The following is a 57,671-nucleotide window of genomic DNA, read 5'->3' as shown; positions in this document are numbered from 1 at the left end:
ATGGGCACGAAGATATGCACCTTATATTCTCGAATAACCACTTCCATGACGAAGATCACCGCCGCCAGCGGCGTATTGAAAGACGCGGCAATACCCGCGGCCACGCCGCAACCGCTGAGGGTACGCATGGCGTTATAAGGCAAGTGTAATTGATTGGCGAGAATACTGGCACCGGTTGCGCCCATATGCACAGAGGGGCCCTCGCGACCCACGGAAAAACCGCTGATCAGCGCTAGGGCGCCACCAAAGAATTGGTTCACCGTGTTGTAAAACGGCATTTGCCCATAGTGCATCTTCATACGGTGAATAACAAAAGGGATCCCCAGACGATAATGCTTAAAGCCGGTCAGATAGGCAAAAAAGGCAATGACGCAGGCAGCGCCCACCGGGAGTAAAAAGCGTTGCACTTCACTGAGGGTGGTAAAGTCGTCGAAATTATCGAGGAACAGGTTCTGCGCTATGATAATCGTCAGGCGAAACATGATGATCAGCCCCGCAGCGATAAGGCCGGCGGCAATACCTAATAAGCACAGTTGTGCCGATGTTTTTGGCCGGGCAAGGCGACGTCTTAGCGCCTCTAGATGCATACCAATTCCTCTGGGCTGTGATGGGGCTAGTGTTATTAACACTAGTTTATCAAACGTTATCTAATAAATCCTTGTTTAGTATCAGGGTTTGCGACTTTGTATTTTAGCCTTTGGGGCTAAAAACCAAGGTGGTGCAGCCAATACTTGATTAACTTAGTCGGGTATTAGATAATTTGCACAAATAGGTAGTGAGAGAGACGGTATGTCCGAGCAAGTTCCAATTAAATTCAGTGATGCCGCCGCAGAGCGCGTTAAGCAGTTGATCGAAGAGGAAGAAAACCCTTCGCTAATGCTGCGTGTTTATGTCACCGGCGGCGGATGTTCTGGTTTCCAATATGGTTTTACCTTTGCCGAAGAAGCCAACCCGGGCGATATGCAAATCGTGAAAAATGGTGTGACCTTAGTGGTTGACCCCATGAGCTTGCAATACCTGGTCGATGGTGAAGTAGATTATACCGAAGGTTTGGAAGGCTCGCGCTTTTTCGTAAACAACCCGAATGCCACTACCACCTGTGGCTGTGGTGCCAGCTTTAGCGTATAACCAAACGATAAAGATAAAAATGCCGCATTAGCGGCATTTTTTGTATTTGATGTCTATAAATCACTGTTCGTTATATACACCATAAAGGTAAAGAACCCTAACACGAACAATGAGAATATAATTATATAAAAGAAACCCTTACGGCCCTGCTTTAGGGGAATATTGTTGGCATTGAGAAACAGCCACCAAGCCGCGCAAAGAATCACGGGTAACAAAAACAGCAAACGAAACATCTTTTCCCCAAAAGTGGCGATTTAACTCAATCTTAGCGCAAAATTCCTACCCTCTAAAGAAAAATTAAAGACTTAGCTAAGACCTGGAAAATTAGAGCTATCTATCTAATTTATCTGCAGTATTTTATTGCTACAAGGTATGCAAACCAATTCGCGCCGAAATTAGGTAAACTTTTGTACATACGCTATACCTAAAATGGGACATGTGCTTTAATACAGGCTGAATGAGACGGGCAAATTTCATTCGCTAATAATTATAGAAACTTTAATTCATCTAGTAGGAGATGTAATTATGATGGGTAAAACCGTTGCTTCCGAAGAAAATGGAAGACTAACCAAGTGGCTTAAAGATAAACGCCACGAGAAAGGCCATACCATGCGCAGCTTGGCACAAGTTCTGGGTACGCCGCATTCATTTATAGGTAAAATTGAAAATCAGGAGCGTCGTTTGGACGTGATTGAATTTTTGCGCTATTGCGAAGCACTGGATGTGGATCCTTATGAAGGGTTAGCGTTACTCAAATAAGCATTAAAAGCCTATGTCTGGAGCCCAGGAAGGGCTCATAGTTTATATCATCTATCCAGCGCACTTTCTGCTCACATACTTAACAGCATTGGTATTATTCCTACCCCTTAGCCTTCTTAACATTTTCATGAAACTGCTGCTCTAACTGATACAAGCGTTTACGTATCAAGAACAAAAACACCAAAGATGGTATCACCATCAGCGCCGTAAGAATAAAAAACATCGACCAATCGCCGTGCAACCAATCATCGACTATCACCCCACTGTACCCAGAAAGTAGGGTACGGCCAAGATTGCCTAAAGAGGCGAGTAAGGCATAGTGAGTGGCACTAAAGGCGCGATCGCAGAGCATGGAAATAAAGGCCACCATGGCCACCAAAGACCAGGCCTGAGTAAAGCCATCAAGTAATATGGCCAGTGCATAGAGCGAGAGCTTGGGCCCGGCGACGGCAATCCAGGAGAACATAAGGTTCGATGCCGCCATGGCTACGCCACTGATAAACAAGCCCTTTACTATGCCAAAGCGACTGTTAAACAGGCTGCCTAAAAAGGCAAAAATAATGGTCAGTACCGCGGTGCCGAGTTTGGAAAAGGTGGCAATATCCGAGTTGCTAAAACCCACTTCCTTATAAAAGACGATGGACATCCGCGCCAAAAAGGCCTCGCCAATCTTAAAGAGGAAGATAAAGGCCAGCAGGGCCAGGGCGGTTTTAACCCCGTTACGGGCAAAGAAGCTGCGCAACGGCTCGACAATGGTGACCCCAAGCCAGGCAATCACTATATTCACCCAGCGCGGTAAAATGGAGGCATGTTTACAAAGTTGCTGTTGATATTGTTGCTCCAATTGGGCATGCACATGTTCGCGATTTGACTCGGGCTCCTGGGCAAAAAACACATAAGCGATCAAAAGCGCCACAATAACCGCCAAAGCCAGATACACATCTGGCCAATCAATGCCGGGAATATCCGCCGCATAAAAGGGCATGGCGCCGAGCAGGGCATAGCCGGTCCACCATCCGCTGGTTGCCATGGCCGCCGCCGCTGATATTTTATCGCTTTCATTTTCGGCCAAAATATCAATACGATAGGCATCAATGGCAATATCCTGGGTGGCCGAGGTGATGGAAATAATCAGCGCCAACAGGGCAACAACAAAAAGCTGTGAACTGATATCAACAAAGGCCATGCTCAAGGTGGCGACAAAGACAATGCAGAGGCAACATAAGATCCAGCTGCGGCGTTGGCCCAGCCAATCTGTGAGCAGTGGAATGCGCACCCGGTCCACCAGGGGCGACCATAAAAAGTTAACTGAGTAGGCGCCAGCGACCATGCCGAACAGGCCGATTGTGGAGCGAGTGAGGCCTTCGTCTGAAAGCCAGGCGCTCATTACCGAACCAGTTAGCACCCAGGGAAAGCCACTGCTGATACCAAAGATAAACACGGTAACCAGGCGGCGGTCGCGAAAGTGCTGGGTGAAGTCCCGGAAAAAGAGGGCGATGTGGCTCATGCTTGTTCTTATTATTTATTATCGAGAATAAAAAGGGCGATTAAGTTCGCCCTGATAGATTTAGTACGGCTGTGCCTCTAGCACCTTGATGTCATAAATAATCACCGCTTGTTTGGGGACATAGGAGTAACCGATTTTCTCCTGAAAGTCGGTTTCAACGCGCATGATTTTATCTAAGGTTTCAAAGCCTTCCACTACGGAGCCAAACACCGAAAAGCCCCAGTCACTGCCTGGGTTAAGGTGGTCGTTGTTATCCATGTTGAAGAAAAATTGACGCGTGGCCGAGTGCGGCTTTCTGTCTTGATAGGCCATGGAGATGGTGTACATATCATTTTTCAGACCGCTGCCGCTTTCATTAAAAATAGGGTCGTTCTCATGCAGGCCGTCATAATCTTTGTCGTAGCCGCCACCTTGGATCACAAAGTCGCGCTCGTTTTCTTCATCGCGCTCAACACGGTGAAACACCGAGCCCTTATAGCTGCCATCTTGCACATAGGTAAGAAAGTTATTCACCGTCAGTGGCGCGCGCGAACGGTCTAGTTCAACGGTGATTTTACCAAGGCTGGTCGTGAACTCAACGCGGGGAAATAAATTGCTCTTTTGCACAAATTCACCCTGTACCGCCGCGTGCGCCAAGGGCGCTAGCAAGACACAGAAGGTAAAAAAGGCACTGATGAGGCGAGTGTTCATATCGCTCCCTTTTGCATGTAATTGTTAAGCTCAGGGTCGCTCATAATGCGTGCCACAAGCTGTTCGATAAGTTTATTTAGTTGCGCCTCAACCTTGGCCTGATCATAGCCAAAGGGACCGCGAAACTGGCTTTGCCCATTATACATTTTATTGAACTGACTACCATTGCGCTCGACAAACACCTGCAGGGCGATTTGCGCCTCGCTGTAGTGATCCACGGTATTTTGCATCACGGTGGCGTTTAAGGTGTGAATGGCCACCTGCATACGGGTGCCCGCCATGGTACTGATTTGGGCGCCGTTAGCCTGTAGTGCCTGGGTAAAAACCTTTTGCATCTTGTTATTTAAATCCGGGGTGGACATTAAATAACGATTTTCGCCCTGGGCAATGGAAATGGTTGGAGCCTTAGCTCTTTGGTCAATCACCTGCAGTGACAAGCTTTGGTTATAGCTAGTAAACTGACCGCTTTGGTAGAAAGGGTCTAAGATGGCTTGTGCCGAGCGGTTGCTACATCCTGTAAGTGCCGTGCTCAAAGCGATAATAGCTAGCAGTGAAAAACGGTTAAACATAATTATCCTATTATTTTTTCGCGCTCAGCACGACAAACTTCTTGTTTGAGCCAAGGAGCTTGGAGTCGCCGAATAAGCGCTTTAGTTTTTCATGGTAATCAAGGTGTCGGTTGCCTACGATACGAAGCTCACCGCCGGGACGCAATACCTTTTTGGCATCATTAAACATCTGCCAGGCGATATGGTCGGTTACCGCATTTTGTTGATGAAACGGTGGGTTACATAACACCAAATCATAGCTTTGGGGATTAAAACCGCTTAGGCAATCGTTATGGATAAATTCACAACGGTGCAGCTCATCGGGCAGGTTCTCTAGAATGGTTTGGCGCGCCGAGGCCACCGCCATAGCCGACTCATCGACAAAGGTTATTTCTGCCTCGGGGCATTTAACTAAGGTTTGCAGACCAATCACACCATTACCACAGCCAAGGTCGATAATGCGAATGGGCTTTTTCGACTGCGGCAGGTAATTACTGAAAAAGCGTGCGCCTATATCCAAAGAGTCGCGGGAAAACACATTGGCATGATTGATCAAGGTAAAAGCACTGCCTTCAAGCTGCCAACTTTTGGGGAAGGGGCTTTGCTGCGCTTTATTGTGCATGGTGGCGGTGATAAGGCGTGCTTTCTTTTGCGCCAAGGTGGTATTGGCCGGACCGATATAACGCTCCACCAGATTAATGGTTGAGTTATGAATGGCCTTAGTTTTGCCTGCCAGAACCAGGGGCGTCCCCGGCTTTAGGGTTTGAGATAATTGCGTCAATTGGTGCTGCAGATAGCCGCTGTTTTTCGGTATTTTGCCAATCACCAGGTCGTAATCATCGGCAAGCGGCTCAAGGCTGGTCAGCGGCGTAAGTTGCTCGGTATTCAAGTTATTTTCTTTGAGATTATGCTGCCATGCTTGTATAGCAATGTACGAGTCGCTAACTGAATCTGAAGTTAACTGGTTAAAGGCGCAGGCCAGGGCGCCGAAGTCATCATTGAGGATCAGCAAGCGCTTGGCATCAGCATGATGCTCGTTAATATAGTCGACAAGGTATTCATCCGCCGCATCCCAGGCCTGCAGGCTGCGGTTTTTCTGTTGTAAAGGCAAGCGATGTAAGTGGTAGGTATTACCACCTAGTTGAGCTGATGTTATCATGAGCACTTAGGTTTAACTGACAATGGCGCTAGTTTATCACGATGCGTGCCAACGCCCACCCCCAAAACAACGACCAATTGCCAGCGAACTTACCGGCGAGCATGTTTAGCTATCAACCCCGTGCCCTTGGAGGGGTTAAGGCACAGCGCTTGTTTTGTCATTTACGTGATACCTTGCCCTGGCAGCAACCCAGTATTTTAGTCTATGGTAAGTGGCACGCTATCCCGCGCTTGCAGCTTTATATGGGTGATGCCGACAGTGCTTATGAATATTCCCAGCAGCGTTTTGAGCCCGCGCCTTGGGTACCTGAGCTCGACGCCATGCGCCAGCGCCTTAACCTTGCCCTTGGCTGTCACTTTAATGCGGTCTTGGTTAATTACTATCGTCATGGCCTGGATTGCATGGGCTGGCACAGTGACGATGAGCCCGAGTTGGGCCTTGAGCCTGTAATCGCCTCAATATCTTTAGGAGCGCTGCGCAAATTTAAGCTACGTCATAAGGAAAGCGGCGAGGTAACCGACTTGGCTTTGACCAATGGCAGCCTGCTTATCATGAAAGGGCAAAGCCAGCGCTGTTATGCCCATAGTCTGCCCAAGCAACGCAAGGTGACGCAGGGGCGCATCAATTTAACCTTTCGCCACATTGATTCGTCTTTGCTATAGTAGCCTCACCTAAGTATTTGGCAGGCACTATAAATTATGTCTATGCAAACGCGTATTGAGGAAAAACTCAGCGCCGCTATTCCCTGTAAACATTTGCGGGTTGAAAATGAAAGCCATATGCATGCCCGTGGCAGCGATTCCCACTTTAAGGTGGTGGTGGTCAGTGAGCAGTTTAGCGGTCAGCGATTGCTGCAACGCCATCGCGCCATTAACGAAATTTTGGCCGAGGAGCTGCGCGAGCATATTCATGCGTTGGCTATTCATGCCTATACCCCTGAAGAGTTCAGCGAAAAGCAAGGGCTAGCCCCTGAATCGCCGAGCTGTTTAGGTGGCTCTAAATTTGATAATTAAACACCCGGCGTGAGTCATCAGACCTGTGTAGTGGGGAATAGTCGTTACACTAGCGCTAATTTTTCGGCAAGATATGGAATTTTATCATGGTCATTAAGCCTAAAATCCGTGGATTTATTTGCACTAACGCACACCCAGCAGGCTGTGCGGCACATGTACAACAACAAATAGAATATGTAAAAAGCCAAGGTGACTTGGGCCAGGGTCCAAAAAACGTTTTGGTCATTGGTTCATCAACAGGTTACGGCCTAGCATCTCGTATCGTATCGGCATTTGGCTATGGCGCTAAAACGCTGGGCGTGTTCTTTGAAAAAGAAGGCACAGAGAAGAAAACCGCCTCAGCAGGCTGGTACAACACTGCAGCTTTCCAACAGGCAGCCGACGAAGCCGGTATCTGGGCTAAGAATATCAATGGCGATGCCTTCTCTGATGAGATCAAAGCGCAAGCCATAGACACCATTAAGAATGAGCTGGGTAAAGTTGACCTGGTTATCTACTCTTTGGCGTCACCACGTCGTACTGATCCGAAAACAGGTGAAACTTACTCGTCAACGCTTAAGCCTATCGGTGAAAGCATAACCACTAAGAACCTGAATACCTCAAAGCGTATTATCGATGAAGTAAGCGTAGAAGCAGCCAGCGAAGAAGAAATCGCCAACACGGTTAAAGTGATGGGTGGTGAAGATTGGCAGCTGTGGATCGATGCCCTTAACGAAGCCGGTGTTTTGGCCGACAACTTCAAAACCACTGCTTACACCTACATTGGTAAAGAGCTGACCTGGCCTATCTATGGTCATGCGACCATTGGTAAAGCCAAAGAAGACCTGGACCGCGCCGTAGAAGAGATCAAAGCATCGACTGCTGACCTATCTGGCGAAGCCTATGTAAGCTCACTGAATGCAGTAGTAACGCAGGCAAGCTCGGCCATTCCAATTATGCCGCTTTACATCTCAGCACTATTTAAAGTGATGAAAGAAGATGGCACTTATGAAGGCACGATTGAGCAAATTACCGCGCTATTCAAAGAGAACCTGTACGGTGAAACGCCACGCTTTGATGATGGCGGTCACCTGTTCCAGAACTACAAAGAGCTTGAAGACGATGTGCAGCAACGCATTCAGACGATTTGGGATACGGTTGATACCGATACCATAGACGAGCTAACCGACTATGAGGGTTACCACAAAGAGTTCTTACACCTATTCGGCTTTGATTTAGCCGGCGTTGACTATGACGCGGATGTGAACCCGGATGTGGCCATCAACAACCTGCTTTAATAGCGGTTGCATAAACTAAAAAAAGCCAGTCTTAATACTGGCTTTTTTGTATCTCAAGAAGGATGCAGGGTAAATAGTCACAATTGATCACGTGGAATTAAGACTTTGGTCTATATTGAAGTTTATTCATTCAAGAACGCCGCTGATCCTTGGATAATTTTTACTTTTTAACTCGCATAGTCACCGTGAATGATGTTAAAATTCGGCAGATGTGTGACAAGTTGGCTGCGTTGCTTGAATCACTATCGGCATAGGTGCTCTTTTATACCGTTTGGATTACTGATGTAGGTTGATAATTGCTCATTTTGATGTTTTTAAAACGTCTATAAGGGGAGTTGGCCATACATCAACAACAACGCGGTTTGGTACCAGTCGGTCGATGCTAAGCGGCGCGGTTGGTGAGATTTTAAGTTTCTTTCCTTTAATGTAATGCAAGTGCGTATGATCAACATAAAAAAAGGTCTGGATCTACCGATAGAGGGCGCACCTCAGCAAGTTATTCATGACGGTCAACCCGTTAAACGAGTAGCTGTGCTAGGTGAAGAATACATCGGCATGCGTCCAACCATGCGAGTTCGTGTGGATGACCAAGTCAAAAAAGGCCAAGTTCTTTTTGAAGACAAGAAGAATCCTGGCGTAATCTACACTGCACCGGCTGCCGGCGTAGTAAAAGAAATCAACCGTGGTGCAAAACGTGTACTGCAATCAGTTGTTATTGAAGTTAATGGCACTGAGCAAGAAACGTTTGCCAAGTTCGACCAAAACCAACTAGCAAGCCTAGATCACGACACAGTTGTCGATCAACTTGTTAAGTCTGGTCAATGGACCGCACTACGTACTCGTCCTTTCAGCAAAGTTCCTGCTATCGATGCTAAGCCTAGCTCAGTATTCGTAACTGCCATGGACACCAATCCGCTAGCTGCAGATCCTGTGGTTGTGATTGCCGAAAATGCTGACGCTTTCGAAGCCGGTCTGGCCGTGGTTTCACGCCTTACCGAAGGTAAAGTGTACGTATGTAAGAAAGCAGGCGCGCAAGTACCTAGCTCATCTGTTGCTTCTGTTGAAGTACATGAGTTCGGTGGTAAGCACCCAGCCGGTCTTGTTGGTACTCATATCCATAACCTGGACCCAGTATCTGCTTCTAAGCAGGTTTGGCACTTAGGTTACCAGGACGTGATTGCTTTCGGTAAGCTTTTCCTAACTGGCGAAATTTACACAGATCGTGTGATTTCTTTAGCCGGTCCTCGCGTTAAGAACCCGCGCCTAGTTAAGACCCACATGGGTGCTGCACTAGACGATTTAGTTGCGGGTGAACTAGAAGACGGTGATAACCGTGTGATTTCTGGTTCAGTGCTTTCTGGTACTAACGCCATTGGTCCACACGCCTTCCTAGGCCGCTACCACACGCAGGTGTCGGTACTGCTTGAAGGTCGTGAGAAGGAACTATTTGGTTGGATTGCACCAGGTAGCAACAAGTTCTCTGTAACGCGCACCTTCCTTAGTCACCTTGCACCAAGTCGTCTATTCAATATGACTACCTCTACAGGTGGTTCTAAGCGTGCCATGGTTCCAATTGGTAACTATGAGCGTGTAATGCCGCTAGATATTTTGCCTACGCTACTGCTACGTGACCTTATTGCACGTGACTTAGACAGCGCAATTACCCTTGGCGCATTGGAGCTAGACGAAGAAGATTTAGCATTGTGTACCTTCGTTTGTCCTGGTAAATACGAGTACGGTTCAATCCTTCGTGACTGCCTGACAACCATCGAGAAGGAAGGTTAAGATGGGCTTGAAGAAATTTTTAGAAGACATCGAACCGCATTTTGAACCTGGCGGTAAACACGAAAAATGGTATGCACTGTATGAAGCAGCTGCGACTATTTTCTACACACCAGGCTATGTAAACAAAGGCGGTACTCACGTTCGCGATAACATCGACCTAAAACGTATTATGATTTTAGTGTGGATGGCGACGTTCCCAGCCATGTTCTTTGGCATGTTCAACATTGGTCACCAAGCGGCTGACGCAATTGCGAACGGCTTTGCCCTTGGCGATACATGGCAAGTAGCTTTATTCCAACTATTCGGTGGTGAACTAACCGCTGACTCGGGTTGGGGTGCGAAAATGTTTTACGGTGCCTGTTTCTTCCTACCAATTTACGCAGTAACGTTTGCTGTGGGTGGTTTCTGGGAAGTGCTATTTGCATCGGTTCGTAAGCACGAAGTAAACGAAGGCTTCTTCGTAACTTCTGTTCTTTTCGCGCTAATCCTGCCGGCGACTATTCCTCTTTGGCAAGTAGCCCTAGGTATTACCTTCGGTGTTGTTATTGCTAAAGAAGTATTCGGTGGTACTGGCCGTAACTTCCTAAACCCGGCACTAGCGGGTCGTGCTTTCCTATTCTTCGCATACCCTGCGCAGATTTCAGGTGACACGGTATGGACAGCGGTTGACGGTTTCTCTGGTGCAACTTACCTAGGCCAAGCGGCTACGGGTGCACTGGATTACGCCAACATGGATCTTTGGTTTAACGCTTTCTACGGCTTCATTCAAGGTTCTGTAGGTGAGACCTCGACACTGGCTATCGCTATCGGTGGTTTATTCCTTATTTATGTGCGTATTGCTTCGTGGCGCATCGTACTAGGTACTTTCCTAGGTATGGTGGTAACTGCAATGCTACTTAACTTCATCGGTTCTGAAACTAACCCTGCTTTCAACATGCCTTGGCACTGGCACCTAGTACTTGGTGGCTTCGCATTCGGTATGTTCTTTATGGCAACCGACCCAGTTTCAGCGTCATTCACCGATAAAGGTAAGTGGGCATACGGTGCGTTAATTGGTTTCATGGTGGTAATGATCCGCGTAGTGAACCCTGCGTACCCAGAAGGCATGATGCTAGCAATCCTGTTTGCTAACTTATTCGCGCCGCTATTCGACCACTTCGTAGCGCAGTCAAACATCAAGAGGAGATTGGCACGTGGCTAGTAAAAACGAATCAATCGGCAAAACACTTGGTGTAGTTGTAGCATTGTGTTTGGTGTGTGCGGTTATCGTATCGTTTGCATCAGTACAATTACGTCCTCTACAGCAAGAAAACAAGCTTAAAGATATTCAAAGCAATATCCTAGCCGCAGCTGGTTTTGAAGGTGTTACAAACGTGCAATCTACGTTTGATGCAAACATCGAAACCCTGGTTGTTAATGTTGAAAATGGCCAACAAGTGCAGTTCGATTCAGAGCAAGCACGTGTAGATTGGATCAAGGCGTATGATTTTGAGAAAAGTAAGTTCGATGCGGCAATGAGCATCAAACTGACTAAAGCTCAAGATAAAGCGGGTATCCAACGTCGTACAACTGAGGCGCCTGTATACATCAGCCGTGCTGAAGACGGTTCTGTGAAATCAATCATCCTGCCTATTCAAGGTTACGGCCTTTGGGGTGTTATGTACGGTTTCCTAGCGCTGGAAAACGACGGTGAGACTGTTAAAAATATCATCTTCTACAAGCACAATGAAACTCCAGGTCTTGGTGGCGAAATTCAAAACCCAACTTGGACGGCTCAGTGGCAAGGTAAAGAGCTTCCTGTAGATCTAGTGAAAAACGGCGCGAAGAACGACAACCAAGTTGACGGTCTATCTGGTGCAACGTTAACGTCAAACGGTGTTGATAACACGGTTGACTACTGGACAGGTGATAACGGCTTTGGTCCTTTCCTTGCGAAAGTACGTGAAGGAGCGTTGAAATAATGGCTGATACTAAAGAAATGAAGTCGGTTCTATTTGGACCAGTCTTCGCTAATAACCCAATCGCCCTGCAAGTACTTGGTATTTGTTCTGCGCTGGCGGTTACTTCAAGCTTGAAAAATGCGTTGATCATGTCAATCGCATTGACTCTAGTAACAGCGTTCTCAAGCTTATTTATCTCGATGATCCGTAACCAGATCCCATCAAGCGTTCGTATCATCGTACAGATGACAATCATCGCTTCGTTGGTAATCGTAGTTGATCAGGTGCTACAAGCATTCTCTTATGCTACTGCAAAAGAGCTTTCTGTATTCGTTGGTCTAATCATTACTAACTGTATCGTAATGGGTCGTGCTGAAGCATACGCAATGAAGTCACCACCAGTGATGTCATTCCTTGACGGTATTGGTAACGGTCTAGGCTACTCAGTAGTGCTTCTGACTGTTGGTTTCATCCGTGAGCTATTCGGTAAAGGTTCACTATTCGATGTGGAAATCATTCCACTGGTGCAAAACGGTGGCTGGTATCAGCCTATGGGTCTATTGATCCTTCCACCAAGTGCATTCTTCATCATCGGTCTATTCATTTGGGTACTTCGTACTTACAAGAAAGACCAAGTAGAAGCGAAATAAGGGGCGAGTTGTGGAACAGTATCTTAACTTATTTGTTAAAGCGGTTTTCATTGAAAACCTTGCGCTTGCCTTCTTCTTGGGTATGTGTACTTTCTTAGCGGTTTCTAAGAAAGTTAAAACCTCTCTAGGCCTAGGTATTGCGGTAATCTTCGTATTAGGTATCTCAGTACCAGTAAACCAAGTGGTTTATCACGCGGTATTGGCACCAGGTGCACTTGAGTGGTTAGGTTTCCCTGAAGCTGACCTTAGCTTCCTACGCTTCCTAACCTTTATCGGCGTTATTGCTGCCCTAGTACAGATTCTAGAGATGGCACTAGACAAGTTTTTCCCGCCGTTATACAACGCGCTGGGCATCTTCCTACCATTGATCACGGTTAACTGTGCGATTTTCGGTGCGGTATCCTTCATGGTAGAGCGTAACTACAACTTTGGTGAGTCTGTAGTATTCGGTCTAGGTTCAGGTGTAGGTTGGGCACTAGCAATCACATTGCTTGCTGGTATCCGTGAGAAGATGAAGTATTCAGACGTTCCAGATGGTCTACGTGGTCTAGGTATTACCTTTATCACTGTAGGTCTAATGGGTCTTGGCTTCATGTCATTCTCTGGTATTTCACTATAAGGTAGCGAGGAGAAATCATGCTTGAGGTATATTTAGGCGTAGGTGTATTCGTCGCTATCGTGGTTATCTTGGTTTTAGTTATTATCGCAGCTAAATCTAAGCTAGTACCCACAGGTGACGTAACCATCGGGATCAATGGCGATCCTGAAAAGGCAATTACAACTTCACCGGGTAGCAAGCTACTTGGTGCACTAGCGGATGCCGGTATTTTCGTATCGTCTGCTTGTGGTGGCGGTGGCTCATGTGGCCAGTGTCGCGTAGATGTGAAATCGGGTGGTGGTGACATTCTACCGACCGAGCTTGACCACATCTCAAAAGGTGAGGCCCGTCATGGCTGTCGTCTAGCGTGTCAGGTTGCCGTTAAAGGCGACATGGAAATTGAACTTGAAGAGTCTATCTTCGGTATCAAGAAGTGGGAATGTTCTGTTATCTCTAACGATAACAAGGCAACCTTCATTAAAGAACTGAAACTAGCTATCCCTGAAGGTGAGGTTGTACCTTTCCGTGCCGGTGGTTACATTCAGATCGAAGCGCCTGCTCACCATGTTAAATACGCTGACTTCGATATTCCTGAAGAATATCGTGCAGACTGGGATCGTTTTGGCTTCTTCAAACTAGAGTCAAAAGTTGACGAAGAAACAATCCGTGCGTACTCAATGGCTAACTACCCAGAAGAGTTCGGCATCATCATGCTTAACGTACGTATTGCGACTCCGCCGCCAAACAACCTAAGCCTGCCTTGCGGTAAGATGTCTTCGTACATCTGGTCACTGAAAGAAGGCGACAAGGTAACTATTTCTGGTCCGTTCGGTGAATTCTTCGCCAAAGACACAGATGCAGAAATGGTATTCGTAGGTGGTGGTGCAGGTATGGCACCTATGCGTTCGCACATTTTCGACCAGCTTAAGCGTCTTAACTCTAAGCGTAAGATGAGCTTCTGGTACGGTGCACGTTCTAAGCGCGAAATGTTCTATGTAGAAGATTTCGATGGCCTAGCTGCTGAAAACGATAACTTCGTATGGCACGTAGCTCTTTCAGATCCTCAACCAGAGGACAACTGGGAAGGTTACACTGGCTTTATCCACAACGTATTGTATGACAACTATCTGAAGGACCACGACGCGCCTGAAGATTGTGAGTTCTACATGTGTGGACCACCTATGATGAACGCGGCCGTTATCAACATGCTTAAAGATTTAGGTGTTGAAGACGAGAACATCCTACTGGATGACTTCGGCGGCTAATTTAGCGATGTATAATCGTTAACATTATATATAAGGGCTTCCTAGCTAAGGTTAGGAAGCCTTTTCTTTTTCTCACGCGAGTATTACAGATGAAACCTATTCTTCGTATTGCGACCTTGATGTTTTTCGCCCTTAGTTTACTGAGTGGTTGTGATAAAGCTGGTGAGCCCGAGCAGCAAGAGTTACTGCTCCATGGTAAAACCATGGGCACCACTTATAACATCAAGCTCTATGCCCCAGGCGAGCATTTGGCGACCCTGAACCTGCATGGTGATATAGAGCAGGCCTTAAAAGCCGTAAACCAGTCCATGTCGACCTATATTCACGACTCGGAAATAAACCAGTTTAACCGCTTAAGCGCGGGTGAGGTGATGGCCATCAGCGCGGACTTTCGCACCGTGACGGCGGAGTCTATCCGTTTGGGTTTCTCTACCAAGACCCTGGATGTGACCATGGGGCCGCTGATTGACCTTTGGGGCTTTGGCCCGGATAAGCGTCCAACGCAGCGACCTACGCAGGCTGAGCTTGATGCCATGATAGCCAATATCGGCGTTGATAAGCTGACCCTAAACGAGCAGGGTTTGGCCAAGTCGGTAGATGGTCTGGAGCTGAGCTTTTCAGCCACAGCTAAAGGCTTTGGTATCGACAAGGTGGCAGATTTACTTGAGCGCCAAGGCATAGCCAACTATATGGTTGAGATTGGCGGTGAGATGCGTATTGCTGGGCACAAACCGGGGAATAAGGCGTGGGTGATTGCCATTGAGCAACCGGATGCACCAAAGGGCGAGCGTAAAATCCATCGCACCATAGAGCCGGGCTCTATGGGTGTGGCTACCTCAGGCGATTACCGTATTTTCTACGAAATGGACGGTGAGGTGTACACCCACCTGATCAACCCGCAAACTGGTATGCCGATTAAGCATGACCTGGTGTCGGTGACCGTGTTGCACCCAAGCGCCATGACTGCCGACGGTCTGGCTACAGCGCTGACGGTAATGGGCACTGAGCGCGCTAAAGCCTATGCCGAGGCCAATAACTTACCCGTGTATTTGATCAGCAAAACACCGGACGGTTTAAAAACCTATTCAAGTCCGGCGTTTAAGCCATATTTGTAGTCAGGTTAAAGCGGGCGTATAATAGCGCCCGTGGCTTGAGACAAGCCGTTGATTGTCATTTTTAAGGGGCACAGACAATGCAGCTATTTCTTCTTACCTTTGGTCTGCTTTTGATTATTATCGCGGCGATGGCGGTAGGTGTTATCGTTCAACGCAAATCAATGGCCAGCAGCTGTGGTGGCCTGGGCTCTGTAGGCATAGAAAAAGCCTGTGACTGCGACGACCCGTGCGATAAGCGTAAAAAGCGCATGGCTAAAGAGCAGGCCTGGAAAGAGAATCAGATTCTGTAACCAGAGTTAGAAAAACCGCTTAAGTAAGCGGTTTTTTTGTGTCCTATGTTTATCTGAAAATGTTTAGCCCGAAATGTTTAGCCCAAAATAATATGAGGCACAAAGCGCGAAGTGTCCTTGGTAATGGGGCCATTATCCTCGCGAATAGTTAAACCACAGCTTTTATGACCTACCACCCAGGAGCCGATCAGGGTATGGTTGCCAGCAAACACGGGCAGGGGCGCTAAGGCCTGAGTAATAAAGCCTTCACCGCCGTAGCTGCCGCCTTGATGAATGCGGCCCTTGCTGGGGTGTACCCAGGTAATATTTTCCCCTTCACGACTAAAGAGTGGTTTGCTGACATACCCTTGTTCAAGCCCGTCACCTTCTTCACCGGCAAAATAGCTGGGCAGTAAATTGGGATGCCCGGGGAACATTTGCCAAAGCAGAGGCAAAATTGCCTTATTCGAGAGCACAGCCTTCCACGGCGGCTCAACAAACAGGGTGTCCGTGCTTAACAGCTGCGGCGCGAACTCATCTAAAAACAGCTCTTCCCAGGGGTAAAGTTTAAATAATTGGGAGATTGGTGTGTCATCAAGGTCGGTAAGCTGGCCCTTGGCATCTATGCCTATGTCCTCAATGGCCATTCTTATGGTCGGCATCCCCCCCTGATAAGCACAGTCTTGCAAATAGGCGACCGTGCCCTTGTCCTCGATTGAGTCGCGGCTGTGCACAAGGTGAATGGCATCCTGGCTGCTGAAGTGGTTAAAACGGTTGATCAGCGCTTCTTGAATGCTGTTGAATTGGTCCGCACGCCTTGGCAGTACGCCTCTGTCTACCTGTTGCTCCAGCCACAGCCATTGGAAAAAACCGGCCTCATAGATGGAGGTAGGGGTGTCGGCATTGTATTCCAGCAGTTTAGCCGGGCCTGTGCCCTGATAACTAAAATCCATGCGGCCATACAAGCTGGGCTCTTTATTATGCCAACTGGTGGCGATAAAGTCCCAAAAGCGCTCGGGCAGGGCAAATTTCTTGAGCCAGTATTCGTCCCGAACCACCTTATCAACCAATTCCAGGCACATCTGCTCCAGCTCGTTGGTCGGGTCTTCCAGGTCGTTTTCAATCTGCTTCAGGGTAAATTGATAATAGGCGCTCTCGTCCCAGTATTTTTCACCATCGATATTGCAGAACTCGAAGCCGAAGTAATCGGCCTGAGTGGCCAAGTCTGACCGCTCAGTGATGGGGTGGCGAAACATCTAACCACCAAAGCTGCTGCGAGATGCGGCGCGACGACCAAAACCACCGCGTGAACTGGTCACGGTTTTAGGCTTGCTTGAGTAGTGGATTTGCGATTTCTTCACCATGGTGGTGCCGCGGTTATTCACCGAGCCGATATAGCCATTGTTGGCATTGCGGAAACTGAAAAAGTCATCGCGGGAGCGATACAGAGGCTTGGCGCCCGAGTAGTAGTTACCGCCCAGATAGGCGTATTTTTTACGTTTTTTCTTTTTCATCAGGTCGAGGCCTTCATCGACCGCCTCGGCCACCGCGGCTATCATAAAGCCGGCCATAATGGGGCGCCAAATACTGCCTTCCTGTTCGCATTGGTCAAAACCAAAGTCGTTTTCGCATAGCCCTTCGTTGACATATTTAGGCGCTTCAACGGCATGGTTGGCCAGAGCTTCCTGGTACTGTGCCTGACACACTTCCTGCTCGACACCAAAGCTCATACAGTCTTCGGCATCATTAAAAAGCAAGGCTGGCTCTTCCGAGTCGCCACAGCCGCTAAGCCCTGCTGTGGCGCCCAGCATCAGGGTCAGTTTTAATTTACTCGTCCTTTTCATAATCACCGCTCCTTAGGGTCTGTTGACCTTTGTTGTTCGTTTCTGCAGCAGTTTGTAGTGTATTTATACAAGGCGGCACATGTGTGGTGTAGTTATTCTACATGAACATGTAACAACACAGTAGAAATGCGCTACAAACGCTGCCCTACGGGTTCATCTAAACGCATCCTGCTCTGTGTTACTCGCTATGAACATAGGCGAGCAAGACCGAAGCAATGCTTCGCAGCTTAGCGAGGTGAGCGCATGGATGCGCGATGTAACCAAGCTTCATGGATGAATTTGACCACATAAATTAGTGATTATATTCATCAGAATGCGTTTAGATTGAACATAAAGTAAACCGCAAAGATAAACAGACCCTAGTAGGTAATACAAGCGGCGTTAAGAATTCCGGTCGCAAGCGATGCAATACCTAAAAAGGCTCCGGCGCTCATATGGCCGTTGGCAATTTTTTCAGACAATTTAGGCATATACAGGCGTACTAAGAAGAAGGTAATAAGCTGCATAACACCGGCAATGACACCCCAGATGGCGAAGTCAATAATGGATACCGAGTTCACCGCGGCACTGGCAACCGGCAGGGTAAAGCCAATAAAGGCACCGCTGAAGGCGGTTGCGGCAGCGGCATTGTTTTCCTTCATCAAAGTCCACTCACAGTGGGGGGTGACTAGGGTGTATAAAAACAAAAATGCCAAAACTAAAAGATAGCCAAGGCCAAAATACATCAAAAAGGGAATAAACCCTTGCATGGATTCCATGATCATAATTGCTGCTCTCACTGAGTCTATTTTATTGTTGTTCCACCGAGGCCAGCTGTACCAGCTCTCGGTGCAATAGCTTATCATCCCCGACATTAAGTTCAATAAGGCGTTTTAAATGCGTGGCGCTATCTAAGTCTATGAGTGTACAGCGTAAACCTATATGCTGCTGTTCGATATGGGCGACTTCGGTGTGCATATGAATGTCGATATCTGTGTCGGCTAGGGTAAAGCTCAATTGCAGTTCTGCCCCTAGGCTAGGGTGAAAGTTCTCTGGGTGGCTGATCAGGGCACCTTTAAGTGAGAGGTCGAGTAACTGGCAGGGGGAGAGGCTTTGATGGTCGGTGACTAGGGCGGGGCGATGAAACAGCACCCGAGTAAAGTGGCGACGTTCGTGCATAAGCATTCCTAAAAAGCAGGGTATTGAGTCAGTGTAGCTGGCGACGGGTAATTTTGTCTATGGGCAGGGCGCACAAAAAAGCCCCATTGCTGGGGCTTTTGCATTTGATTAATTAACCAATTTTCTTATATTTAATACGCTTAGGTTGCGCGGCATCGGCGCCCAGCGTTTTCTTCAACCAGGCTTCGTACTCAGTGTAGTTGCCATCGAAGAAGTTGATCTGACCTTCGTCACGGTAATCCAGGATATGGGTGGCGATACGGTCAAGGAACCAACGGTCGTGCGAGATAACCATAACACAGCCCGGGAATTCTAAAATCGCATTCTCCAGGGCGCGCAGAGTTTCTACGTCCAGGTCGTTGGTAGGCTCATCCAGAAGCAATACGTTGCCGCCGGCCTTAAGCAGTTTGGCAAGGTGTAAACGGTTGCGCTCACCACCTGACAGGTCTTTTACAAACTTCTGCTGGTCATTGCCTTTGAAGTTAAAACGACCCACATAGGCACGGCTTGGGAACTCGAAGTTACCTACTTTTAGCACGTCCTGGCCGTCGGCGATTTCTTGGAATACGGTCTTGGTTTCGTCCATATTGCCACGGAACTGATCCACGGTCGCCAGCTCCACGGTTTCACCAATAGTGATTTCACCGCTATCCGGCTGCTCTTCACCGCTCAGCATTTTGAACAGGGTTGATTTACCGGCACCGTTAGCACCGATAATGCCAACGATAGCACCCTTAGGCACGGTGAAGTCCAGGTTGTCGATCAACTGGCGATCGCCAAAGCTCTTGTTCAGACCTTTAACTTCGATTACCTGATCGCCCAAGCGTGGACCCGGTGGAATAAACAGCTCGTTGGTTTCGTTACGCTTTTGGTAATCGCTTTGCTGTAGCTCGGCAAACTGGGCCATACGCGCCTTAGACTTGGCCTGACGACCTTTAGGGTTTGAACGCACCCACTCAAGCTCTTGAGCGATCGATTTCTGGCGTGCTTTTTCCGCTTTTTGCTCTTGCTGCAAACGGGCATCTTTTTGCTCTAGCCATGACGAGTAGTTGCCTTCCCATGGAATACCTTCACCACGGTCAAGTTCCAAGATCCAACCGGCAACGTTATCAAGGAAGTAACGGTCGTGGGTTACCGCCACTACTGTGCCTTCATAATCGTGCAGGAAGCGCTCCAACCAGGCTACAGATTCTGCATCCAGGTGGTTGGTTGGTTCGTCGAGAATAAGCATGTCTGGCTTTTCAAGTAGTAAACGACAAATCGCCACACGGCGACGCTCACCACCGGAAAGGTGTTCAACTTTTGCATCCCATGCAGGTAGACGAAGGGCATCGGCGGCACGCTCTAGGGCGTTATCCAGGTTATGACCGTCATGCGCCTGGATAATGGCTTCAAGTTCGCCTTGCTCTTTGGCCAGGGCATCAAAGTCCGCATCTTCCATGGCGTATTCGTTGTACACTTCATCAAGGCGAGTCAGGGCGTTTTTAACTTCGCTTACCGCTTCTTCAACCACTTCACGCACGGTTTTGCTTTCATCAAGTACCGGCTCCTGCGGCAGATAACCAATTTTTACGCCCGGCTGAGGGTGAGCCTCACCTTCAAAATCTTTATCAACGCCGGCCATGATACGCAACAGGCTAGATTTACCCGAGCCGTTTAGACCAAGTACACCAATTTTTGCGCCAGGGAAAAAGTGCAGAGAAATGTCTTTTAGGATGGTGCGCTTAGGCGGCACAACCTTAGACACTCGACTCATCGAGAAAATAAACTTATCAGGTAAAACCATGAAAGGAACCTTTGCAATATGACTAAAATTATCAGGGGCTATTGTAGAGTCTCTAGTGTTATAGCGTCAACGAAAGGCCGTGTTTTGAAGGCACTAATTCCTGCTCTTGTAGTTACTTTGCATATTCGCCTAACGCGGTTTTCAAGCTGAGGTCTATGCTCTTACAGGAGAGGCCTGTTATAAGGGTGTTTGTCTTGCGGTCAAATTATTATAGACGTCTAAACATCTAGCGGTTGATATTTCCGGCGCGACGGTCATAATAGCCCTTCTAGTATTTGCATTGGAGTTCACTATGCCTATTACGGTTCAGGATGCGTTGCCGGCGATTTCGCAATTGCGCCAAGAAAATGTCTTTGTGATGCCGAAAAGTCGTGCCAGCACGCAGGAGATCAGGCCCATGCGTTTGGCCATATTGAACCTGATGCCGAATAAGGTGGAAACAGAAGTGCAGTTTATTCGCCTGCTGGCCAATACGCCTTTGCAGGTTAATGTGGACTTACTGCGTCTTGATACCCATAGGTCCAGCGCCAACTCCGAGCAGCATTTGGACATGTTTTATCGCTATTTCAGCGATGTAAAAGACACTAACTATGATGCGGTGATCATCACAGGCGCGCCGCTGGCTCATCTTGAATACGTAGAGGTAGGCTATTGGCAGGAATTACAGGAGTTCTTCGAGTGGGCCGAGCACCATGTCACCTCCACCTTGTTTAGCTGTTGGGCGGCTCACGCCGGTTTGTACCATCACTACGGCCTAAAACGTGAACTCCAGGCCAACAAACTATGCGGTGTATTTGAGCACCAGTGTTATTTCGACCACGGCGCGCTCACCCGCGGTTTTGACGACCGTTTCTTGGTGCCACACTCGCGCTATGGTCATATAGATATCAATAAAATTGCTGCGCACGATGAATTGGTAGTGCTTGCCGGCTCAGAGGAAGTGGGTGCCTACTTACTTAAAAACCAAAGCGGCTCGCAGGTGTACCTGACCGGGCACCCGGAATACGACGCCGATACTTTGCAAAAAGAGTATCAACGCGATGTCGATAAGGGTCTGGATGTGGCTAAACCAAAAAACTATTTTCCCGAGGATAACCCAGCCTTAAAACCGTCGAAAACCTGGCAAAGCCATGCCTTCTTGTTATTTTCCAATTGGCTAAACTACTACGTGTATCAAACCACGCCCTATGATATTAATCTGGTGAGCCAGGATGTAAGGACAGATAATTATGCCGAATAAACGTCAAGCCCTCGAAGCGGCGCTAAAGCAGCGTATTTTAATTCTCGATGGCGCCATGGGCACCATGATCCAAAAACATAAGTTTGAGGAAAACGACTATCGCGGCGAGCGCTTTAAAGACTGGCATGTATTGGTGAAGGGCAACAACGACCTGTTAAGCCTGACGCAACCCGAGGTGATCGCGCAAATCCATCGCGAATACCTTGAGGCCGGTGCGGATATTATTGAAACCAACACCTTTAACGCCACCACTATTTCCATGGAAGACTACGAGATGGCAAGCCTTAGCCGTGAGATTAATCTCGAGTCGGCGCGCTTGGCGCGCAAGGTGGCCGATGAATTCAGTGCCCGGGAGCCAAATAAACCGCGCTATGTGGCCGGTGTGCTTGGGCCCACATCCAAGACCTGCTCTATCTCGCCGGATGTAAACGACCCGGGTTATCGTAATATCACCTTCGATAAACTGGTTGAGGCCTATATCGAGTCGACCCTGGCCTTGATGGAAGGCGGCGCCGACCTGATCTTGATCGAAACCATTTTTGATACCCTTAATGCCAAGGCCGCTGCCTTTGCGGTGGAAGAAGCCTTTGAGCAAGCCGGCACCAGTTTGCCTGTGATGATCTCCGGCACCATTACCGATGCCTCGGGCCGCACCCTGTCGGGGCAAACCACAGAGGCTTTCTATAACTCCATTCGCCATATTAAGCCGCTTTCTATCGGCCTTAACTGCGCCTTAGGCCCGGATCTGCTGCGCCAGTACGTGGAAGAGCTATCCACTGTCTGCGAAACCTTTACCTCGGTGCACCCCAATGCCGGTTTGCCCAACGAGTTCGGCGAGTACGACCTGGAAGCCGAAGAAATGGCTCAGGAGATCATCGACTGGGGCGAGCAGGGCTTTATCAATATTGTCGGCGGTTGCTGTGGTACCACGCCGGAGCATATTAAAGCCTTTAGCGACGGCTTAAAGAACACCGCACCACGAGCGCTCCCCGAGCTGCCGGTGCGCATGCGCCTCAGTGGCCTTGAAGCCTGTAACTTGAATTAAGGGGCTATCAACTATGACCAATACAGCCATTTTTACCAATGTCGGTGAGCGTACCAATGTCACCGGCTCGGCGCGTTTTAAGCGCCTGATCATGGAAGAAGACTATGAAACCGCCCTGGATGTGGCCCGCGAACAAGTAGAAAGCGGCGCCCAGGTGATCGATATCAACATGGACGAAGCCATGTTGGACTCCAAGGCGGCGATGGTGAAGTTTCTGAACCTTATCGCCTCGGAGCCGGATATCTCCAAGGTGCCGATCATGGTCGACTCCTCCAAGTGGGAGGTGATTGAAGCAGGTCTTAAGTGTATTCAGGGTAAGGCGATTGTGAACTCCATTTCCCTTAAAGAAGGGGAAGAGCCGTTCCGTCACCAGGCAAAAATCCTTAAACGCTTTGGCGCCGCCGTGGTGGTCATGGCCTTTGATGAAACCGGCCAGGCGGAAACCGCCGATCGTAAGTTTGCAATCTGTGAGCGCTCCTACCGCATTTTGGTAGACGAGCTCGGCTTCCCGCCGGAAGACATTATTTTCGACCCCAATATTTTCGCCGTGGCCACGGGCATCGAAGAGCACGATAATTACGCCGTTGAATTTATAGAGGGCACCCGCCGCATTAAAGAAAACTTGCCGTACTGTAAGGTGTCCGGCGGGGTGTCGAATGTGTCTTTCTCGTTCCGTGGTAATAACCCGGTGCGCGAAGCCATTCACTCGGTGTTCCTGTATCACGCCATTCAAGCGGGTATGGACATGGGCATAGTCAACGCCGGCCAGCTGGCGGTGTATGACGATATTCCCGAAGAGCTACGCAATGCGGTTGAGGATGTCATTCTCAATAAAGACCCGGGCGCGGGCGAGCGCCTGGTTGAGCTGGCACCTAAATACTCGGGTATGGCTCAAGCCGAAAAGGTGGAAGACCTCCAGTGGCGCTCATGGCCGGTGGAAAAACGCCTGGAGCACGCCTTGGTGAAGGGCATCACAGACTATATTGAAGAAGACACCGAGGCCTGTCGCCAGCAGTTTGCCAAGCCCATAGAGGTGATCGAAGGGCCGCTGATGGATGGCATGAATGTGGTCGGCGACCTTTTTGGTGCCGGTAAAATGTTCCTGCCTCAGGTGGTGAAGTCGGCGCGGGTTATGAAGCGCGCCGTGGCCTATCTCGACCCCTATATTGAAGCCGAAAAGGAAGAAGGGCAGACCAACGGTAAAATCATTATGGCCACGGTAAAGGGCGATGTGCACGACATAGGCAAAAACATCGTCGGCGTGGTACTGCAATGTAATAACTATGAGGTGATAGACCTGGGCGTGATGGTGCCGGCGGAGAAAATTCTGCAAACCGCCATCGATGAAAACGCCGATATTATCGGTTTATCCGGCCTTATTACCCCATCCCTTGATGAGATGGTGCATGTGGCCAAGGAAATGACCCGTCGCGGCTTTGAGATACCACTGCTGATTGGCGGCGCTACCACCTCCAAGGCGCACACCGCGGTGAAAATTGAGCCCCAATACGACAAGGGCGTGATCTATGTAAATAACGCCAGCCGCGCCGTGGGCGTGGCCTCCAGCCTGTTGAGTAAAACCGCCAAAACGGAGTTCTTGGCGAAAACCAAGGCTGAGTATGAAAAAGTGCGTGAGCAACAGGCGCGTAAAAAGCCGCGCTCCAAGCCCATAGGTTTACAGCAGGCACGGGCCAACCATGCCAAGCTGGATTGGCAAAACTATGTGCCACCGGTTCCCAGTAAGCTGGGCGTGCAGGAGTTCCACGATGTGGCCATAGACACCTTGCGCCATTATATCGACTGGACGCCGTTTTTTATGACCTGGTCGCTGGCGGGCAAGTATCCGCGCATTCTTAATGATGAAGTGGTGGGCGAGCAGGCCCAGTCGCTGTTTGCCGATGCCAATGCCATGCTCGATAAGTTTGCCCGTGAGCGCAGCATTCAGCCCAAGGGGGTGATAGGTTTGTTCCCGGCCAACCGGGTCGGCGACGACATTGAAATTTACGCCGATGAAACCCGCTCTCAGGTGCTGTTGCGTTCCTGTCAGTTACGTCAGCAAACCGAGAAAAAGGGCTTTGCCAACTACTGCTTAGCCGATTATGTAGCGCCTAAGGGCACGCCGGATTACTTTGGCGCCTTTGCAGTCACCGGTGGCCTAGAAGAAGACGCCTTGGCCGATGCCTTTGATGCCCAAGGTGATGACTACAACAAGATCATGGTCAAGGCCGTGGCCGACCGTCTCGCCGAGGCTTTTGCCGAGTATCTGCATGAGCAGGTGCGCAAGGTACATTGGGGCTATGCCGCGGATGAAGCGCTCAGCAATGATGAGCTAATTCGCGAAAATTATCAGGGTATTCGCCCGGCGCCTGGTTATCCGGCCTGCCCGGAGCATACGGAGAAGTCCAAGATCTGGGACTTGCTGAACGTGGAAGAGCGCATCGGTATGAAGCTGACTTCGTCCTACGCCATGTGGCCGGGGGCGGCTGTATCTGGCTGGTATTTCAGCCACCCGGATTCCAAGTACTTCGCCGTTGCTGGCATTCAGCGCGATCAGGTTGAAGATTACGCCGAGCGCCAGGGCATGACGCTGGATGAAGCGCACAGATGGCTCGGGCCTAATCTGGGCTACGACTACTAGGATGATTCATAGCGAATAAACAAAGGCGACTGGGGTCGCCTTTTTTATGCCTTCATTGTCCCTAGGACAAATATTGATGGCCCTATTATTGGGCATTAATATTTTTATGCTACAGTGAGTTATCGAACAACAAGGATAAGTAGTGCGGATCAGTGAAAGATACCTTTAATGCCACCGATGCCGATAAGGCCCTTTTCTTACGTGTATTTGCCGCGATTGGCGCCTGTACTTCCTTGATAATGGCCATTAACAGTTATCTCGATGGCTACCTTTTGCTTAGCCTACTGTTGGCCAGCGCCGTGCTGGTGTTTGCCTTGCCCTTTGTAATAACAAAGCATGATGCCTTTCTCGCCGTGCTGATGTTGTATTCCCTGTACGCGCTGATGTCGTATCTGGTGGTATCCGGAGGCAGCCATGGTACCGGGCCTTTGTGGTTATTTATTGTCTCGCCGGTGACCTTCTTCATTCGTGGTTTAAAGCAAGGGGCGGTGGACCTTATTTTACTGGCCTTGGTGGTTTTGCTGTTGTTTATCTTTACGCCCAACCTAGGCTTGTATCAATACGATAATTACCATTTTCCTGCTCGTGTGATGCTGTGCTTTGCCATTCTCTGTGTGCTGGCTGGCTTTTACGAGTATTACCGCAATAAATACAGCCGGGCGTTAATGCAGCAATTGCAGATTAATGAGCAACTGGCGCGCACCGATGCCATGACTGGGCTCAGCAACCGCCGTTATGCCCTGGAATGTCTGACTCAGCCTGGTTTCGGCGCCGGTGCCGTGTATATGTTGCTTGATGCCGATAATTTTAAGCAGTTCAACGATGGTTATGGTCATCAGGTCGGCGATCAGGTGCTGCGCTTTATCGCCGCGACTCTAAAGGACCATGCCGGGCCCGATGATATTGTCGCTCGTTGGGGCGGTGAAGAGTTTTTGCTGGTGGTGCATAATACCGCGGCTCGCAGTGCCAAGCGGGTTGCTACGCAGATAATGCAACATCTGCAGGATAACGCTCTGCACACAGATGGCCATAGTTTGCATATGACCCTGAGCATAGGTGCTCACCAACGTCAGTTCGGTGAGAGCATAGATCATTGCCTCAATATTGCCGATAAGCGTTTGTATCTGGCCAAAAGCAGTGGTAAAAACCGGGTCGTATTCGACGACGATGTGGCCATGGATTAGCCCTAGCTACTGATCCTGAGCGGACAATGGCATACAATAGCCACCATGAATCGCTTCGTGTGAACGCCGTGCTACCAATACAACAAAGCTACCCTCAGCTAATAGAGCAACTCAGTAACCACCCCTTGTGTTTATTACAAGCGCCTCCCGGTGCCGGTAAATCAACCTGGCTGCCGCTGCAATTGCTGCGCGATGGTCACTTTCAGCGCATTATTATGCTTGAGCCTAGGCGCTTAGCGGCGCGTAATATCGCCCAGTTTTTGGCATCGCAAAAAAACGAGCGGTTGGGGCAAAGCGTGGGGTTGCGTTTACGTCAGGAAACCAAGGTCAGTGCCGAGACACGCTTGGAAATTGTCACCGAAGGGGTGCTAACGCGCATGTTGCAAAGCGACCCGGAACTGAGCGATGTTGATCTAGTGATCTTCGATGAATTCCATGAGCGCTCCTTGGCCGCCGACACGGCGCTGGCCTTTGCCTTGGAAAGCCAGTTGCTGCGCGATGATTTAAAAATTCTGATCATGTCGGCAACTTTGGACGGCGAGCGTTATCAACAGTTTATCGATTGTCCCATGGTGACTGCCGAAGGCCGCAGTTATCCCATAGAGGAAGTGTATGAACCCTTGGCGCAGAGCGAGCGCTGGTTAGAGGCCATGGCGCCCTTGGTCAAGCGGGCCCTTAGCGAGCAAGAAGGCAGTGTGCTGGTATTTTTGCCCGGTCAGCGCGAGATCAACCGCGTCGGTGAGCAACTGACGGATTTAGCGGCTAATATCGAGGTGCACAAGCTTTATGGTGAGCTGGATAAGCAAGCGCAGCAAGAGGCCATAGCCCCAGCACCCAAGGGTAAGCGCAAGGTAGTATTAACCACCAATGTGGCGGAAACCAGTTTAACCATAGACGGCATTCGCGTGGTGGTGGACAGCGGCAAACGTCGCGCCGCCGAGTTTAATTTAAAAACCGGGGTTACTGAGCTTAAAACCGTGAATATCTCCCGTTCTTCCGCCACCCAAAGGGCGGGACGAGCGGGGCGTTTGCAACCCGGCGTGGTCTATCGTCTTGGTGCCAAGGAGCAGCTTGAACGCCGCGCCAGTCACGATGCCCCCGAGATGCTCACCAGTGATATCAGCCCCTTGTTGCTTGAGGCCAAACTGTGGGGCGCAAGCCTTGATGAGTTGCAACTGCTGGACCCGCCAACCCAGGCGCAGCAACAGCAGGCCCAGGTGTTATTGCAGATGCTGGAAGTGTTGGAAGGCGATAAGCTATCGCCCCAGGCCAAGGCCATGCACGCCATGGGCACTGAATTGCGCTTTGCCCATCTTTTATATAAGGCTGAGAAGTTTGAACGCCAGTGGCCAGGTTTTTTACAGCTGGCGGTCCATTTTGTTGCTCTGATGGAAGCGCGTATTAGTACAGCTTCCGAGCTCAGCACTGCGCTCAATGCGCAATTGCATCGCCCCCATCCGGCATTTCGCCGGCAACTGAGGTATTGGCAGCAAAGACTCAAATTGGCGCAGTGCCAATCTTTACCCATGTCCTTATTGCCTTTAGTAGTGGCGCTGGCCTATCCGGATCGTCTGGCTAAACGTCGTGGGCAGGGCATGTTAATGAGTAACGGCGCCGGGGTGCAGGCATCCGCTGAGCACTGGCTTGATGAAGACTATCTAGCTATTGCCGAGGTGGGCGGCCAAGGCGGCCAACGTATCTTCTCTGCCACTGCTTTTTGCCCCCAGCAATTACAGGAGCACTTGCCGCATTTATTTAGCGAGCAAGAGGTGTGCGAGTTTAACGACAAAACAGCGCAGTTCACCAATGAAACCCGCTTTAAACTGGGCGCCATTACCTTGCGCAGCCAACCTTCCTCCCAAGCCATTAGCTCGCAAATGAAATGTCAGGCCTGGCTCGGGCTGTTGCAAAAGCAGGGCTGGGCCTTGTTTAAGCACCCACAATCGCAGCAGTTGCGAACTCGCTTAGTGCTGGCAGGGCAGTTGTTGGGCGCGCCTTTTACCTACAGCGACGAGCAGAGCTTGTTGGCGGCGGCGCCGCAGTGGTTGGCGCCGTATTTGAGTGAGGTGCAGTCATTGGCTCAACTGCAGCAACTCGATTACCGTCCGGCCTTGCTAAGTTTGCTGGATTACTCGGCGCAACAGCAACTGGACCAGCAGTTACCGAGCAAGCTGGTGGTGCCTTCGGGGTCGACACATAGCATCCAGTATCAGCTTGATGGCCCGGCTAAACTGAGTGTGCGTATGCAGGAAGTGTATGGCCTTACCGAGAGCCCCAAATTGGCGCAGGGCAAGCTGCCGATATTAATGGAGTTACTGTCGCCGGCACAGCGCCCGCTGCAATTAACCCAGGATTTGGCGCAGTTCTGGCAGGGCAGTTATCGCGAGGTGCAAAAGGAAATGAAGGGGCGATATCCGAAACATTTTTGGCCAGATGACCCAGCCAATGCCCAGGCAACCACTCGGGTAAAGAGCCGAATGTAGCTAAAATAAGGCCTGCCGCGGCTAACTTTCCTTTTTCGTTTTTGTGAGTATAGTTAAACGAGTCAATAACTTAAGGTTAGGCCATGGATATAGTGTTCGCTTTTATAGGCTTGCTGATGCTGGTTGTAGTGATCGGCAGTGTGTGCGGGTTAGTCGCACTGACACAAGTAAGTGAGCTTAAGCGTCAACTGGCGCATTTACAACGGCAATTAAAGGCTGCCCCGGGTGCTATGAGCACAGCCGCTAAGGAAACAGCACCTCAGACATCTCCCGAGTCCGCTGTTAGCGCGAGTGCGGCTGCAAGTGCGGCTAGTATTATCTCTCAGCCTCCAAAAGAGCCCTCAGTCACAGCGGCGACTGAACCTTCTGCCACATCTGCGACTATAGCGTCGCCGCCGCGGGAAGCGACCTATCAGGATGCGATTGATATTAATTTACCGCTCAAAGACCCAGCAACGCCTGGCCTGTGGCAGCGTTTTACTGCCCAATTTAAAGAGCACTGGATGGTGTGGATAGGCGCTTTGGCGTTGGCCTTTGGGGGCATTTTCTTTGTTTCTTATTCTCTTGAGGCGGGGCTCTTGTCGGTCACCGCACGTTTGGTGTTAGGTGCAGCCTTCGGCCTGCTGCTATTGGTCGGCGCCGAGTATGTCCACCGTAAATTCTATCGCGACAGCGAGGCACAATACGCCATGATAGCCTATGTGCCAGCGGCGCTGGCGTCCGGTGGCTATATCAGTTTATTTGCGCTGACCGCCTTGGCGCTGGTGAGTTATAAACTGCTGTCTCCGGGCAGCGCCTTTGTGATGTTGACCTTGGTATCTGTGGCGGCCAGTTGGACGGCGCTGCGTTATGGCCCACTGCTGGCCATTATCGGCATGTTGGGCGCTTATAGCGTGCCGCTTTGGGTCTCAACCGGCTCTTCAAATTACCTGGAACTGGTGATCTTCTTAAGTGTGTTGACCCTGAATTTAACCTTTGTGGTGCGCAAGGTCAGGCGCATGTGGTTGTGGTACAGCATCTGGGCGCTGCACCTGCTATGGCTATTGCTTATCGCTGTGGATATTCCGCGCTCCCATGCCATGGCCATGGTCTTTTTTGTGCCCATCAGTGTGCTGCTCTTGATTATGATCCCCCGTCTGGGCTTCTCATTCTCGCAACTTGAGCACAGGGTCTGGTCGTTTAAGTCCCTGGTGCTGCAAAAGCCGGACCACGCCTTGTTGCTGGTGATCTTTGTCGCCACAGTGCTCTTCTCAAACGGGCAAAACATGGGGGTGTTAAGTGTGCAGTTTTGGCTGCTGAGCGCCTTGTTTGCGGTCGCCGCCTTACTTAACACCCGCTGGCAGCTGTGGCCGATACTTAGTGCTGTGTTGCTGGCGCTGCTATTGGATCAGCCTTATCCGATGCACGCTGATTTAAACCATGATGGCCTTTTGATGTTCCACGGCGCCTTGGGGCAGGCGCAAATTGCCATGGTGGCGTTTTTAGCTTACGGCTCTGTGTTTGCCAGTCGTTCACCCCGGCATATGGGCTTTAGCTTTGTTGCAGGTGGCGCCGTGCTGGTGCCCTTGGTGCTGGCTTATCTGGTCTTGCCGCAAGCCTGGTTGGATGATGTTAAATGGTTCTGGGTGCTGGAGCTCTTGCTGGCGGGCGCCTTCTTGGTCTTTCTTGCCAATCGTACCCGCCACAAAATGCAGCAGATGATTTACTGGTGTGCCATCAATGCTCACCTAGCCTTTGCAGCAACCTTGGTGCTCGGTACCCATGCCCTGACCTTAGCACTGGCGCTACAGGTGGTGTTGATGAGTTATCTGAGTAAGCGCTTTGTGCAGCCTATTCCTGCTTGGTTGCTTAAGGCTCTGATCAGCGTGGTGGCGGGGCGCCTTACCCTCTTGTGGGTAGACTCACCTTATAGCAGTGGAATGAGTGAGCCTTCTTTATGGTTATACCCAAGCGTTGCGGCCCTATTTATCCTGGGTTATCGCTTCTTTGCCAGTGAAAGCTTAAGGCCTTGGTTACTGGGCGTGATTTTACACCTGTTGGCGCTGTGGGTAAGTGCACTGACCAGCTATGCCCTGGTGGGTCATACCATTCATTTGGAAAACTTGTCGCTGCTTGAAAAACTGGTGCTGAGCATTAACTGGGGATTACTCGGTTGCGTTTATCTGTATCGTGCCAAAGCGGCGCAAACCATGGCGCAGTACTATACCATAGGTGCCTATCTCCTGCTCGGTGTTGCGGCCTTGTTGCAAAGTCAGTTGTGGCTGGATCATAACCCCTGGCTTGAGCGCGTGCCCATGGGCGAATCGCTGCTGAGCAGTTATGCCTGGTTATACTATTTTGCGCCGGCCGCTATTGGTGCCTGGCTTGGTTATCAGCTGCGCCAGTCTCAGGCGAGCTTAAGCCGTGTGCTCTTTGGCGCCAGCGGCTTTTATCTCTTTGTCGGTATTAATGCCCTGGTGCGGCAATATTGGCAGGGGCCTTTAATCTCGCTCTCCGTTGGCGTCGAAGATGCGGAGCTCTACAGCTATTCGGTGATCTGGCTACTGCTAGGTGCGGCCTTAGTCGCCGTGAGCTTAACCCTTAACAAGCTGATCATTCAGCGTGTCGGTGTGGCCTTATTGGCCTTGGTCATAGCCAAGGTGTTCCTGGTCGATATGGCCAATTTAACCGGGTTATTGCGGGCGCTGTCCTTTATTGGTCTTGGCCTGGCTCTGGTTGGTTTAGGGGCGCTGTTTAAATGGTTGCAGCGCCAGCATATGCCGAGTGAACAGACGTCTGGATAGACAAAATTTACTTTAAGCGGCAATGCTTTCATAATAGCGCCTTGCCAGTTTATCTAAGTGGGTGTTGTGTCTCATCATTCTTTACTGACCGTGGAGCAGTTGCAGTGTCGTTTACAGGAACGACAGGTGCTCGACGGCATCAGTTTTTCCTTGCAGCAGGGCGAATTTATCGGCCTGCTCGGCCCCAATGGCGCCGGTAAATCAAGCTTGCTGCGCTGCATTTATCGCTATTACTCCAGCGCCGAAAATGCCATACGCCTTGATGGTCGTTGCATTCAAAGCATAGCGCCGCGAGCATTGGCTCAGGATATGGCCGTGGTATTGCAGCAGGCGCCGAGCGATATGTCTCTGACCGTGGTCGATGTGGTGGCCTTAGGTTTGTTGCCCGGTATGGCTCTGTGGCAAAGGCCGGATAGCGAAGCACAGGCGCGGGTACAGCAAGCCATTGCCGATGTGGGCTTGGCGGCGCAGCAGCATAAGCAACTGGCGCAACTCTCAGGTGGTGAGCAGCAGCGGGTACATATTGCTCGGGCTCTGGTACAGCGACCTAAGTTATTGATTATGGACGAACCCACCAGTCATTTAGACATAAAATACCAAATTGAATTGATGGAGTTGGTGCGCTCGCTAAACCTCACTGTACTGGCTTCATTTCATGATTTAAATCTGGCCGCGGCCATGTGCGACAAACTACTGGTACTCGATAGCGGTAAACTGGTTGCCAATGGCACCCCCAAAGCGGTGATCACCGAGTCCTTATTAAGTGAGGTGTTTGGCGTCTGTACTCAGGTTGGCGCTCATCCGCAAAACCCAGAGCACTGGCCCCTGGTGCACTATTTCTACGCTGATAGGAGCCAAACGTCATGATAAATCAGCGTAAAATCGCCATTATGGCGCTTGTTTTCATTGTGCCGCTGAGCGCCTTATGGGCGCTAAAACTGGGGGCAGTTAATTTAAGCTGGTCGCAGTTACTGGCGGTACTTGGCGGCGATGGTGACCCCCTGTGGCAGCAGATCATCTGGCAACTCAGGCTACCGCGCGTGGCCTTGGCCTTTATGGCCGGTGCCGGGTTGGCTTTGGCCGGCGCCATGCTGCAAACCGTGACCCGCAATCCGTTAGCCGACCCTTATTTATTTGGTATCTCCTCCGGGGCGGCGCTGGGCGTGGTGGTGGCTATGACCTTGCTTGGCGTCAGTGCCGGAATTATCTTGACCCTCAGCGCCTTTGTTGGTGCCATGCTGGCTACCGCCTTGTTGCTATCCGTGGCTTTATCGCTGCGCTATATGCAAAACTCCATTATGGTGTTGTGCGGTGTGGCCCTGTCTTTCGGTTTTAGCGCTCTCACCAGTTTATTGCTGTATTTTAGCGACCCCCAGGCCATCAGCGCCGTGGTGTTTTGGACTCTGGGCAGTTTTGCCCGCGCCAATCTTGCCATGCTGTTGCCCATCGCCCTGCTATTGCTGGTGGTGCTGGCATTGGTGATGGTGCTGCGCCGCGCCCTAAATGCCCTCTTGTTGGGCGATGAAAGTGCCCATACCCTGGGCGTGAATGTGCCAATGCTACGCATTATTATGTTGCTGCTCAGTGCCTTGATCACAGCCGTATTGGTAAGTGTGTGCGGCGGCATAGGCTTTGTCGGTTTGATGATCCCTCATTTGGTGCGCCTTAGTGGGCGCTTTACTAGCACCCAAATCTATCCGTTAAGCTTTGTTTGTGGCGGTTTGTTTATGCTCTGGGTGGATGTATTGGCACGCACCTTGATGAGCAATCAGGAGTTACCCATAGGGGTGATCACCGCATCTCTTGGCAGTGCTTTTTTCTTTGCCTTGTTATACACGCAGCAGCGACAACAGCAAGAAGTGTAGGCGCTATTTGCTCTGACTTTTGCTCACCCTAAAGCCGGGCGCTGCGCCGAAGTCATAGTAAAATGTGAGGGTGTCGCCGGAATTAGCCAGGATCATATTCGTTTGTATTGTGCTTGGGATATGGTCGATATACACCTTAAGATCCGCTAGGGGCAAGGTCTCTTCAGTGCCATTAAAGCCAAGAGCTTCATCGGCAAACAGGCTGATATATGGATATAGCTCAAGCAGATATTGCGGGTTTTGTTTGCTTAAAATGGGCAGAGTGAGCGTCTGGGTGCAAAGCGGCTGCTCTTGTTTAAGTTTGCTTTGTGTTAGGTTTCTGAGCTTTTGCGCCGTGAGCGACAGCACCACGCCGAGATCTGTGTGCACATGTGCATCACTCGCTTGTGCTGCTTGCATAACGGCATAGATATCAACCTGTTGGGGAATCAAATAGCCGTTAGTGCTGAGCTGTTGGGCAAAATGATGGGCGATATTAAACTGTTTCTTACAGTTAGAATCCAGGGGCATTAGCTCGAGAATAACCAAATCAAAGAGCATGGGGGCATTGTAGCTGCAGGGGTCGCCACAATACATTTGTTGAACGTATTCCTGCAATTCCAGCTCGCTGAGCAGGCGATGGAGTGAGGCAATGACTTCGGGGTGTTGGTTGATAAGTGTTATACGTAATTGTTGGCCTGTAATGCCTTGGCCTTGATAGTGGCTCAACAAGGGCAGTAACAGAGGGGCCAAAGGGCCGCAGGCCGGATAGGCGATAAAGAGTGTTTCCTGGCCGCTGCCCAAAAGCGCGATAATAGCCTTGTCTATGGCGCGTATATAGCTGCTAAGGTGCAGGGGATCAGGAAGTATTTGGCTATCATACTCGGGCGTCTGGGTCAGTCCCTGCTTACTGATAAACTGCTCGGTACGCTCGCTATGGGCAAGATCTGTGTGCGCTAATTTTGCATTATAGGCTTGGAACAGGGTGTTAAATAGCGGTCTTGCTAGCTCGCGACTCGGTTTGCGCGCTTGCAAAATACAGGTGGCGGTATTGGCGCTCAGTGATTGTAGCTCCGCTTTGGTTAACATAGGTGAGACGGAATTAAGAGGTTCTTGCGGCGGTAGAGGTTGCAATAAAGGTGGCGCTAAGGCGCTTGCATCCGAACGGGCAAATAGGTTAGCAAAGCCGCTTTCAGCTTTGTGAGTTTTGCTGAAACTTCTAAGTGCAAGTTGCTCTTTAGGTGCGTTAGATGCGCGCATAACAAGGTCCCTATGGTAGATCTTTAGTCAAGCCTAGACCTGAGTGGCGGTATTACCAGCGTTTGTAATCAGATGAAATATTTCATCTAGCAGATTTTTGCTTTGGTGCCCTGTCGGTGCCGAGCAGGCGAGTATTCGAGTTAGGTGTTTAAGCTGTATGATAGAAGCTTGATATCATTAATGTAATTTTGATTTATGGAGTCGTGGCATGACGGACAAAAATGCGCAGCATCAAAAGCGCCAACAAAAAGTAAAGGCCGAAGTGGATAAGCGCATTGAACAGGCGCAAACGGAGCAGGGCATATTGCAGGTGATCACCGGCAATGGCAAAGGCAAGTCGACCTCCGGCTTTGGTACCGTGGCGCGCTGTGTCGGTCATGGCCAAAAAGCGGCGGTGGTGCAGTTTATTAAGGGCTTGTGGGAGTGTGGCGAGCGCAACTTGCTGGAGCAGGTGGGCGTGCCTTTTGCGGTGATGAAAACCGGCTTTACCTGGGAGACACAAAACCGCGAGGCCGACACTCAGGCGGCGCAGGCAACCTGGCAGCAGGCCAAGCAATTTCTTGCCGACGAGAGCCTGGATCTGGTTTTGCTTGATGAGCTTACCTATATGCTCACCTATGACTATATAGATTTAGACGAAGTGTTGGAGACGCTGGCAAACCGGCCGAAAATGCAATCTGTGATCGTTACCGGGCGCGGCGCCCACCGCCGTTTAGTGGAGTTGGCCGACACAGTCAGTGAAGTACGCAATGTGAAACATGCCTTTGATGCCGGAATAAAGGCGCGCGCGGGGTTTGATTACTAATGGTCATTTATCGCCGATTAGTGGCTTTTACCACGCTCTTTTTTGTTAGTGCTTTTGCCTGCGCGGCTGCGAGCGTGACTGAAAGCGCGGCTGCAAGTGAAAAACCTAAGGCGATGGAGCAACGCATTATCGCCCTGTCTCCCCATATAGTGGAGAACCTCTATGCCATAGGCGCCGGCGAGCACCTGGTGGCCAGCGTCGACCATGCCGATTACCCAGAGCAGGCCAAGGACTTACCTCGTGTCGGCGGCTATTACGGGGTGCAAATAGAGAAAATTTTGGCCTTAAAACCCACTTTGGTAGTGGTGTGGCAAGGGGGCAATAAGGCCGCCGATGTGGAAACCCTGAAGCGTTTAGGCGTGCCCTTGTATATCAGTAAGATACAAGGGGTAGAGGATATTGCCACCGAGTTGCGACAACTGGGAAAGCTCACCGGCAATGTGGCCCAGAGCGAGCGGGTGGCCACGCAATTTGAGCTGAGCTATCAGCGCTTGCAACAAGATTATCAGCGCGGTGAAGGACAAAAACCTAAGGTGTTTTATCAACTTTGGCCGGCGCCCATGATGACGGTTAATAATAATACTGTGATAGGCAAGGCGATTACCCTGTGTGGTGGTGAGAATGCCTTTGCCGATAACAGCACAGACTATCCGCAGATAAGCGTTGAAAATGTCGCCCTGGCTAAGCCTGATATAATTGTTTTAAGCAGTGAAAAAAGCGCCGCCGAACAAACTCAGCAGTGGCAACAATGGGACATGATCCCAGCGGTAAAGAACAAGGCTATTCGCGCCATCGACGCTGATTTGCTGCATCGCTACAGCACTCGGATTCTTAATGGGATTAACAAGCTATGCCTGGCCATTAATTCCCAATAGCGAATTTTGTTCGTCTTAAGCTGCTTTAAGCCCAGCTAGATACGCTGGGCTTTTCATTAGTAACAAAAATGATTGTTTAACAATTAATTTAATATATTTATATATGTGATAAGAAAATATCATTCTTTTAGGGCTGTGAAAAAAATTCAATCCCTGTTTAAATAAAATAGCTAAATTAGCATGCCTGGACTTATTCAGAGCTCTCACAAGCTTAGCTATTCGCGGCGTGCCGATGCAGGAATGTGTCCACATTTCAAGTCGGCACAACAAAGAAGAGCGCTGCTTGTGACGCTCCTGAAAGGCTGGTTTAAATGAGATTTATTCTGCGTTAAATGGTTTTGACTTAGCACCACTAAGCCTGCATCCATTTGCCTTGCTTAAATCTCGTTTACTTCCAGCTGAATATTGCCAAGGCATACTATTTTAGCTACGTAGCCAATAGGCAAACGAGCCGTTTAAGCGTACAATAGCGGCCTTTCATATAGACAATCACGTTGCACCTAGGAGACAGCATGTTAGAACGTAACATGAACATTGCAGACTTTGACCCAGAATTAGCTAATGCGATGAACGCAGAAGTAGCTCGCCAAGAAGAGCATATCGAGCTTATCGCATCAGAAAACTACTGTAGCCCACGCGTACTTGAAGCCCAGGGTTCACAGCTAACTAACAAATATGCAGAAGGCTACCCAGGTAAGCGTTACTACGGTGGTTGTGAGCATGTTGACGTGGTTGAGCAACTGGCTATTGACCGTGCGAACGAGCTATTCGGCACAGATTACGCAAACGTACAGCCGCACGCGGGTTCACAAGCAAACGCCGCTGTTTTCCAAGCGCTTCTTCAGCCGCACGACACTGTACTAGGCATGAGCCTGGCACACGGTGGTCACTTGACTCACGGCGCACACGTAAACTTCTCAGGTAAAATGTACAACGCTATTCAGTACGGCCTAAATGAAGCAACTGGCGAAATCGATTACGATCAGGTTGAAGCGCTAGCGCTTGAGCACAAGCCAAAAATGATCATCGGTGGTTTCTCTGCTTACTCAGGTATCGTTGACTGGAAACGTTTCCGTGAAATCGCTGACAAAGTAGGTGCTTACCTGTTTGTTGATATGGCTCACGTTGCTGGCCTTATCGCCGCTGGCGTATACCCAAGCCCAGTACCTTACGCGCACGTGGTAACTACTACTACGCACAAGACGCTTGCTGGTCCTCGTGGTGGTCTAATCGTTTCTAACTGTGGCGACGAAGAGATCTACAAAAAGCTAAACAGCGCCGTATTCCCAGGTGGCCAGGGTGGTCCTCTATGTCACGTAATCGCTGCTAAAGCGGTTGCTTTCAAAGAAGCGCTACAGCCTGAATTTAAAGCATACCAGCAGCAGGTTGTTGCTAATGCTCAAGCCATGGTTAAAGTGCTACAAGAGCGCGGTTACAAGGTAGTTTCGGGCAAAACCGACAACCACCTGTTCCTTCTTGATTTGATCGACAAAGACATCACGGGTAAAGATGCCGATGCTGCTCTTGGTAATGCCAACATCACGGTAAACAAGAACTCGGTACCAAACGATCCGCGTTCACCGTTTGTAACTTCTGGTCTACGTCTAGGTTCTCCGGCTATCACTCGCCGTGGTTTCAAAGAAGCCGAAGCGAAAGAGCTAGCGGGCTGGATCTGTGACGTACTAGATAACATCGAAAGCACTGATGTTCAGGCACAAGTAAAAGAAAAAGTGAAAGCAATTTGCGCTAAGTTCCCTGTTTACGCATAACAGTGTCAAATAGCTATTACACAAACATTTGTGTATGATAAAGGCCGCAATTTTTGCGGCCTTTTTGTTATCTACAGGAACCCCATTCACTATGCATTGTCCTTTCTGCAGCGCTAAAGACACCAAGGTAATTGACTCACGTCTGGTCGGAGGTGGCCACCAGGTTCGTCGTCGTCGCGAATGCAATGACTGTCACGAACGTTTTACCACCTTTGAAGGGGCGGAATTAGTGATGCCGCGGGTGATCAAGCGTGATGGTTCCCGTGAGCCTTTTAATGAAGACAAGTTGCAAAATGGCCTGCACCGCGCATTAGAGCGTCGACCAGTAAAAACAGAACAAGTCGATGAAGTGGTGCATCAAATCAAATCACAAATTCGTGCCACCGGCGAGCGCGAAGTCAGCTCACAACTGATAGGCGAATGCATTATGGAAGCACTGAAGGGGCTGGATAAGGTCGCTTATGTGCGCTTTGCTTCTGTCTATCGCTCGTTTGAAGATATCCGTGAATTCGGTGAAGAAATCGCCCGCCTAGGAGACTAAGATGATCTTCAGTGCGGATGACAAGCGCTATATGCGCCGAGCCATTGAGCTGGCGTATCAAGGTCGATTCACCACCACACCCAATCCCAATGTCGGCTGTGTGCTGGTTAAAGAGGGTCAGATTATAGGTGAAGGTTTTCACCAGCAGGCCGGAACGCCACACGCCGAAGTGCATGCACTTGCGGCGGCCGGTGATAATGCCCAAGGCGCTACCGCTTATGTAACCCTTGAGCCTTGCAGCCATACCGGTCGTACCGGCCCCTGTGCCGGCGCTCTGATCAAGGCCAAGGTGGCAAAAGTCATTTGCGCCATGCAAGACCCTAATCCACAGGTCAGTGGTCGCGGCATGAAGATGCTGGCCGAGGCGGGCATAGAAGTCGCATCTGGTTTGCTTGGCGATGAAGCCGAAAAGCTAAACCTGGGCTTTTTAAAGCGCATGCGCATCGGGCGTCCTTATGTTACCTGTAAGCTCGCCGCCAGCCTGGACGGTAAAACCGCCCTGGCCAATGGTGAGAGTAAATGGATCACCGGCCCAGAAGCGCGCAAAGATGTGCAGTTATTTCGCGCCCAGCACTGCGCTATTTTAAGCGGTGCCGATACCGTGCTGGTGGATGATGCCAAGCTCAATGTGCGATTGGACGACACGCAATTGGCCGAGTATGTGCTGCCCGAGGTGCGCCAACCGCTGCGGGTGATCTTAGATAGCCGTTATCGGCTGACCCCGGATTTAGCGCTTTTTCAACAGCCCGGCGAGATATTATTAGTGCGCTCACGCACAGCCAGTGTGACGCGCAAAGAGCTTGATAAACAGCCCCTGTGGCCCAACAATGTAACCGAGTTGCTGTGCGAAGGCCTTGAAAATGGGCAGGTTAATCTTGATGCTCTGCTGGCAGAGCTGGCGCAGCGTGATATTAACTCAGTTTGGCTGGAGGCGGGGGCGACCCTGGCCGGTGCCATGGCGCAGCAGCAACTTATTGATAGCTACATTGTTTATATTGCGCCAAAATTAATGGGCAGTGATGCCAAAGGCTTGTTAACTATGGGCCCCTTTACGGCCATGACTCAAGTGCCAACCCTGCACTTTAGCGATATGACCCCGGTTGGTGAGGATATTCGCCTTACCTTAGAACAACTTAGAGTAGAATAGCCATGTTTACAGGTATTATTGAAGCAACGGGCACGCTCAGCTCCCTGACCTTGGTTGATGGCGACTTAAGCGTGCGCGTACAAAGTGACAACTTGGACATGAGTGACGTCGCGCTTGGCGACAGTATCGCTACCAATGGCGTTTGTTTGACCGTTACTGAAAAATTCAGCGATGGTTTTAGTGCCGATGTCTCTAAAGAGACCTTGTCACTGACGCGCTTTGCGCATTATCAGCGCGGCCAGCGAGTCAATTTAGAAAAGGCTCTGCAGCCGATTTCACGCCTAGGCGGGCACCTGGTTTCCGGCCATGTGGATGGCATTGCCGAGGTGGTAAAAGTCAGCCCTAATGCCCGCGCCATCGACTATTGGCTAGCGGCGCCGGAAGCGCTGATGAAATATATTCCCTACAAGGGCTCGGTGTGCATCGACGGCGCCAGTTTGACCGTTAATGAAATCGACGGCAACCAGTTTAAATTAACCATAGTGCCGCACACGCTGGCACAAACCACGATCGCCGAATTTCAGGTTGGCACCTTGGTCAATCTCGAGGTCGATCAAATAGCGCGTTACTTGGAGCGCCTAATTCAAGGGGCGCAAGCTCCAAAAGCAGAATCAACAGTAACCGAAAGCCTGCTGGTGCAGGCCGGATTTATCAAATAACACATAGTGGGCAAGATATGAGTTTGAATAGCGCAGCGGAGATCATCGAAGACATTAAAAATGGCAAAATGGTCATCTTGATGGACGACGAAGATCGTGAAAATGAAGGCGACCTGATTATTGCCGCCGAGCACATCAGTGCTGATGCAATTAACTTTATGGCGACCTATGGCCGTGGCCTGATCTGCTTAACGCTGACACAAGAGCGTTGTGAGCAATTGGCACTGCCGCTGATGGTGAAAAACAATGGCGCCCAGTTCTCGACCAACTTCACCATGTCTATTGAGGCCGCCAAGGGCGTAACCACAGGTATTTCTGCCGCCGACCGTGCGCGCACTGTGCAGGCCGCCGTGGCCAAAGGTGCGGTAGCTGAGGATATCGTTCAGCCTGGGCATATTTTCCCGATTATGGCCCAGCCAGGTGGCGTTTTAACTCGAGCCGGTCATACAGAAGCAGGTTGTGACCTAGCCCGTTTGGCCGGTCTTGAGCCGTCGTCTGTGATTGTCGAAATCCTGAACCCGGATGGCACCATGGCCCGTCGCCCAGAGCTGGAAGTGTTTGCCAAGGAGCACGGTATTAAGATGGGCACCATTGCCGATCTTATCGAGTACCGTAACCTTAATGAAACCACCATTGAGAAGGTTGCCCAGTGCAAGCTGCCGACCGAGCATGGCGAGTTCGAGCTGGTAACATACAAAGACACCATAGATGGTCAGCTTCACTATGCCATGGTGAAGGGTGAAATTAACGACCCAACTTTAGTGCGTGTGCACTTGCAAAGTACCTTTAACGACATTCTGCTCTCCGATCGCGGCGCCGAACGCAGCTGGACGCTTTCTAAGGCCATGGATTACATTGCCAAAAATGAAGGGGTTCTGGTTATTCTTGGTAAACAAGAGTGCAGCGAAGATATCGAAGCCATGGTCAAGGCGTTTGCAATGGAAGATGAAGGTCAGCAGGCCAATTATCGTAAGTTCCAGGGCACCTCGCGTACCGTGGGCATTGGCTCACAAATCCTTGCCGATTTGGGCATTACCAAGATGCGCCTGATGAGCATGCCGAAGAAGTATCACGCGCTGTCGGGTTTCCACCTTGAAGTGGTTGATTACGTACAGCCAGAATAAGCAGCTATTTTTTTTCAGTTATGGTATGATGCGCGGCAATTTTGCGATACCCCTAATTCGCCCCGCATCACGCGTTGGCAATATCAATAAAGGTTTATAAATGAAAATTATTGAAGGTAACAAGTTTGCACCGGGCAAAAAATTTGCCATCGTGATTTCACGTTTTAATGACTTCATTGGCAGCAGCCTACTTGATGGCGCGGTGGATGAGTTAAAGCGCACTGGCAACGTCAGTGACGACGACATCACAGTAGTTTACGTACCGGGCGCCGTTGAGTTACCACTTGTGGCTAAGCGTCTTGCCGCTAAAGGCGAGCACGATGCCATTATCGCCCTTGGCGTTATTATTCGTGGCGGCACACCGCATTTCGATCTGGTTGCCGGTGAGTCGAACAAGGGTCTGGCACAAGTATCGCTAGAATATGATGTACCGGTTGCTTTTGGTGTATTAACCACGGAAAGCATAGAGCAAGCCATTGAGCGTGCAGGTACAAAAATGGGCAACAAGGGTGGCGAAGCTGCACTAAGTGCCCTAGAAATGGTTAATGTTTTAGACAAAATTTAAGGGTTCACAGTGAAACCAGCAGCTAGACGCAAAGCGCGCGTATTGGCCCTACAGGCCGTTTACTCTTGGCAAATGAGTGGCAATGCCATTGCCGACATTGAGCAGAATATGTTGATTGAGAACGACATATCTAAGGTTGATGTAGAGTATTTTAAAGATCTCGCTCGTGGCGTGGCCGTTAACTTTAAACAGTTGGACACCATTTTGGCTCCGCACTTAACGCGTCCTTACGAAGACATCGACATGGTTGAGAAAGCCATTCTGCGTCTAAGCGCGTATGAGTTAAAGTTCCGTGAAGACGTACCTTACAAGGTAGCGATTAACGAAGGCATTGAATTGGCAAAAACTTTTGGTGCCGAAGACAGTCATAAATTCGTTAATGGTGTGCTGGATAAGGCGGTCAAGGAACTGCGTAGCTAAGCACCTGACAACAAGGAGAGCCGGCTCAGGCCGGCTTTTTTGTGTATGCAAGAATTTGAATTAATTAATCGCTACTTTAAAGGCCGTGGCATCAGTCGTCGCGACGTTAACCTGGGTATTGGCGATGACTGTGCGCTAGTCACAGTGCCGCAAAACAGCCAGTTGGCGGTCACCACAGATACTATGGTGTGTGGCGTGCATTTCTTTGAAGATATGTCACCACGTGCCTTGGGGCATAGAGCCATCGCCGTAAACCTGAGCGACTTGGCGGCCATGGGCGCCGAGCCGGCCTGGGTGTCGGTGGCCTTAACCTTGCCTCATGCCGATGTGCAATGGCTGGAAGAATTTACTGCAGGCATGCATGAAATTGCCGAGTATTTTAATGTCCAGATCATAGGTGGCGATACCACTCAAGGGCCGCTTACGGTAACTGTTTGTGCCAAGGGCACTGTGCCCGAAGGAAAGGCCATTACCCGCAGTGGTGCCAAGACCGGCGACTGGATTTATGTTACAGGCCCGCTTGGGGATGCCGGATTAGCGGTGGAAGCGCGCAAGCAACACCTGGATATCGACCCAGAGTGGCTGAAAAAATTAACTCATAAGCTTGAATACCCGACGCCGCGCGTTGCCGCAGGGCAGGTGCTGCGCGGTTATGCCAGCGCCGCCATCGACATCTCAGATGGTTTATTGGCGGACTTAGAGCACATTCTTGAGATGTCTCAGGTCGGCGCCACCATACAGGCCGATAAAATCCCTACCACAGAGGCGTTCCGCCAAAGTATCGAGGGCGAAGCTAAATGGCCGTATATTCTTGCCTATGGCGACGATTACGAGCTTTTGTACACTGTGCCTGAAAACCACAAGGCCATGTTGGATAACAAGCTTAACCAGTACGGCATTGATGCCGTGTGTATCGGTCAGATCCGTGGTGGCGAAGGCAAGATCGACGTATTCGATGGTGAGCACAAGCTGGATATCAGCGCCATGGGATTTGAACATTTTGCCGAGGATGAAGCATGTTAAGCATGACTAGCAATACCTTTAATCTGCGCCGCGGCCATCAGTTCTTTGGCCTTGGCTTTGGCCTGGGTTTAAGCCCTAAGGCGCCGGGCACAGTGGGCACCTTTGCCGCCTTGCCTTTTATCTTTATGACCATGAGTTATCCCCTGTGGCTGCAACTGGTGTTTGCCTTGGTGATTTCTGTATTTGGTATTTGGGCCTGTGGCAAAACTGCCGATGATTTGGGCGTACACGACCACCCGGCTATTGTCTGGGATGAGGTGGCCGGTTTTTATATCACCATGATAGGTGCGGCGCTTAATTGGCAAACGCTTTTGGTTGGCTTCTTATTATTCCGCTTCTTCGATATCGCCAAACCAGGACCGATACGCATGCTGGATAAACGCCTACACGGTGGACTGGGCATTATGGCCGATGATATTTTGGCCGGGATCTGCTCTCTAATTTGCCTACAGGCGTTAATTAAAGTAGGTTATTTGCCTGGACTATAAGTTTTGAACATGGGTGTGACATTGCTGCGGTTTTTACAGTCACTTTTGCTGCTGGCGGCGACGCTAATAACATCAACGGCCTCGGCATCTATTACCGATTATGTAGTCAAACAATGGAACACCCGAAATGGCTTGCCTTCGCAATCCTTAAAGAGTGTAACCCAGGACAACCAGGGTTATATCTGGGTCGGCACCCAATTCGGTCTCAGTCGCTTTGATGGCGAACATTTCACCAATTTTAACCAGCAAAACAGTAACTTCCTAAGCAGCAATGCCATTAACAAGCTGCTGATAGATCAAGAAGGCCTGTTGTGGATCGGCACCAAAAAAGGGGTTTCCGTGCTCGACCCCGATTCCATGAACTATTTTCAGTTCGGCATCAGTGGTCCGGTGCGCGATATCCTACAAGACGAGAAGGGCAATATCTGGGTTGCCGCCAGCGAGCTTTTTTATATCGAACGCAACCAAATTGCCTTTCACCTAGACGAAGAGCAGCGCCGCAGTAGCGGTCGTATGCAAAGCCGCTTAACCGCCATTAACCAGATCTCCGTCAGCAAGATGGCGCTGGCACCACAAGGTGTTTGGCTGGTCAGTGAAAACCACCTTTTGCGCCTGACCAATATGTCGTCGTCATCTTCCAGACTGCGCTTAAAAATCACCGCCCGGGTGACCTTACCCGAGCGCCTGGCGCAAACCATAATTCATGATTTAGCCTGGCTTGAAGGCACCCTTTATCTGGCCTCCGAGCTCGGCGCCTATTTCCTTGATATAGACGATGAATTACGTCCCTTTGCCTTGCCAAATGCAAGTAATGCCGCCGTTTATAAGTTTATGGGTGACTCCGATGGGGCGCTGTGGATTTCGACCTATGGCCGCCTTTTGCATCGTGATAAGTCCAAAGAATGGCAGTGGGTGGAGCCGGCAGCACTGGATCAAAGTATCTGGTTTTCAGACATGTACCGTGACGACCAAAACAATATTTGGCTTGCCAGTTTCAGCGAAGGTTTGTGGCTGGCACATGCCGGACGGGTAGAGCGCCATAATGCTTTATCAAGCATGACCGAAGCCGTGATGGCACTGACCCTCTCTCCTAAGGGGCAACTTTGGGTTGCCAACCGCTCTGGCGTGGGTTATTTCGATCAGGACAATAACTTCATTAATCGTATTCCTCGCGCCAAGCTAAGACGCAGCGCAGTGCATGATTTGCATTTTGTCGGTGAGCGCCTCTATATCGCAACCGACCGTGGTGTACTCTATTTTGAAAATGAAGAGCTCTTTAATATAGAAGCCCGCGAGCTGCGCCTTAACCCTGTGTTTGCCATTAGTGAGGCCAGCGCCGGTGGGCTCTGGTTTGGCACAGGTCGCGGCATGTATCGTCTGGGTTATAAGGGGCTGACTCCCTTTAACTATAATGCGGTGCTCGACAGTAAATTTATTACCTTTGTCGTCGATAAGGGCAAATATGGCCTGATCGGCACCAGCCAGGGCGGTTATATCTTCTCCGACAAGGGCATAGAGCGTGCCGGCGATAACACCGCCCTTGAAAGCGCCTATGTCACCAGCATTTTGGAAATAGACGGGGTGGGCACTTTAGTTGGTTCACTCAATGATGGTCTTTTCTATCGCAGTACCAAGGGGCGTTGGCATCAGCTTGATGTTTCTAACGGTCTGCCTTATGGCTCCATCTTTAGTTTGCATTATGACAAAGACCTGCAGCGGGTCTGGGTAAGCACTATGAAGGGCGTGTACCGCATGCCGGTGGAACAATTCTCCGATGAAATCGGCAACTTGCAAGTGGAGCAGGTGATCTCCTCCTATGACCGCCAATTAGACGGTAAGGCCAGCCAGTGCTGTGCTGGTTTAGGTCATGATGCGGTTGCCGATAATGGCAGCTCCATCTGGTACCCCAGTTTGCAGGGGGTGGTGGAAATTCCCAAAAGCGTGCAGCTGTTTGGCCAAGACGCCTTAGCTCCTCAGGTGGAAAGCATAGCCACGCCGCGCCGCACTCTATACACGGGCGCTTTGGGTAAAAAGCCTGTGCTTGATACCGATGAGCGCGATTTGACCATCAGCTATACCGCCATCGACTTTTATGCCCCGGCGGAAGTGGAGTTTCGCTATCGCTTACAGGGCTTGGATAGTGACTGGCGCTATGCCAACAATCGCCGCGAGGCCATCTATACCAATTTACCACCCGGGCCTTTTGTCTTTAAACTGGAAGCCAAGCGCACCAGTGGCAATTGGCAAGAGGCCAGCAGCGCCGAGTACGCCTTTACCGTGCCGCGTCGCTTTGATGAAACCATTTATTTTCGCTTACTGATCGTTTCTTGCTTCTTCTTTATTTTGTATCTGTTGTTGTGGGTTTTCAGGGCGCAGGAGCGACGTAAACAGGCGGCGTTGGAAAGCTTGGTGGAAGAGCGCACCCTGGAGCTGCGTGATGCTAATGATAAGCTCAATCAGGTTAACTCCCAGTTGAAGCTGGTGAGCCACTCCGACGAGCTGACCGGGCTGCGCAGCCGCCGTTTCTTATTCGACCAGCTGCCCAAGGATATAGAGCACTATCAGCGTAACGCCGAATCCTTGCAAAAACAGGGCCGTGCCTTAGTGCTGGTTATTGTCAATATCGACAACTTCTCGCGTATCAATGATGCCTATGGGCCACTGAGCGGCGATACTTGTTTGCAGCAAATGGCGACCCTGCTTAACTCCTGCACTCAAGGCTCGGATTATGTGGCACGCTGGAGTGGTGATGAATTCCTCATATTGCTGCGCGACTTTGAGCTCGATCAGGTTAATTTGTTTGTCCGAAACCTCTGTAAGTCCATCGCCAACAAGGGCTTCTTACTGCCCAATGGCAAAAAGATTAACCTTAGCGTCTCAATGGGCTGGTCCAGCTACCCCATGCCTTTATTAGGCGGTCAGGTGATCGGCTGGGAAACATCGGTAAATCTCGCTGATATCGCCCTGCATCAGGTTAAAAAGCGCGGCGGCGATGGTTGTGCGCATATTGAGTTTGATGATCAGCTTGATGCCTTCGAGTTCGAGCAAAGCGAGAATCTTGATGAGCAGATAGCCACACTGCAAAGCACTTCGCTGGCGGATATTAAGATCTGGATGCGCTAACCAGCAGATAACAGGCACAAAAAAAGGAGCGATATCGCTCCTTTTTGCTTTTCGGTTTTGGTATTAAGCCATCCAAGCCTTAACTTGTCGCTCGATACCAGCGCTATCCAGGCCAAGCTCGGCGTGCATTTCCTGCTGTGTACCGTGCTTGATAAAGATATCTGGCAGGCCTAGGTGCATTACCGGCTTAAGCTGCTTGCTTTGTGCCAGATATTCGCTCACCGCTGAGCCTGCACCACCGGCGATCACATTGTCTTCCAAGGTCACTAGGTGCTCATGGGTAGCGGCTAATTCATCGATCAGCGCCGTATCTAATGGCTTAACAAAACGCATATCTACCAAGGAGGCATCCAGTGCTTCTGCGGCTGGCTCGGCGTATTCGAGTAGGGTACCGAATGACAGTATGGCCACACCTTTACCTTGACGAAGCACACGGCCTTTACCTATTTCAAGCTGCTGCATTTGTGCATCGAATGCACCTTCACCGGCACTGCCACGGGGGTAGCGCACCGCTGCAGGCTTATCCAGCTTATGGCCGGTGTAAAGCATATTACGGCATTCGTTGGCATTGGCCGGAGCCATGATCACCATATTGGGAATGCAGCGCAAGAAGCTTAAATCATAGGTGCCCTGGTGAGTTTCACCATCGGCGCCAACTACACCAGCACGGTCGATAGCAAATAACACAGGTAATTCTTGCAGGGCAACATCGTGGATCAGCTGATCATAGGCGCGCTGTAAGAAGGACGAATAAATCGCCACCACGGGATTTAACTGCTCGCAGGCAAAACCGGCGGCTAAGGTCACAGCATGCTGCTCGGCAATGGCCACATCAAAATACTGCTCTGGATATTCTTTAGAGAAGCGCACCATGCCAGAGCCTTCGCGCATGGCCGGAGTAATGGCCATCAGGCGGCTGTCTTGTGCGGCCATATCGCATAACCAGTCACCAAACACCTTGGAAAAGGTCGGCGCGCCTGGTTTTGACTTGGGTAACTTGCTTTCGCTTGGATCGAACTTAGGCACAGCATGATAACCGATAGGATCGGCTTCGGCTGGCTTATAACCCTTACCTTTTTGCGTTTTCACGTGCAGTAGCTGTGGGCCCTTAAGGTTACGCATATTACGCAGGGTATCGACCAGCATATTAACGTCGTGACCATCAATGGGGCCGATGTAATTAAAGCCCAGCTCCTCGAAAAAGGTGCCAGGGATCACCATGCCTTTAAGGTGCTCTTCCATACGGCTGGCCAGCTCTTTGACTGGCGGCAGGCCGGAGAGCAGCTTTTTGCCGCCTTCACGAATATTGGTGTAAAAGCTGCCGGAAAGAATACGAGCGAAGTGGTTATTCAGGGCACCGACGTTTTCCGAGATAGACATCTCGTTATCGTTTAAAATCACCAGCATATCCGACTTCACATCACCAGCGTGGTTCATGGCTTCGAAGGCCATACCTGCGGTAATGGCACCATCGCCGATCACGGCTACGGTTTTACGTCCTTTACCTTCTTTTTGCGCCGCAATAGACATGCCTAACGCCGCAGAAATCGAGGTACTTGAGTGACCAACACTAAAGGTGTCGTACTCGCTTTCACCACGGTAAGGGAAAGGATGCAGGCCATCTTTTTGGCGGATGCTGTGCATTTGCTCGCGACGACCTGTGATCAGCTTATGCGGATAGGCCTGGTGGCCCACATCCCAGATCAAGCGGTCGAATGGCGTGTTATAGACATAATGCAACGCCACAGTCAGCTCCACCGTGCCTAAACCTGAGGCAAAATGGCCACTGCTTTGTGATACGGAGTTCAGTAGGTAGTCCCGCAATTCATAGCTAAACGCGCCTAGCTTATCTTGAGCCAGGTCGCGCAGTTGTGCAGGTTCATCGACCTGATTTAAAAGGGGATACTTGCTGCTATCCAAATTCATGCGTTTTATTATCCTTCACTGCGATGGCCTGAGTATATCAAAATGGGCACGGCCATCTGTAGTAATTTTTAATGATCTCGGGCGATGATGTACTGCGCCAGTTGCGCCAACATATTGGTGTCATAGGGCAGGTTGTCGAGAGCAGCAATGGCCTCGTCATAGAGCTGCTGTAGTTTGGCTTTGGCGCCATCTAAGCCAAGCAGAGCTGGGTAGGTGGCTTTACTGGCGGCCTCATCCGAGCCCTGCGGTTTGCCCAAGGTCTGGGTGTCGCCTTCTATATCTAAAATATCGTCCTGTACCTGGAATGCCAGGCCGATGGCCTTGCCGTATTTTTGCAGTGCCGCTTGCGTATCGCTGTCGCCCTTAGGGGCACATAAATAGCCAAGCTCGATGGCGCAGCTTAGGAGCGCACCGGTTTTGGCATTATGTATCTGCTCAAGCTCGCTTAAACTGATGTCTTTTCCGGTGGCGGCTATGTCCAGAGCCTGACCGCCGACCATGCCGAGCAAACCAGACGCTCGGCTTAGGCTTTGTACCAGACGGATTTGCGCGCTGGCGTCAATGTTAAAGTCGTTAGCGCTTAGTAATTCAAAAGCTATGCTCTGCAGTGCATCGCCGGCCAAAATAGCATGGGCTTCATCATAGGCAATATGGCAGGTTGGGCGACCGCGGCGTAATTCATCATCGTCCATGGCTGGCAAGTCATCATGCACAAGGGAATAGCTGTGAATACACTCGATGGCCGCGGCGGCCTTATCGAGGTCGCCCTTGTTGGCGCCTAGCATGGTGCCTACGCAATAAACCAAAAACGGGCGCAGTCGTTTACCGCCATTTTGTACGCTGTACTGGCTGGCCGCGAGGATCCTTGGTTGAGCATCTTGCTGGCTGTGGAAATAGCTTTCCAGGGTGTGCACTAGGTCTTGCTGTGCTTGCGCTAAGGCTTGTTTTAATTCCACAGTGGCTATTACTCTTGAGGGTCCATAGGCGTTAGTTCAGCATCGAGATCATTGCTCATCAGCATGCTTACTTTTTGCTGCGCATGATCCAGTTTTTGCGCCGAGGCATTGGCTAGGCTGATACCGCGTTCAAACTGCTTTAAAGAATGCTCCAACGGCATATCGCCTTGTTCCATCTCAGTGACAATTTGGCTCAGTTCGTTGATTGCGTCCTCAAAGGTGAGGTTTTCTGGTTTTTTTTGGGCCATTGCCTGCGCTCTCGTTACTGAATTGCTAAGAGCGCCAATTCTAGGAGGATTCGGTGACCAGGTCAAAGGCGGTGATGATTTTCGCCCCTTCTTATGCGCATAATTTTAAAATAAAAGGGTTAAGTATTTGCGCTGGTTGCCGATAGCTTAAGAGTATTTATAATAGCGGCAAATTTTTAGCACCCGAGCCGAGCTCAAAGAGGTGTGAAATGAAGTAACTGTGGGTGGAGGACATGTGGATTTAGCAACCATTATTGGTATTCTCGGGGCGATAGGCTTTGTAGTTATGTCTATGGTACTTGGTGGCGATGTAAGTATGTTTTACAACACCCCCTCGGTACTGATCGTTTTTGGTGGCTCGCTGTTTATTGTTCTTGCTAATTACACCATGGGGCAGTTCTTTTCCATCGGCAAGGTGGCCGGAAAGGCCTTTATGTTTAAGATAGAGTCGCCGGACGAGCTGATCGAAAAAGCCGTTGAACTGGCGGACTCGGCTCGTAAAGGTGGCTTTTTGGCGCTCGAAGAAGCACAGATCAGCAATAAGTTTATGCGCAAGGGCATCGACATGTTGGTCGATGGTCACGATGCCGATGTGGTGCGTGCAACCTTACAAAAAGATATTATGCTGACCTCGGCGCGCCATCAGCAGGGCGCCGGTTTATTTAAAGCGCTCGGCGATATTGCCCCTGCTATGGGCATGATAGGAACACTTATCGGCTTGGTGGCCATGCTCTCAAATATGGATGACCCCAAAGCCATTGGCCCGGCCATGGCGGTGGCCTTGTTAACGACCTTGTATGGTGCCTTTTTAGCCAATGTGATCGCCATTCCCATTCAGTCAAAACTGGAGCTGCGTAAAGACGAAGAAGAGCTTAATCAGCGCCTGATCCTTGATGCCATTCTAGGTATTCAAGACGGTCAAAACCCCAAGGTGATCGAGGGCATTTTAAAGAATTACCTTGCCGAGTCTAAGCGCCAGCTAGATACCGAGGATTGAGCGAGCAATGAGTATGTCCGACGAACAAGCATGTAAATGTCCTCCCCCTGGATTACCTCAGTGGATGGGGACTTTTGCCGATCTTATGTCGTTGTTGATGTGTTTCTTCGTGCTGCTGTTAGCCTTTTCGGAAATGGATGTTCTCAAGTTTAAGCAAATTGCTGGCTCGATGAAGTTTGCCTTCGGGGTGCAAAACAAGCTGGAAGTAAAAGATATTCCTAAGGGCACCAGTGTGATCGCCATGGAGTTTAAGCCCGGGCGACCAGAGCCTACGCCCATTGAAACCATTCAGCAGCAAACCACGGAAATGACCCAGCAGATGTTGGAGTTTCAGGCTGGAGATGAAGACTCGGCCGGTGGTCGCCAGGAGCAAAAAGGCGATCAGCGTGGCGGTGAGTCTGCCAGCACAGAGGAGCTACAAGAGCAGCTTCAAGCCATTGCCGCGGCGGATCAAGAAAGAGTTAACGAGCTGGTGAAGAAAATAGCCCAGCAGCTGGAGCAACAGATCATTGATGGTGCCATAGAGCTGGAATCTCTGGGTCAACAGATCATCATACGTATTCGTGAAAATGGTTCCTTCCCATCCGGCAGCGCGTTTTTACAGCCGAAGTTTAAGCCCATAGTGCAGGACATTGCCCGCTTGCTAAAAGATGTGCCTGGGGAGATCACCGTCTCTGGTCATACCGATGATTTTCAGGTCGCTAATGAGCTCTATACCAATAATTGGGATCTTAGTGCCAAGCGTGCCGTTGCCGTTGCCAGTGAGATGCAAAAAGTAGCAGGCTTTGATAAAAACCGCATGGTGGTGGTCGGCCATGCTGATACTCGGCCCTTAGTACCTAATGAAAGCGATGACGACCGTAAGCGCAATCGTCGGGTGGAAATCTCCATTATGCAGGGTAAAGCGAAAGAATCGGATCCAATTGAAGTAGTTCAGTAGAAATAAAAACCATGAGGGTGCGCTAATAAGTAGGCACCCGTCCTTAATATTCTTTCATCAAAAGTAAAAATGCACTACACTCTTCTTTACTGTATGGATGAACAGTTGTTGTGCTATGAAGCTATATATTGCTGAAAAACCTTCCCTTGGGCGTGCCATTGCTGCCGCTTTACCTAAACCCCATAACAAAAAAGACGGCTATATCGAGCTGGGCAACGGCGATTGTGTAACCTGGTGTATCGGTCATCTATTGGAGCAGGCAGAGCCCGATGACTATGATGCCGCTTATAAAAAGTGGCAAGTACAGCATCTACCCATAGTGCCACAGCAGTGGCAACTTAAAGCTAAAAGCAAAACCCGCAAACAACTTACCTTGGTTAAAAAGCTGATCAAGCAAGCATCGCAAATTGTTCATGCCGGTGACCCGGATAGGGAAGGGCAACTTTTAGTCGATGAGGTGATCTCCCAAGCCAATTTGAGCGCGGCTAAAAAGCAAAGTATTCAGCGATTACTGATCAGCGACTTAAACCTACCCGCGGTGAAAAAAGCCCTTGGACAATTGCGGGCCAATGCGGAGTTTATTCCGCTCAGCGTCTCGGCTTTGGCGCGCTCCCGTGCCGACTGGCTGTTTGGTATGAACCTAACCCGCGCTTATACCCTGGCCGGGCAAAAAGGGGGGTATCAAGGTGTGCTCTCGGTTGGTCGGGTGCAAACGCCCATCCTTGGCCTGGTGGTAGCACGGGATAAAGAAATTAAAGAGTTTGTTAGCAAGCCCTTCTATGAGGTAGAAGCCCTGATGCGCACTCAAGAGCAACAAGGCTTTACCTTAAAGTGGCAACCCAGCGAAGCCTGCCAACCTTATCAGGACGAGCAGGGTCGGGTATTAGTTAAGGCCCTGGCCGACAACGTTGTTTCCCGTATCAAGGGGCAGCATGGATTGATCACCCAGGTCAAAAGGGCAGAAAAACAAGAGCTGGCGCCCTTGCCTTACAATCTTTCTGCCTTGCAAATCGATGCCGCCAAGCGCTTCGGGTTGCCAGCCAAAGCGGTACTGGATACCTGTCAAAGCCTTTATGAAAAACACACCTTGATCACCTATCCGCGCTCGGATAACCGCTATCTGCCCAAGGATCATTTTCAGCAAGCGTCAGCCATTATCGACAGCGTAATTGCTAACGGTGTGTTTTCAAAAGAGCAGCTGGCTACTGCGGATCCGTTAAAAAAAGCACGTTGCTTTAACGATGCCAAGGTAGCCGCCCACCACGCCATAGTGCCGACCAATAAAAAGACCTCGGCGCAGCTTACAGAAACAGAGCGCCGTGTTTATGAGCTGATCTGTCGCCAGTACCTGATGCAGTTTATGCCGGCCTACCGTTATCACCAAACCGATGTGGAAGCTGAGATAGCCGGCGGCAAGTTCACTACCAAGGCCAAAGAAGAACTAGAACGCGGCTTTAAAGTATTACAGCCTAATAAAGAAAGTAATAAAGAAGATCAAGAAGTGCAGACTTTGCCGCCATTAACCCTTGGTCAGCAAGTATTGTGCGAGGATGCGCGGCGTTTAGATAAAAACACCACACCGCCGGCGCACTTTACCGATGCTACCTTGCTTGCGGCGATGACTGCCATTTCCCGCTATGTGAAAGACCCGGATATTCGTAAGGTGCTGCGGGAAACCGATGGCCTTGGCACAGAGGCGACCCGCGCCAGTATTATCGAGTTATTATTTACCCGTGGCTTCCTTGCTCGCAGTGGCAAGACGATTGTTGCCACCGAAACGGGCGTGGCGCTGATCAATGCCTTGCCTGACACCCTTTCAACACCGGATATGACCGCCCATTGGGAAATGGCCTTGGCACAAATTGCAGAGAAACAGCTTAAGTACGATGATTTTATGCAGCCCTTGGTTGGGCAACTAGGGGCATTAATAGAAGAAGCAAAAAGCTGCGACAGTCGTCAGTTTTCACATATCAAGAGTCAGGTAAAAAGGAAGTTTAAGGGCGCGAGAAGAAAAAGCCCGCGCCCGAAAAGCAGTAAAGCTCAGGCTTAGTTTCTATTAAACAAGGCCAATGCAGCATTACTCATGGCGCTCACTCCGGTTGGAATTGCCTTTTGGTAATCCGGGGCAAACTTACTTGAATGCAATGACGGCAACTGGGTGTTGTTTTGCATGGCTTCGGCATAAGTTGCAGGGTTAACGCCCCCGAGCCAGAACAAGGTAATGGGCAGCTTGTCTTCGGTGCGGCCAAATAAACCAAAGTCCTCACCAGCCATGACCGGCTCGGTCAATTCAACATTATCGGCGCCGATGGCCGCTTTAATGGCCTGAGTTACTTGCGCCGTTTGCTCCGGGTTATTGTAGGTCGAAGGGATAGACTCGGCTTCATGAACCAGCACCTCGGGGTAGAGTGACTCCTCAAGCCCTGCACTGGCGGCAATACCCGAAGTAATGCGCTTAATCGCCGCTATCTGTTGTTCGCGTACCGCCGGGTTATAGCTGCGTAATGTCAGCTGGAGTTTCACCTCATTGGAAATAACATTGTGCTTACTGCCACCATGAATTGAACCTACGGTGACTACCGAAGGCTCAAGAGGAGATAGCTCGCGGCTGGTAATGGTTTGTAAAGCCAACACGATACGCGAAGCCAGCACCACGGGATCGATCGTAGTATGCGGGTAGGCACCGTGACCGCCTTTACCCTTTACAAGAATATCAACCGAGTCGACGCTGGCCATGGTGTATTCCGGCTTTAAAGCAACCTTGCCCGCGGGCACACTGGCACTGACATGCAGGGCTAAAATATGATCCGGCTTGGCAAATTTGCTAAACAGTCCTTCATTTAACATAGCCTTGGCACCGGCGCCTACTTCTTCTGCGGGCTGGGCGACCATCATAAGCGTGCCTTGCCATTGATCTTTATGAGCGACTAGATGCTCGGCGGTACCAATAAAGCTGGTCATATGAATATCGTGACCACAGCCGTGCATTACACCAACCTCAGTCCCTTCTTTATTAAGCACCTTCACCTTAGAGGCATAGGAAACGCCGGTTTGTTCGGTAATGGGTAAACCGTCGGTGTCGGTGCGTATCATAATCGTAGGGCCCGCACCATTTTTTAGCAGTGCGACCACGCCATAACCGCCCACCTCAGAGGTGACCTCGAAGCCCAGACGTTTTAGTTGCTTGGCGATTTTCTTGCCGGTTTGTTGCTCTTGTAGCGAGAGCTCAGGGGATTGGTGTAAGTCCAAATAGAGCTTTTCCAGCTCGGGCAAGCGTTCGCTCACCTTAATAGCGGCGCCGGCGGGCAATGCCGTGGTTAATAATAACGCCGTACTCGCTATTGTCATATTTTGCAGAAAACCCATAATATTCCTTACACTTGTAATTGTGATCTTTGACTCCATATCAAAGCCTAATTCTAAATAGATGGCAACTTAACCATGACGAATCAAATTCAACTTACTGCTGAAAATATTCAGCAGGTTTTAGGACAAACTTCCGAAGACAATATCGTTGCCTTGAGCTTCTACTCGGCGCAGAGCCATGAATGCCAGGAGCAGGCACGAATTCTCGATGGTTTAGCGCAGCAATATCAGCAGCATCTTATCGTTGCTACCTTGGACTGTGACGTTCAGCAAGCGCTGGCCAGCCAGCTGGCGCAGCAGATTGGTTTGCAGACATTACCTACCTTAGTGTTATTAAAAGGTGGTGCCCCGGTAGATATGTTGCCAGGCGCGCAAAGCGAGCAACAAATAAAAGAAGCATTGCAAAAGCACCTGCCACAGCCAGAAGATGCTTTATTACAGCAGGCTAAAGCAGCGTTGGCGGCGGATAACCTGAATGATGCCTTTAAATATGCCAAACAAGCCTATGAAATTGACCCACAGAATGCGCGAATTAAGCTGGTGCTAACCGATATCTGTATCCAAATACATAAGTTGGATGATGCAAAAGCCTTGCTAGATACCATAGCTTTGGCGGATCAGGATGCCTACTACAACAATATCAAGGCCAAACTAGAACAAGCAGAGCAAGCACAAGACTCTCCTGAAATTCGTTCACTGCAGCAGGAGATCGAGCAGCAAGGCGATAATTTAGAGCTTAAGGTGAAACTTGCGGTGGCTTTCAATGAGGCGGGCCGCAAAGCTGAATCGCTCGAAGCTCTGTTTTTAGTGTTACAGAAAGATCTTAACTTTGCTGATGCGAAGAAGCTCTATCTTGATATTATCGCCAGCCTACCAGAGGGGGATGCCCTGGCGGCGGCGTCGCGTCGAAAACTATATAGCATTCTTTACTAGGGCTATTTTTGAGTACCTACATATATAGGTATAGATATGACTACGGCGAGCTTAGACTCGCCGTTATTATTTTTAGATTCCTACCTTGATCTTTACCGCAGTTGTTCAATACTTAGTAGTCCTGCCACGGAAGAATCATAACAAGGCCTGAGTTCAAGACCTGAATTTGGCTACTTAATATTCGTTTTTGGGTGTTTATTAATCATTTGATGCGAAAAAAGCTGTTTTTAGCAATTTTCTTTAAAAAAGGGGTTGCGTCAAAATCGAATCTCCCTATAATGCGCATCCACCGACACGGCGGACTGCTTACAAATAAGCGATACCACGAGTTGGTTGAGTCAAGTAAAACTAAGTTTTAAGAAATTTAAATTTTCTCAAGATTAAGTGTTGACAAGAAATTAGGAAGGCGTAGAATGCGCAGCCCTAACGCGGTGAAAGCCGCAGCGACAACAGGTCGCAACGTTCTTTAAAAATATGAAGCAATCATCTGTGTGGGCACTCGTACAGGTTGAGTTCTAACAGCAGATTCTAGTTCGCTAGATGACGCAAACAAATTTAGAGTCTCAAATGAAGTGAGTGACCAACAGCAACAAGTTTACTTGTTGCAGCACAGTCAATTCGATATCGAAAGATATCATCACAGTATTCATTGAGCACGAAACTTAGGTTTCAAAAAACTTTTAATTGAAGAGTTTGATCATGGCTCAGATTGAACGCTGGCGGCAGGCCTAACACATGCAAGTCGAGCGGTAACATTTCTAGCTTGCTAGAAGATGACGAGCGGCGGACGGGTGAGTA

Annotated in this window: 53 protein-coding genes and 1 rRNA gene (1 of these 54 running past the window's edge); 38 read left to right on the top strand and 16 right to left on the bottom strand. The window is 49.9% G+C overall.

Features of this window, described 5'->3' with window-relative positions; translation table 11 throughout:
* Window positions 1-587 carry the beginning of a chloride channel protein gene (locus tag WCN91_RS00270; RefSeq protein WP_342675438.1) on the bottom strand. Its footprint begins 1,096 nt before the window's first position, so the window shows 587 of its 1,683 coding nt (coding positions 1-587); the start codon lies at window positions 585-587; its stop codon lies beyond the left edge, outside the window.
* Between the two features lie 202 nt (window positions 588-789).
* Here WCN91_RS00270 and erpA point away from each other — a divergent pair, with 202 nt between their 5' ends.
* Window positions 790-1,128 carry an iron-sulfur cluster insertion protein ErpA gene (gene erpA, locus WCN91_RS00265; RefSeq protein WP_342675437.1) on the top strand — a complete coding sequence of 113 codons (339 nt, stop codon included), beginning with the start codon at window positions 790-792 and terminating at the stop codon, window positions 1,126-1,128.
* A 53-nt stretch (window positions 1,129-1,181) separates the two neighbouring features.
* Here the strand turns inward: erpA and WCN91_RS00260 are convergent, their stop codons facing one another.
* Window positions 1,182-1,361, bottom strand: coding sequence for a hypothetical protein (locus WCN91_RS00260; RefSeq protein ID WP_342675436.1), 180 nt, complete (start codon window positions 1,359-1,361; stop codon window positions 1,182-1,184).
* A 292-nt stretch (window positions 1,362-1,653) separates the two neighbouring features.
* Here WCN91_RS00260 and WCN91_RS00255 point away from each other — a divergent pair, with 292 nt between their 5' ends.
* Complete coding sequence (locus tag WCN91_RS00255; RefSeq protein WP_342675435.1) at window positions 1,654-1,887, top strand: helix-turn-helix domain-containing protein; 234 nt, start codon at window positions 1,654-1,656, stop codon at window positions 1,885-1,887.
* A 100-nt stretch (window positions 1,888-1,987) separates the two neighbouring features.
* Here the strand turns inward: WCN91_RS00255 and WCN91_RS00250 are convergent, their stop codons facing one another.
* From WCN91_RS00250 to WCN91_RS00235, 4 genes are read right to left on the bottom strand one after another with little or no spacing between them, the layout of a single operon-like run.
* The gene (locus WCN91_RS00250) at window positions 1,988-3,394 is read right to left on the bottom strand and encodes an AmpG family muropeptide MFS transporter (protein WP_342675434.1); all 1,407 of its coding nucleotides are present in this window, start codon (window positions 3,392-3,394) and stop codon (window positions 1,988-1,990) included.
* A gap of 60 nt (window positions 3,395-3,454) precedes the next feature.
* Window positions 3,455-4,084 carry a peptidylprolyl isomerase gene (locus tag WCN91_RS00245; protein ID WP_342675433.1) on the bottom strand — a complete coding sequence of 210 codons (630 nt, stop codon included), beginning with the start codon at window positions 4,082-4,084 and terminating at the stop codon, window positions 3,455-3,457.
* The gene (locus WCN91_RS00240; protein WP_342675432.1) at window positions 4,081-4,653 is read right to left on the bottom strand and encodes a YajG family lipoprotein; all 573 of its coding nucleotides are present in this window, start codon (window positions 4,651-4,653) and stop codon (window positions 4,081-4,083) included. Before WCN91_RS00240 ends, WCN91_RS00245 begins: the two co-directional genes overlap by 4 nt.
* A 10-nt stretch (window positions 4,654-4,663) precedes the next feature.
* The gene (locus WCN91_RS00235; RefSeq protein WP_342675431.1) at window positions 4,664-5,791 is read right to left on the bottom strand and encodes a methyltransferase; all 1,128 of its coding nucleotides are present in this window, start codon (window positions 5,789-5,791) and stop codon (window positions 4,664-4,666) included.
* Window positions 5,792-5,832: 41 nt separating this feature from the next.
* Here WCN91_RS00235 and WCN91_RS00230 point away from each other — a divergent pair, with 41 nt between their 5' ends.
* From WCN91_RS00230 to nqrM, 11 genes are all read left to right on the top strand, one after another.
* On the top strand, window positions 5,833-6,453 hold the full coding sequence (locus WCN91_RS00230; RefSeq protein WP_342675430.1) for an alpha-ketoglutarate-dependent dioxygenase AlkB family protein: 621 nt from the start codon (window positions 5,833-5,835) through the stop codon (window positions 6,451-6,453).
* Between the two features lie 36 nt (window positions 6,454-6,489).
* The gene (locus tag WCN91_RS00225; RefSeq protein WP_342675429.1) at window positions 6,490-6,804 is read left to right on the top strand and encodes a BolA family protein; all 315 of its coding nucleotides are present in this window, start codon (window positions 6,490-6,492) and stop codon (window positions 6,802-6,804) included.
* 86 nt (window positions 6,805-6,890) lie between these two features.
* Entirely contained in the window at window positions 6,891-8,081 is a 1,191-nt protein-coding gene (gene fabV, locus WCN91_RS00220) for an enoyl-ACP reductase FabV (protein ID WP_342675428.1), read from the top strand.
* Between the two features lie 441 nt (window positions 8,082-8,522).
* On the top strand, window positions 8,523-9,866 hold the full coding sequence (locus WCN91_RS00215) for a Na(+)-translocating NADH-quinone reductase subunit A (RefSeq protein ID WP_342675427.1): 1,344 nt from the start codon (window positions 8,523-8,525) through the stop codon (window positions 9,864-9,866).
* Window position 9,867: 1 nt separating this feature from the next.
* Window positions 9,868-11,067, top strand: a complete 1,200-nt coding sequence (locus WCN91_RS00210) for an NADH:ubiquinone reductase (Na(+)-transporting) subunit B (RefSeq protein WP_342675426.1) — start codon at window positions 9,868-9,870, stop codon at window positions 11,065-11,067.
* Window positions 11,060-11,827 carry a Na(+)-translocating NADH-quinone reductase subunit C gene (locus WCN91_RS00205; RefSeq protein ID WP_342675425.1) on the top strand — a complete coding sequence of 256 codons (768 nt, stop codon included), beginning with the start codon at window positions 11,060-11,062 and terminating at the stop codon, window positions 11,825-11,827. The genes WCN91_RS00210 and WCN91_RS00205 overlap by 8 nt, the downstream gene beginning before the upstream one ends.
* The gene (locus tag WCN91_RS00200; protein WP_342675424.1) at window positions 11,827-12,456 is read left to right on the top strand and encodes an NADH:ubiquinone reductase (Na(+)-transporting) subunit D; all 630 of its coding nucleotides are present in this window, start codon (window positions 11,827-11,829) and stop codon (window positions 12,454-12,456) included. Before WCN91_RS00205 ends, WCN91_RS00200 begins: the two co-directional genes overlap by 1 nt.
* Window positions 12,457-12,466: 10 nt before the next feature.
* The gene (gene nqrE, locus WCN91_RS00195) at window positions 12,467-13,075 is read left to right on the top strand and encodes an NADH:ubiquinone reductase (Na(+)-transporting) subunit E (RefSeq protein ID WP_342675423.1); all 609 of its coding nucleotides are present in this window, start codon (window positions 12,467-12,469) and stop codon (window positions 13,073-13,075) included.
* 17 nt (window positions 13,076-13,092) lie between these two features.
* Window positions 13,093-14,319, top strand: coding sequence for an NADH:ubiquinone reductase (Na(+)-transporting) subunit F (nqrF, locus tag WCN91_RS00190; RefSeq protein WP_342675422.1), 1,227 nt, complete (start codon window positions 13,093-13,095; stop codon window positions 14,317-14,319).
* 89 nt (window positions 14,320-14,408) lie between these two features.
* On the top strand, window positions 14,409-15,434 hold the full coding sequence (locus tag WCN91_RS00185; RefSeq protein WP_425415986.1) for an FAD:protein FMN transferase: 1,026 nt from the start codon (window positions 14,409-14,411) through the stop codon (window positions 15,432-15,434).
* Between the two features lie 77 nt (window positions 15,435-15,511).
* Window positions 15,512-15,724, top strand: a complete 213-nt coding sequence (nqrM, locus tag WCN91_RS00180; protein WP_105199703.1) for a (Na+)-NQR maturation NqrM — start codon at window positions 15,512-15,514, stop codon at window positions 15,722-15,724.
* Between the two features lie 77 nt (window positions 15,725-15,801).
* Here nqrM and WCN91_RS00175 read toward each other — a convergent pair whose 3' ends face one another.
* The 5 genes from WCN91_RS00175 to ettA all read right to left on the bottom strand — a co-directional run bounded on the left by WCN91_RS00175 (window position 15,802) and on the right by ettA (window position 20,491).
* Window positions 15,802-16,959, bottom strand: a complete 1,158-nt coding sequence (locus WCN91_RS00175) for a glutathionylspermidine synthase family protein (RefSeq protein WP_342675421.1) — start codon at window positions 16,957-16,959, stop codon at window positions 15,802-15,804.
* Window positions 16,960-17,547 carry a DUF1190 domain-containing protein gene (locus WCN91_RS00170; protein WP_342675420.1) on the bottom strand — a complete coding sequence of 196 codons (588 nt, stop codon included), beginning with the start codon at window positions 17,545-17,547 and terminating at the stop codon, window positions 16,960-16,962.
* Window positions 17,548-17,906: 359 nt separating this feature from the next.
* Complete coding sequence (locus tag WCN91_RS00165) at window positions 17,907-18,326, bottom strand: DUF350 domain-containing protein (protein ID WP_233999487.1); 420 nt, start codon at window positions 18,324-18,326, stop codon at window positions 17,907-17,909.
* A 10-nt stretch (window positions 18,327-18,336) separates the two neighbouring features.
* A complete protein-coding gene (locus WCN91_RS00160; protein WP_342675419.1) occupies window positions 18,337-18,705 on the bottom strand; it encodes a PilZ domain-containing protein in 369 nt (122 codons plus the stop codon).
* A 112-nt stretch (window positions 18,706-18,817) separates the two neighbouring features.
* The gene (ettA, locus tag WCN91_RS00155; protein WP_342675418.1) at window positions 18,818-20,491 is read right to left on the bottom strand and encodes an energy-dependent translational throttle protein EttA; all 1,674 of its coding nucleotides are present in this window, start codon (window positions 20,489-20,491) and stop codon (window positions 18,818-18,820) included.
* A gap of 292 nt (window positions 20,492-20,783) precedes the next feature.
* Between ettA and WCN91_RS00150 the strand changes: the two genes are divergently transcribed.
* The 8 genes from WCN91_RS00150 to WCN91_RS00115 all read left to right on the top strand — a co-directional run bounded on the left by WCN91_RS00150 (window position 20,784) and on the right by WCN91_RS00115 (window position 33,729).
* Window positions 20,784-21,731 carry a homoserine O-succinyltransferase gene (locus WCN91_RS00150; protein ID WP_342675417.1) on the top strand — a complete coding sequence of 316 codons (948 nt, stop codon included), beginning with the start codon at window positions 20,784-20,786 and terminating at the stop codon, window positions 21,729-21,731.
* Complete coding sequence (locus WCN91_RS00145) at window positions 21,721-22,776, top strand: homocysteine S-methyltransferase family protein (protein WP_342675416.1); 1,056 nt, start codon at window positions 21,721-21,723, stop codon at window positions 22,774-22,776. Before WCN91_RS00150 ends, WCN91_RS00145 begins: the two co-directional genes overlap by 11 nt.
* 13 nt (window positions 22,777-22,789) lie before the next feature.
* Window positions 22,790-25,414, top strand: coding sequence for a methionine synthase (metH, locus tag WCN91_RS00140; protein WP_342675415.1), 2,625 nt, complete (start codon window positions 22,790-22,792; stop codon window positions 25,412-25,414).
* Between the two features lie 152 nt (window positions 25,415-25,566).
* Window positions 25,567-26,598, top strand: a complete 1,032-nt coding sequence (locus tag WCN91_RS00135) for a GGDEF domain-containing protein (RefSeq protein ID WP_342675414.1) — start codon at window positions 25,567-25,569, stop codon at window positions 26,596-26,598.
* Between the two features lie 68 nt (window positions 26,599-26,666).
* Window positions 26,667-29,081 (top strand): ATP-dependent helicase HrpB, encoded by a 2,415-nt coding sequence (hrpB, locus tag WCN91_RS00130; RefSeq protein ID WP_342675830.1) that lies wholly within the window; start codon window positions 26,667-26,669, stop codon window positions 29,079-29,081.
* Window positions 29,082-29,164: 83 nt separating this feature from the next.
* Window positions 29,165-31,864 carry a DUF2339 domain-containing protein gene (locus WCN91_RS00125; protein ID WP_342675413.1) on the top strand — a complete coding sequence of 900 codons (2,700 nt, stop codon included), beginning with the start codon at window positions 29,165-29,167 and terminating at the stop codon, window positions 31,862-31,864.
* A 66-nt stretch (window positions 31,865-31,930) separates the two neighbouring features.
* Window positions 31,931-32,731, top strand: a complete 801-nt coding sequence (locus WCN91_RS00120) for an ABC transporter ATP-binding protein (RefSeq protein ID WP_342675412.1) — start codon at window positions 31,931-31,933, stop codon at window positions 32,729-32,731.
* A complete protein-coding gene (locus WCN91_RS00115; RefSeq protein WP_342675411.1) occupies window positions 32,728-33,729 on the top strand; it encodes a FecCD family ABC transporter permease in 1,002 nt (333 codons plus the stop codon). Before WCN91_RS00120 ends, WCN91_RS00115 begins: the two co-directional genes overlap by 4 nt.
* Window positions 33,730-33,732: 3 nt before the next feature.
* Here the strand turns inward: WCN91_RS00115 and WCN91_RS00110 are convergent, their stop codons facing one another.
* Complete coding sequence (locus WCN91_RS00110) at window positions 33,733-34,968, bottom strand: hypothetical protein (RefSeq protein WP_342675410.1); 1,236 nt, start codon at window positions 34,966-34,968, stop codon at window positions 33,733-33,735.
* A gap of 208 nt (window positions 34,969-35,176) precedes the next feature.
* On the opposite strand from WCN91_RS00110, the gene cobO reads away from it, so the two are divergent.
* The 12 genes from cobO to WCN91_RS00050 all read left to right on the top strand — a co-directional run bounded on the left by cobO (window position 35,177) and on the right by WCN91_RS00050 (window position 47,507).
* On the top strand, window positions 35,177-35,773 hold the full coding sequence (gene cobO, locus WCN91_RS00105; RefSeq protein WP_342675409.1) for a cob(I)yrinic acid a,c-diamide adenosyltransferase: 597 nt from the start codon (window positions 35,177-35,179) through the stop codon (window positions 35,771-35,773).
* A 74-nt stretch (window positions 35,774-35,847) separates the two neighbouring features.
* Entirely contained in the window at window positions 35,848-36,648 is an 801-nt protein-coding gene (locus WCN91_RS00100; protein ID WP_342675408.1) for a cobalamin-binding protein, read from the top strand.
* A 512-nt stretch (window positions 36,649-37,160) separates the two neighbouring features.
* Window positions 37,161-38,417: a serine hydroxymethyltransferase gene (gene glyA, locus WCN91_RS00095; RefSeq protein ID WP_342675407.1), complete on the top strand. Its 1,257-nt coding sequence runs from the start codon at window positions 37,161-37,163 to the stop codon at window positions 38,415-38,417.
* Window positions 38,418-38,508: 91 nt separating this feature from the next.
* Entirely contained in the window at window positions 38,509-38,958 is a 450-nt protein-coding gene (gene nrdR, locus WCN91_RS00090) for a transcriptional regulator NrdR (RefSeq protein WP_105188124.1), read from the top strand.
* A 1-nt stretch (window position 38,959) separates the two neighbouring features.
* A complete protein-coding gene (gene ribD / locus WCN91_RS00085; protein ID WP_342675406.1) occupies window positions 38,960-40,105 on the top strand; it encodes a bifunctional diaminohydroxyphosphoribosylaminopyrimidine deaminase/5-amino-6-(5-phosphoribosylamino)uracil reductase RibD in 1,146 nt (381 codons plus the stop codon).
* A gap of 2 nt (window positions 40,106-40,107) precedes the next feature.
* The gene (locus WCN91_RS00080) at window positions 40,108-40,764 is read left to right on the top strand and encodes a riboflavin synthase (protein WP_342675405.1); all 657 of its coding nucleotides are present in this window, start codon (window positions 40,108-40,110) and stop codon (window positions 40,762-40,764) included.
* Window positions 40,765-40,781: 17 nt separating this feature from the next.
* Window positions 40,782-41,888 (top strand): bifunctional 3,4-dihydroxy-2-butanone-4-phosphate synthase/GTP cyclohydrolase II, encoded by a 1,107-nt coding sequence (gene ribBA, locus WCN91_RS00075; protein WP_342675404.1) that lies wholly within the window; start codon window positions 40,782-40,784, stop codon window positions 41,886-41,888.
* Window positions 41,889-41,988: 100 nt separating this feature from the next.
* On the top strand, window positions 41,989-42,453 hold the full coding sequence (gene ribH / locus WCN91_RS00070; protein ID WP_105188120.1) for a 6,7-dimethyl-8-ribityllumazine synthase: 465 nt from the start codon (window positions 41,989-41,991) through the stop codon (window positions 42,451-42,453).
* A gap of 9 nt (window positions 42,454-42,462) precedes the next feature.
* Entirely contained in the window at window positions 42,463-42,873 is a 411-nt protein-coding gene (gene nusB, locus WCN91_RS00065; RefSeq protein ID WP_342675403.1) for a transcription antitermination factor NusB, read from the top strand.
* A gap of 45 nt (window positions 42,874-42,918) precedes the next feature.
* Window positions 42,919-43,896, top strand: coding sequence for a thiamine-phosphate kinase (gene thiL, locus WCN91_RS00060; protein ID WP_342675402.1), 978 nt, complete (start codon window positions 42,919-42,921; stop codon window positions 43,894-43,896).
* 2 nt (window positions 43,897-43,898) lie between these two features.
* Window positions 43,899-44,384 (top strand): phosphatidylglycerophosphatase A family protein, encoded by a 486-nt coding sequence (locus tag WCN91_RS00055; RefSeq protein ID WP_342675828.1) that lies wholly within the window; start codon window positions 43,899-43,901, stop codon window positions 44,382-44,384.
* A gap of 21 nt (window positions 44,385-44,405) precedes the next feature.
* Window positions 44,406-47,507 (top strand): diguanylate cyclase domain-containing protein, encoded by a 3,102-nt coding sequence (locus WCN91_RS00050; protein ID WP_342675401.1) that lies wholly within the window; start codon window positions 44,406-44,408, stop codon window positions 47,505-47,507.
* A gap of 63 nt (window positions 47,508-47,570) precedes the next feature.
* Here the strand turns inward: WCN91_RS00050 and dxs are convergent, their stop codons facing one another.
* The 3 genes from dxs to WCN91_RS00035 all read right to left on the bottom strand — a co-directional run bounded on the left by dxs (window position 47,571) and on the right by WCN91_RS00035 (window position 50,637).
* Window positions 47,571-49,433 (bottom strand): 1-deoxy-D-xylulose-5-phosphate synthase, encoded by a 1,863-nt coding sequence (gene dxs / locus WCN91_RS00045; protein ID WP_342675400.1) that lies wholly within the window; start codon window positions 49,431-49,433, stop codon window positions 47,571-47,573.
* A gap of 68 nt (window positions 49,434-49,501) precedes the next feature.
* A complete protein-coding gene (gene ispA / locus WCN91_RS00040) occupies window positions 49,502-50,389 on the bottom strand; it encodes a (2E,6E)-farnesyl diphosphate synthase (RefSeq protein ID WP_342675399.1) in 888 nt (295 codons plus the stop codon).
* Between the two features lie 8 nt (window positions 50,390-50,397).
* On the bottom strand, window positions 50,398-50,637 hold the full coding sequence (locus WCN91_RS00035; protein WP_342675398.1) for an exodeoxyribonuclease VII small subunit: 240 nt from the start codon (window positions 50,635-50,637) through the stop codon (window positions 50,398-50,400).
* Between the two features lie 235 nt (window positions 50,638-50,872).
* On the opposite strand from WCN91_RS00035, the gene pomA reads away from it, so the two are divergent.
* From pomA to WCN91_RS00020, 3 genes are all read left to right on the top strand, one after another.
* Window positions 50,873-51,634: a flagellar motor protein PomA gene (gene pomA, locus WCN91_RS00030; RefSeq protein WP_342675397.1), complete on the top strand. Its 762-nt coding sequence runs from the start codon at window positions 50,873-50,875 to the stop codon at window positions 51,632-51,634.
* Window positions 51,635-51,647: 13 nt separating this feature from the next.
* Window positions 51,648-52,574, top strand: a complete 927-nt coding sequence (locus WCN91_RS00025) for a flagellar motor protein MotB (protein WP_342675826.1) — start codon at window positions 51,648-51,650, stop codon at window positions 52,572-52,574.
* 115 nt (window positions 52,575-52,689) lie between these two features.
* Complete coding sequence (locus WCN91_RS00020; protein ID WP_342675395.1) at window positions 52,690-54,624, top strand: DNA topoisomerase III; 1,935 nt, start codon at window positions 52,690-52,692, stop codon at window positions 54,622-54,624.
* Here the strand turns inward: WCN91_RS00020 and WCN91_RS00015 are convergent.
* A complete protein-coding gene (locus WCN91_RS00015; protein ID WP_425415985.1) occupies window positions 54,621-55,940 on the bottom strand; it encodes an amidohydrolase in 1,320 nt (439 codons plus the stop codon). The two genes, WCN91_RS00020 and WCN91_RS00015, sit on opposite strands and share 4 nt — an antisense overlap.
* 75 nt (window positions 55,941-56,015) lie before the next feature.
* Here WCN91_RS00015 and WCN91_RS00010 point away from each other — a divergent pair, with 75 nt between their 5' ends.
* Window positions 56,016-56,873, top strand: coding sequence for a tetratricopeptide repeat protein (locus WCN91_RS00010; protein WP_342675393.1), 858 nt, complete (start codon window positions 56,016-56,018; stop codon window positions 56,871-56,873).
* A gap of 681 nt (window positions 56,874-57,554) precedes the next feature.
* Window positions 57,555-57,671: ribosomal RNA gene (locus WCN91_RS00005) — 16S ribosomal RNA — on the top strand; the annotation flags it as partial.

The sequence above is a fragment of the Pseudoalteromonas qingdaonensis genome (assembly GCF_038739665.1).
Taxonomy (GTDB): Bacteria; Pseudomonadota; Gammaproteobacteria; order Enterobacterales; family Alteromonadaceae; genus Pseudoalteromonas; species Pseudoalteromonas qingdaonensis.
Note: the sequence above shows the minus strand (reverse complement) of the source record. Positions and strands in the feature narration are given on the sequence as shown.

What these genes read in the sequence shown, in the direction of transcription:
- erpA (WP_342675437.1), top strand. Translation starts at nt 790, where the DNA reads ATGTCCGAGCAAGTTCCAATTAAATTCAGTGATGCCGCCGCAGAGCGC.
- WCN91_RS00260 (WP_342675436.1), bottom strand. Translation starts at nt 1,361, where the DNA reads ATGTTTCGTTTGCTGTTTTTGTTACCCGTGATTCTTTGCGCGGCTTGG.
- WCN91_RS00255 (WP_342675435.1), top strand. Translation starts at nt 1,654, where the DNA reads ATGATGGGTAAAACCGTTGCTTCCGAAGAAAATGGAAGACTAACCAAG.
- WCN91_RS00250 (WP_342675434.1), bottom strand. Translation starts at nt 3,394, where the DNA reads ATGAGCCACATCGCCCTCTTTTTCCGGGACTTCACCCAGCACTTTCGC.
- WCN91_RS00245 (WP_342675433.1), bottom strand. Translation starts at nt 4,084, where the DNA reads ATGAACACTCGCCTCATCAGTGCCTTTTTTACCTTCTGTGTCTTGCTA.
- WCN91_RS00240 (WP_342675432.1), bottom strand. Translation starts at nt 4,653, where the DNA reads ATGTTTAACCGTTTTTCACTGCTAGCTATTATCGCTTTGAGCACGGCA.
- WCN91_RS00235 (WP_342675431.1), bottom strand. Translation starts at nt 5,791, where the DNA reads ATGATAACATCAGCTCAACTAGGTGGTAATACCTACCACTTACATCGC.
- WCN91_RS00230 (WP_342675430.1), top strand. Translation starts at nt 5,833, where the DNA reads ATGCGTGCCAACGCCCACCCCCAAAACAACGACCAATTGCCAGCGAAC.
- WCN91_RS00225 (WP_342675429.1), top strand. Translation starts at nt 6,490, where the DNA reads ATGTCTATGCAAACGCGTATTGAGGAAAAACTCAGCGCCGCTATTCCC.
- fabV (WP_342675428.1), top strand. Translation starts at nt 6,891, where the DNA reads ATGGTCATTAAGCCTAAAATCCGTGGATTTATTTGCACTAACGCACAC.
- WCN91_RS00215 (WP_342675427.1), top strand. Translation starts at nt 8,523, where the DNA reads ATGATCAACATAAAAAAAGGTCTGGATCTACCGATAGAGGGCGCACCT.
- WCN91_RS00210 (WP_342675426.1), top strand. Translation starts at nt 9,868, where the DNA reads ATGGGCTTGAAGAAATTTTTAGAAGACATCGAACCGCATTTTGAACCT.
- WCN91_RS00200 (WP_342675424.1), top strand. Translation starts at nt 11,827, where the DNA reads ATGGCTGATACTAAAGAAATGAAGTCGGTTCTATTTGGACCAGTCTTC.
- nqrF (WP_342675422.1), top strand. Translation starts at nt 13,093, where the DNA reads ATGCTTGAGGTATATTTAGGCGTAGGTGTATTCGTCGCTATCGTGGTT.
- WCN91_RS00185 (WP_425415986.1), top strand. Translation starts at nt 14,409, where the DNA reads ATGAAACCTATTCTTCGTATTGCGACCTTGATGTTTTTCGCCCTTAGT.
- nqrM (WP_105199703.1), top strand. Translation starts at nt 15,512, where the DNA reads ATGCAGCTATTTCTTCTTACCTTTGGTCTGCTTTTGATTATTATCGCG.
- WCN91_RS00175 (WP_342675421.1), bottom strand. Translation starts at nt 16,959, where the DNA reads ATGTTTCGCCACCCCATCACTGAGCGGTCAGACTTGGCCACTCAGGCC.
- WCN91_RS00170 (WP_342675420.1), bottom strand. Translation starts at nt 17,547, where the DNA reads ATGAAAAGGACGAGTAAATTAAAACTGACCCTGATGCTGGGCGCCACA.
- WCN91_RS00160 (WP_342675419.1), bottom strand. Translation starts at nt 18,705, where the DNA reads ATGCACGAACGTCGCCACTTTACTCGGGTGCTGTTTCATCGCCCCGCC.
- ettA (WP_342675418.1), bottom strand. Translation starts at nt 20,491, where the DNA reads ATGGTTTTACCTGATAAGTTTATTTTCTCGATGAGTCGAGTGTCTAAG.
- WCN91_RS00150 (WP_342675417.1), top strand. Translation starts at nt 20,784, where the DNA reads ATGCCTATTACGGTTCAGGATGCGTTGCCGGCGATTTCGCAATTGCGC.
- WCN91_RS00145 (WP_342675416.1), top strand. Translation starts at nt 21,721, where the DNA reads ATGCCGAATAAACGTCAAGCCCTCGAAGCGGCGCTAAAGCAGCGTATT.
- metH (WP_342675415.1), top strand. Translation starts at nt 22,790, where the DNA reads ATGACCAATACAGCCATTTTTACCAATGTCGGTGAGCGTACCAATGTC.
- WCN91_RS00125 (WP_342675413.1), top strand. Translation starts at nt 29,165, where the DNA reads ATGGATATAGTGTTCGCTTTTATAGGCTTGCTGATGCTGGTTGTAGTG.
- WCN91_RS00115 (WP_342675411.1), top strand. Translation starts at nt 32,728, where the DNA reads ATGATAAATCAGCGTAAAATCGCCATTATGGCGCTTGTTTTCATTGTG.
- WCN91_RS00110 (WP_342675410.1), bottom strand. Translation starts at nt 34,968, where the DNA reads ATGCGCGCATCTAACGCACCTAAAGAGCAACTTGCACTTAGAAGTTTC.
- cobO (WP_342675409.1), top strand. Translation starts at nt 35,177, where the DNA reads ATGACGGACAAAAATGCGCAGCATCAAAAGCGCCAACAAAAAGTAAAG.
- glyA (WP_342675407.1), top strand. Translation starts at nt 37,161, where the DNA reads ATGTTAGAACGTAACATGAACATTGCAGACTTTGACCCAGAATTAGCT.
- nrdR (WP_105188124.1), top strand. Translation starts at nt 38,509, where the DNA reads ATGCATTGTCCTTTCTGCAGCGCTAAAGACACCAAGGTAATTGACTCA.
- ribD (WP_342675406.1), top strand. Translation starts at nt 38,960, where the DNA reads ATGATCTTCAGTGCGGATGACAAGCGCTATATGCGCCGAGCCATTGAG.
- WCN91_RS00080 (WP_342675405.1), top strand. Translation starts at nt 40,108, where the DNA reads ATGTTTACAGGTATTATTGAAGCAACGGGCACGCTCAGCTCCCTGACC.
- ribBA (WP_342675404.1), top strand. Translation starts at nt 40,782, where the DNA reads ATGAGTTTGAATAGCGCAGCGGAGATCATCGAAGACATTAAAAATGGC.
- ribH (WP_105188120.1), top strand. Translation starts at nt 41,989, where the DNA reads ATGAAAATTATTGAAGGTAACAAGTTTGCACCGGGCAAAAAATTTGCC.
- thiL (WP_342675402.1), top strand. Translation starts at nt 42,919, where the DNA reads ATGCAAGAATTTGAATTAATTAATCGCTACTTTAAAGGCCGTGGCATC.
- WCN91_RS00055 (WP_342675828.1), top strand. Translation starts at nt 43,899, where the DNA reads ATGACTAGCAATACCTTTAATCTGCGCCGCGGCCATCAGTTCTTTGGC.
- dxs (WP_342675400.1), bottom strand. Translation starts at nt 49,433, where the DNA reads ATGAATTTGGATAGCAGCAAGTATCCCCTTTTAAATCAGGTCGATGAA.
- WCN91_RS00035 (WP_342675398.1), bottom strand. Translation starts at nt 50,637, where the DNA reads ATGGCCCAAAAAAAACCAGAAAACCTCACCTTTGAGGACGCAATCAAC.
- WCN91_RS00025 (WP_342675826.1), top strand. Translation starts at nt 51,648, where the DNA reads ATGTCCGACGAACAAGCATGTAAATGTCCTCCCCCTGGATTACCTCAG.
- WCN91_RS00020 (WP_342675395.1), top strand. Translation starts at nt 52,690, where the DNA reads ATGAAGCTATATATTGCTGAAAAACCTTCCCTTGGGCGTGCCATTGCT.
- WCN91_RS00015 (WP_425415985.1), bottom strand. Translation starts at nt 55,940, where the DNA reads ATGGGTTTTCTGCAAAATATGACAATAGCGAGTACGGCGTTATTATTA.
- WCN91_RS00010 (WP_342675393.1), top strand. Translation starts at nt 56,016, where the DNA reads ATGACGAATCAAATTCAACTTACTGCTGAAAATATTCAGCAGGTTTTA.